The organism is Burkholderia sp. 9779_493, assembly GCF_015712215.1.
Classification (GTDB): Bacteria; Pseudomonadota; Gammaproteobacteria; order Burkholderiales; family Burkholderiaceae; genus Burkholderia; species Burkholderia cenocepacia.
Map to the genome: position 1 here is coordinate 1 of NZ_JACCQA010000006.1, position 57,671 is coordinate 57,671.

Annotated in this window: 41 protein-coding genes; 24 read left to right on the forward strand and 17 right to left on the reverse strand. The window is 68.0% G+C overall.

Going from position 1 to position 57,671, the window contains the following annotated elements:
- Positions 1 to 75: 75 nt before the first annotated feature.
- Complete coding sequence (locus tag H0X95_RS07505; RefSeq protein WP_059721049.1) at positions 76 to 789, reverse strand: OmpA family protein; 714 nt, start codon at positions 787 to 789, stop codon at positions 76 to 78.
- Between the two features lie 96 nt (positions 790 to 885).
- The gene (locus H0X95_RS36165; RefSeq protein WP_269060557.1) at positions 886 to 11,187 is read right to left on the reverse strand and encodes a YadA-like family protein; all 10,302 of its coding nucleotides are present in this window, start codon (positions 11,185 to 11,187) and stop codon (positions 886 to 888) included.
- A gap of 453 nt (positions 11,188 to 11,640) precedes the next feature.
- Here H0X95_RS36165 and H0X95_RS07515 point away from each other — a divergent pair, with 453 nt between their 5' ends.
- From H0X95_RS07515 to H0X95_RS07530, 4 genes are all read left to right on the forward strand, one after another.
- A complete protein-coding gene (locus H0X95_RS07515; RefSeq protein WP_058902572.1) occupies positions 11,641 to 14,622 on the forward strand; it encodes a sensor histidine kinase in 2,982 nt (993 codons plus the stop codon).
- Between the two features lie 328 nt (positions 14,623 to 14,950).
- Positions 14,951 to 15,286: a SymE family type I addiction module toxin gene (locus H0X95_RS07520; RefSeq protein ID WP_059720913.1), complete on the forward strand. Its 336-nt coding sequence runs from the start codon at positions 14,951 to 14,953 to the stop codon at positions 15,284 to 15,286.
- Complete coding sequence (locus tag H0X95_RS07525) at positions 15,286 to 15,606, forward strand: helix-turn-helix domain-containing protein (RefSeq protein ID WP_059720914.1); 321 nt, start codon at positions 15,286 to 15,288, stop codon at positions 15,604 to 15,606. The genes H0X95_RS07520 and H0X95_RS07525 overlap by 1 nt, the downstream gene beginning before the upstream one ends.
- 137 nt (positions 15,607 to 15,743) lie before the next feature.
- Positions 15,744 to 15,959, forward strand: a complete 216-nt coding sequence (locus tag H0X95_RS07530) for a hypothetical protein (protein WP_179107124.1) — start codon at positions 15,744 to 15,746, stop codon at positions 15,957 to 15,959.
- Positions 15,960 to 16,046: 87 nt separating this feature from the next.
- Here the strand turns inward: H0X95_RS07530 and H0X95_RS07535 are convergent, their stop codons facing one another.
- The 4 genes from H0X95_RS07535 to H0X95_RS07550 form a co-directional block, all read right to left on the reverse strand.
- The gene (locus H0X95_RS07535; RefSeq protein WP_124633303.1) at positions 16,047 to 16,406 is read right to left on the reverse strand and encodes a hypothetical protein; all 360 of its coding nucleotides are present in this window, start codon (positions 16,404 to 16,406) and stop codon (positions 16,047 to 16,049) included.
- A gap of 4 nt (positions 16,407 to 16,410) precedes the next feature.
- Positions 16,411 to 17,253 carry a peptidylprolyl isomerase gene (locus tag H0X95_RS07540; RefSeq protein ID WP_058902569.1) on the reverse strand — a complete coding sequence of 281 codons (843 nt, stop codon included), beginning with the start codon at positions 17,251 to 17,253 and terminating at the stop codon, positions 16,411 to 16,413.
- Between the two features lie 534 nt (positions 17,254 to 17,787).
- The gene (locus H0X95_RS07545; protein WP_206533007.1) at positions 17,788 to 18,588 is read right to left on the reverse strand and encodes a glycosyltransferase family 25 protein; all 801 of its coding nucleotides are present in this window, start codon (positions 18,586 to 18,588) and stop codon (positions 17,788 to 17,790) included.
- Between the two features lie 2 nt (positions 18,589 to 18,590).
- Positions 18,591 to 18,905: a hypothetical protein gene (locus H0X95_RS07550; protein WP_023477308.1), complete on the reverse strand. Its 315-nt coding sequence runs from the start codon at positions 18,903 to 18,905 to the stop codon at positions 18,591 to 18,593.
- Between the two features lie 352 nt (positions 18,906 to 19,257).
- Here H0X95_RS07550 and H0X95_RS07555 point away from each other — a divergent pair, with 352 nt between their 5' ends.
- From H0X95_RS07555 to H0X95_RS07600, 10 genes are all read left to right on the forward strand, one after another.
- The gene (locus tag H0X95_RS07555) at positions 19,258 to 20,832 is read left to right on the forward strand and encodes a hypothetical protein (RefSeq protein WP_058902566.1); all 1,575 of its coding nucleotides are present in this window, start codon (positions 19,258 to 19,260) and stop codon (positions 20,830 to 20,832) included.
- A 28-nt stretch (positions 20,833 to 20,860) separates the two neighbouring features.
- On the forward strand, positions 20,861 to 21,715 hold the full coding sequence (locus tag H0X95_RS07560; RefSeq protein WP_058902565.1) for a hypothetical protein: 855 nt from the start codon (positions 20,861 to 20,863) through the stop codon (positions 21,713 to 21,715).
- A gap of 323 nt (positions 21,716 to 22,038) precedes the next feature.
- Complete coding sequence (locus tag H0X95_RS07565; protein ID WP_058902564.1) at positions 22,039 to 23,430, forward strand: undecaprenyl-phosphate glucose phosphotransferase; 1,392 nt, start codon at positions 22,039 to 22,041, stop codon at positions 23,428 to 23,430.
- 126 nt (positions 23,431 to 23,556) lie between these two features.
- Entirely contained in the window at positions 23,557 to 24,813 is a 1,257-nt protein-coding gene (locus H0X95_RS07570) for a polysaccharide biosynthesis/export family protein (RefSeq protein WP_058902563.1), read from the forward strand.
- Positions 24,810 to 25,319 (forward strand): arsenate reductase/protein-tyrosine-phosphatase family protein, encoded by a 510-nt coding sequence (locus tag H0X95_RS07575; protein ID WP_058902562.1) that lies wholly within the window; start codon positions 24,810 to 24,812, stop codon positions 25,317 to 25,319. Before H0X95_RS07570 ends, H0X95_RS07575 begins: the two co-directional genes overlap by 4 nt.
- Positions 25,316 to 27,589 (forward strand): polysaccharide biosynthesis tyrosine autokinase, encoded by a 2,274-nt coding sequence (locus H0X95_RS07580; protein ID WP_059720917.1) that lies wholly within the window; start codon positions 25,316 to 25,318, stop codon positions 27,587 to 27,589. The genes H0X95_RS07575 and H0X95_RS07580 overlap by 4 nt, the downstream gene beginning before the upstream one ends.
- Positions 27,586 to 28,806 (forward strand): glycosyltransferase family 4 protein, encoded by a 1,221-nt coding sequence (locus H0X95_RS07585; RefSeq protein ID WP_058902561.1) that lies wholly within the window; start codon positions 27,586 to 27,588, stop codon positions 28,804 to 28,806. Before H0X95_RS07580 ends, H0X95_RS07585 begins: the two co-directional genes overlap by 4 nt.
- The gene (locus H0X95_RS07590; RefSeq protein WP_043888605.1) at positions 28,806 to 29,969 is read left to right on the forward strand and encodes a polysaccharide pyruvyl transferase family protein; all 1,164 of its coding nucleotides are present in this window, start codon (positions 28,806 to 28,808) and stop codon (positions 29,967 to 29,969) included. Before H0X95_RS07585 ends, H0X95_RS07590 begins: the two co-directional genes overlap by 1 nt.
- Entirely contained in the window at positions 29,966 to 31,261 is a 1,296-nt protein-coding gene (locus H0X95_RS07595) for a lipopolysaccharide biosynthesis protein (protein ID WP_058902560.1), read from the forward strand. The genes H0X95_RS07590 and H0X95_RS07595 overlap by 4 nt, the downstream gene beginning before the upstream one ends.
- The gene (locus H0X95_RS07600) at positions 31,251 to 32,300 is read left to right on the forward strand and encodes a hypothetical protein (protein WP_196446013.1); all 1,050 of its coding nucleotides are present in this window, start codon (positions 31,251 to 31,253) and stop codon (positions 32,298 to 32,300) included. The genes H0X95_RS07595 and H0X95_RS07600 overlap by 11 nt, the downstream gene beginning before the upstream one ends.
- Before the next feature lie 13 nt (positions 32,301 to 32,313).
- Here the strand turns inward: H0X95_RS07600 and H0X95_RS07605 are convergent, their stop codons facing one another.
- From H0X95_RS07605 to H0X95_RS07620, 4 genes are all read right to left on the reverse strand, one after another.
- Entirely contained in the window at positions 32,314 to 33,309 is a 996-nt protein-coding gene (locus H0X95_RS07605) for a beta-xylosidase (protein WP_058903563.1), read from the reverse strand.
- A 198-nt stretch (positions 33,310 to 33,507) separates the two neighbouring features.
- Positions 33,508 to 35,091: a DHA2 family efflux MFS transporter permease subunit gene (locus H0X95_RS07610; protein WP_059720919.1), complete on the reverse strand. Its 1,584-nt coding sequence runs from the start codon at positions 35,089 to 35,091 to the stop codon at positions 33,508 to 33,510.
- Positions 35,088 to 36,212: an HlyD family secretion protein gene (locus tag H0X95_RS07615; protein ID WP_059720920.1), complete on the reverse strand. Its 1,125-nt coding sequence runs from the start codon at positions 36,210 to 36,212 to the stop codon at positions 35,088 to 35,090. Before H0X95_RS07615 ends, H0X95_RS07610 begins: the two co-directional genes overlap by 4 nt.
- A 59-nt stretch (positions 36,213 to 36,271) precedes the next feature.
- On the reverse strand, positions 36,272 to 37,765 hold the full coding sequence (locus H0X95_RS07620; RefSeq protein WP_059720921.1) for an efflux transporter outer membrane subunit: 1,494 nt from the start codon (positions 37,763 to 37,765) through the stop codon (positions 36,272 to 36,274).
- Between the two features lie 116 nt (positions 37,766 to 37,881).
- Between H0X95_RS07620 and H0X95_RS07625 the strand changes: the two genes are divergently transcribed.
- Positions 37,882 to 38,655 carry an AraC family transcriptional regulator gene (locus H0X95_RS07625; protein WP_006494477.1) on the forward strand — a complete coding sequence of 258 codons (774 nt, stop codon included), beginning with the start codon at positions 37,882 to 37,884 and terminating at the stop codon, positions 38,653 to 38,655.
- A 119-nt stretch (positions 38,656 to 38,774) separates the two neighbouring features.
- Positions 38,775 to 39,761 (forward strand): LysR family transcriptional regulator, encoded by a 987-nt coding sequence (locus H0X95_RS07630; RefSeq protein ID WP_059720923.1) that lies wholly within the window; start codon positions 38,775 to 38,777, stop codon positions 39,759 to 39,761.
- A 28-nt stretch (positions 39,762 to 39,789) separates the two neighbouring features.
- Here H0X95_RS07630 and H0X95_RS07635 read toward each other — a convergent pair whose 3' ends face one another.
- Genes H0X95_RS07635 through H0X95_RS07655 form a run of 5 tightly spaced genes read right to left on the reverse strand, consistent with a single transcriptional unit; the run spans position 39,790 to position 46,001 of the window.
- Positions 39,790 to 40,278 (reverse strand): SRPBCC family protein, encoded by a 489-nt coding sequence (locus tag H0X95_RS07635; protein ID WP_006479988.1) that lies wholly within the window; start codon positions 40,276 to 40,278, stop codon positions 39,790 to 39,792.
- A gap of 55 nt (positions 40,279 to 40,333) precedes the next feature.
- Positions 40,334 to 43,900 carry an amino acid adenylation domain-containing protein gene (locus tag H0X95_RS07640; RefSeq protein WP_059720924.1) on the reverse strand — a complete coding sequence of 1,189 codons (3,567 nt, stop codon included), beginning with the start codon at positions 43,898 to 43,900 and terminating at the stop codon, positions 40,334 to 40,336.
- 9 nt (positions 43,901 to 43,909) lie between these two features.
- Positions 43,910 to 44,836, reverse strand: a complete 927-nt coding sequence (locus H0X95_RS07645; protein ID WP_006479989.1) for a diiron oxygenase — start codon at positions 44,834 to 44,836, stop codon at positions 43,910 to 43,912.
- The gene (locus H0X95_RS07650) at positions 44,833 to 45,222 is read right to left on the reverse strand and encodes a hypothetical protein (protein ID WP_006479990.1); all 390 of its coding nucleotides are present in this window, start codon (positions 45,220 to 45,222) and stop codon (positions 44,833 to 44,835) included. Before H0X95_RS07650 ends, H0X95_RS07645 begins: the two co-directional genes overlap by 4 nt.
- Positions 45,219 to 46,001, reverse strand: coding sequence for a DUF3050 domain-containing protein (locus H0X95_RS07655; RefSeq protein WP_006479991.1), 783 nt, complete (start codon positions 45,999 to 46,001; stop codon positions 45,219 to 45,221). The genes H0X95_RS07650 and H0X95_RS07655 overlap by 4 nt, the downstream gene beginning before the upstream one ends.
- 397 nt (positions 46,002 to 46,398) lie before the next feature.
- Between H0X95_RS07655 and H0X95_RS07660 the strand changes: the two genes are divergently transcribed.
- Together H0X95_RS07660 and H0X95_RS07665 are read left to right on the forward strand one after the other, a co-directional pair.
- Positions 46,399 to 47,760, forward strand: a complete 1,362-nt coding sequence (locus H0X95_RS07660) for a condensation domain-containing protein (protein ID WP_196446014.1) — start codon at positions 46,399 to 46,401, stop codon at positions 47,758 to 47,760.
- A 56-nt stretch (positions 47,761 to 47,816) separates the two neighbouring features.
- Positions 47,817 to 49,163, forward strand: coding sequence for an aspartate aminotransferase family protein (locus tag H0X95_RS07665; RefSeq protein ID WP_034175040.1), 1,347 nt, complete (start codon positions 47,817 to 47,819; stop codon positions 49,161 to 49,163).
- A gap of 23 nt (positions 49,164 to 49,186) precedes the next feature.
- Here the strand turns inward: H0X95_RS07665 and H0X95_RS07670 are convergent, their stop codons facing one another.
- Complete coding sequence (locus H0X95_RS07670) at positions 49,187 to 50,002, reverse strand: AraC family transcriptional regulator (RefSeq protein ID WP_027810160.1); 816 nt, start codon at positions 50,000 to 50,002, stop codon at positions 49,187 to 49,189.
- 196 nt (positions 50,003 to 50,198) lie between these two features.
- On the opposite strand from H0X95_RS07670, the gene H0X95_RS07675 reads away from it, so the two are divergent.
- Positions 50,199 to 50,912, forward strand: a complete 714-nt coding sequence (locus H0X95_RS07675) for an autoinducer binding domain-containing protein (protein ID WP_011548593.1) — start codon at positions 50,199 to 50,201, stop codon at positions 50,910 to 50,912.
- Positions 50,913 to 50,983: 71 nt separating this feature from the next.
- On the opposite strand, the gene leuA is transcribed toward H0X95_RS07675, so the two are convergent.
- Positions 50,984 to 52,693 (reverse strand): 2-isopropylmalate synthase, encoded by a 1,710-nt coding sequence (leuA, locus tag H0X95_RS07680; RefSeq protein WP_195904289.1) that lies wholly within the window; start codon positions 52,691 to 52,693, stop codon positions 50,984 to 50,986.
- A gap of 958 nt (positions 52,694 to 53,651) precedes the next feature.
- On the opposite strand from leuA, the gene H0X95_RS07685 reads away from it, so the two are divergent.
- The 5 genes from H0X95_RS07685 to H0X95_RS07705 all read left to right on the forward strand — a co-directional run bounded on the left by H0X95_RS07685 (position 53,652) and on the right by H0X95_RS07705 (position 57,498).
- Positions 53,652 to 54,041 (forward strand): fucose-binding lectin II, encoded by a 390-nt coding sequence (locus H0X95_RS07685; protein WP_058902550.1) that lies wholly within the window; start codon positions 53,652 to 53,654, stop codon positions 54,039 to 54,041.
- Between the two features lie 117 nt (positions 54,042 to 54,158).
- Positions 54,159 to 54,980 (forward strand): fucose-binding lectin II, encoded by an 822-nt coding sequence (locus H0X95_RS07690; RefSeq protein ID WP_058902549.1) that lies wholly within the window; start codon positions 54,159 to 54,161, stop codon positions 54,978 to 54,980.
- A 162-nt stretch (positions 54,981 to 55,142) separates the two neighbouring features.
- The gene (locus H0X95_RS07695; RefSeq protein ID WP_058902548.1) at positions 55,143 to 55,877 is read left to right on the forward strand and encodes a fucose-binding lectin II; all 735 of its coding nucleotides are present in this window, start codon (positions 55,143 to 55,145) and stop codon (positions 55,875 to 55,877) included.
- Between the two features lie 243 nt (positions 55,878 to 56,120).
- Complete coding sequence (locus H0X95_RS07700) at positions 56,121 to 56,468, forward strand: hypothetical protein (protein ID WP_124592211.1); 348 nt, start codon at positions 56,121 to 56,123, stop codon at positions 56,466 to 56,468.
- Between the two features lie 637 nt (positions 56,469 to 57,105).
- Positions 57,106 to 57,498 carry a fucose-binding lectin II gene (locus H0X95_RS07705; protein ID WP_059720927.1) on the forward strand — a complete coding sequence of 131 codons (393 nt, stop codon included), beginning with the start codon at positions 57,106 to 57,108 and terminating at the stop codon, positions 57,496 to 57,498.
- Positions 57,499 to 57,671 lie beyond the last annotated feature (173 nt).

A 57,671-nucleotide genomic window follows, 5' to 3' on the forward strand; every position in this document is an offset into this window, starting at 1 on the left:
GGTGGGAGCGTCCTTCCGTCGGCTCAGTGCCGATCGGGTTCCCGCGCGTACCGGTGGCGAGTCATCCGCTGCGCGTTACTTCGCATCGATCCGGATCTCGACGCGGCGATTCTGCGCACGGCCTTCCGCGGTCGCGTTGGACGCGACCGGATCGGCGGCGCCGAGGCCTTCGGAGACGAACGACTGCGCCTTCAGGCCGTTGCCGCGCAGGTAGTTCATCACGTTGCGGGCCCGCGAAGCCGACAGCGCGAGGTTGTGCGTGTCGCTGCCCGTCGAATCGGTGAAACCGGTGATCGCCACGCGGCGGAACTCGACGCCGCTGTTGATCTGCACGAAGCGGTCGAGCTGGCTGCGCGCGTCCGGCGTCAGCACCGCGCTGTCGAACGCGAAGTTCGCGTCGCCCTGCAGCAGCACCTGGCGCTGCTGGACCGGCTGAGGCGCCGGCGCCGGTTGCGGCGCCGGCGGCGCGGCCTGCACGACCGGCTGCGGCTTGCCGCACATGAACGTGATCTCGCGCGGGTCCTTCATCGGCGCGCGGCTATACACGCGGTCGATCATCTCGAGCGGCGTGAAGCCCTTGCCCTGGCAGAATTCCTCCGCCGCGCGGGCGCAGGCGTTCGCGCTGCCGAGCAGCCCGTCGCAGCTCACGCGGAATACGGTGTCCGGCTTGCCGGGAATCGACACCGCACGGATGTCGTAGGTGACGCCCGATTGCGTCGTACACGCACCGAGCGCCATCGCGATCGCGCCGATCGACGCGGCGCGCAACAACAAGGTTTTCATGGTCATGGTGAAACGTCCGCCGTGAAGGCGGACGCCTTAAAAAAGTTGAATGAAGTCAGGCGGATCGCCTGCGCGGGCAGGGCCTGCGCCCCGCCCGGCGGCTTACCACTGATACGAAGCGCCCACGCCGACGGTGTTGCCGCCGCTCGACATGCCCACGCCGGCCTTCATCTTCAGGTTCTGCGTGATGCGGGCCTCGCCGCCGAACGCCACCGCCTGATAGCCCTTGTAGGTCGCGCCGCCGATACCGAACGACACCGTCTTGCCCGGATCGACGCCAGGGATCATCGTCAGCGCGGTGGCCGCGGCGATACCGGAGTACGCGTTGCGCGACAGGTCGTTGACCTGACCTTGCACGCCGCCGATCGCGCGATCCATCTGGCCCTTCGTCGCCGCGTCGGACGCGTTCACGCCATCGGCCAGGTTCGAGATCGTGCGCTTCTGATCGGCCGTACCGACGGACACGGTGTTGTCGCTCGACGCCACCGAGCCGGCGCCCAGCGCGACCGAGTTCTTGCCCGACGCGTTCGCACCGTCGCCGATCGCCGTCGACTTCTCGCCCGATGCCTTCGCATTGCTGCCGATCGCGGTCGCGCCTTCGGCGCTGCTCTTCGAGCCCGAACCGATCGCCGTACCGTTGCTGCCCGATACGTTCGCGTTGGAACCCACGACCGTGGCGTTGTTCGCGCCCGTGCCGATCGTCGCGCCCGAACCGGCAGCCGTGTTGCCCGTGCCGCCGCCCGCGTTCGCCTTCGTCGTGCCGTCCGTGCCCACGTCGGTACCGGCGAAGTAGTCGTTGCCGGAACCGCCGTTGCCCGGATTGCCCGTGCCCGGGTTCCGCTCCAGTTCGCCGACGCGATCGTCGAGGCCGCCGATCTTGTCGTTCAGTTCGCTCAACTGCCCGAAGTTCACCGCGTCATACCGGCTCGAACCGTCCGCGACGTTGGTCAGGCGCACCGGTGCCGCGCCCGAGCCGCCGAGGGTCACCGAGCCATAGTTGGGCGTGCCGTCCTTGTTCAGGTCGTAACGCACCGCGAGCGAATCGGTCGCGCCGTACTTGGCCGCGGCCTGGACTGCTTCGGCCACCGTCTTGTACTTGCTGCCGTTCACTTCGATCGACGTATCCGCGAGCTTGCCGTCCGCATCGACCGTCGTCCCGCCGCCGATCACGTCCGCCACGCTCTGCGCGGTGCCGTGCAGTTGCGCACCGTTGATCGCATCGCGGCTCGTCGCGCTCACCGCACCCGCGCCCACGCCGGTCAGCACGCGGTCGCCCGACGTGCCCGTGAAGTTCACGGACGTGCCGTCCGTGTCCTTCGCGACCGTGATCTCGCGCGTGTCCGCGTCCTGCTGGACGAGGCCGATCGAGCCGTGGACGAGACTGCTCGAGATGTTCTCGATCGCGTCGCCGACGTTGTTGTACGTCTTGTCGTTGACGGTGTACGTCGGGTTCGTCACGTTGCCGTTCGCGTCGACGGTCGCGCCGCCGCCCAATGCGTCGGCCACGCTCTTCGACGCGCCGTACAGCTGCGAGCCGTTCACCGCGTCCATGCTGGTCGCGTTCACCGCGCCGGCCTTGACGTTCGACAGCGTCGTGCCGTTCGCGCCCTTCAGCGTGATCTGGTCGAAGTTCGCCGAACCGTCCGCATGCTTGTCGTACGTCACGGCGAGCGACGTCAGGCCCGTACCCGGGTTAGACGAATCGATCGGCGCAACCAGGCCCGCGTCCTGCAACTGGCCCACGTTGATCGCGTCGTGACGATCCACGCCGTCCGCGACGTTCTTCAACGCCACCGGCGTCGTCGCGCCCGCGCCGCCCAGCGTCACCGAACCCAGGTTCGGCGTGCCGTCCGCGTTGCGGTCGTACGTCACCGCCGCGATCGACTGGCCGGTCACCGGATCGACCAGACCCGAATCGGCCAGCTGCTTGTTGATCACGGTGATGTTCTGCGTATTCGTCGTCGTACGGCCGTCGAGGTTCGGCAGTGCGTCGCCCACGTTGTTGTACGACTTCGACTGCGACGCATCCGCCGGGTCGGCCAGCGAGTACGTCGGGTTCGTCACCGTGCCGTCCGCGCCCACCGTTGCGCCGCCGCCCAGCGAATCGGCCACGCTTTGCGCCGTGCCGTGCAGCTGCGCACCGTTGATCGCATCCGTGCTCGTGGCCGTGACCGCGCCCGCCTTCACGTTCGTGATCGTCGTGCCGTCCGCGCCCTTCAGCGTGACCGTGTCCTTCGCTGCACCGTCGTAGGCGACGGCCAGCGACGTCAGGTTGCCCGACCCGTCCTGACCCACCAGGCCCGCATCCTGCAACTGGCCGAGGTTGATCGCGTCGTGACGATCCTTGCCGTCCGCAACGTTCTTCAGTGCGACCGGCGTCGTGGCGCCCGCGCCGCCCAGCGTCACGCTGTCCTTCGCCGCGCCGTCGTACGTCACCGCCATCGACGTCAGGTTGCCCTTGCCGTCGTCGCCCACCAGGCCCGCATCCTTCAGCTGGCCGAGGTTCAGCGCATCGCCGTCGTCCGTCGCGTCGGCCACGTTCTTCAGTTGCGTCGGGCCGGCGCCGTTACCCAGTGTCACCGAACCGTAGTTCGGCGTGCCGTCCGCGTTGCGGTCGTACGTGACCGCCGCGATCGCCTTGCCGTCGTCGCCGATCAGGCCAGAACCCTTCAGCTGGCTCACGTTCACCGCGTCCATGTCAGCCACGCCGGCCTTCACGTTCGACAGCGTCGTACCGTCCGCGCCCTTCAGCGTGACCGTGTCCTTCGCGACACCGTCGTACGCGACGGCGAGCGACGTCAGGCCCGCACCCGGGTTCGCCGGATCGACCGGCGCGACCAGGCCCGCGTCCTGCAACTGGCCAACGTTGATCGCGTCGTGACGATCCACGCCGTCCGCGACGTTCTTCAATGCCACCGGAGCCGTCGCGCCCGCGCCGCCCAGCGTCACCGAACCGAGGTTCGGCGTGCCGTCCACGTTGCGGTCGTACGTCACCGCGGTGATCGACTGACCGGTCACCGGATCGACCAGACCCGAATCGGCCAGCTGCTTGTTGATCACGGTGATGTTTTGTGTGTTCGTCGTCGTACGGCCGTCGAGGTTCGACAGCGCGTCGCCCACGTTGTTGTACGACTTCGACTGCGACGCATCCGCCGGATCGGCCAGCGAGTACGTCGGGTTCGTCACCTTGCCGTCCGCGCCCACCGTCGCGCCGCCGCCCAGCGAATCGGCCACGCTTTGCGCCGTGCCGTGCAGCTGCGCACCGTTGATCGCGTCCGTGCTCGTGGCCGTGACCGCGCCCGCCTTCACGTTCGTGATCGTCGTGCCGTCCGCGCCGCCTTGCAGCGTGACGCGAGCCTTGGTGTCGTCGTCATAGCCGACGGCCAGCGGGTTGCCCGAACCGCCCGAGTTGTCCGCGACGTACTGCTTCAACTGGTTGTAGTTGATCGCGTCATGGTCGTCCGTCGCATCCGCGACGTTCTTGATCTGCGTCGGACCCGCGCCATTGCCCAGCGTCACCGAGCCGTAGTTCGGCGTGCCGTCCGCGAGACGGTCGTACGTGACCGCGGCGATCGACTTGCCGTCGTCGCCGATCAGGCCCGAGCCCTTGAGCTGCGAAACGTTCACCGCGTCCATGTCGGCAACACCCGCCTTCACGTTCGACAGCGTCGTGCCGTCCGCGCCCTTCAGCGTCACGGTGTCCTTCGCGTTGCCGTCGTACACGACAGCCAGCGATTCGCCCGTGACCGGGTCGATCACGCCGCCGTCCTTCAGCGAGTCCTTCAGGTCGCTCAGGTTCTGGTTCGTCGCGAACAGCTGCGAACCGTTCACGGCGTCCTTGCTCGTCGCCGACAGTTCGCCATCCTTGACGTTGTGGATCGCCACCGGCGTGGTCGCGCCCGTGCCGCCCAGCGTGATGCTGTCCTTCGCCGCGCCGTCGTACGTCACCGCCATCGACGTCAGGTTGCCCTTGCCGTCGTCGCCCACCAGGCCTGCCTCCTTCAGCTGGCCGAGGTTCAGCGCATCGCCGTCGTCCGTCGCATCGGCCACGTTCTTCAGCTGCGTCGGGCCTGCACCGTTACCCAGCGTCACCGAACCGTAGTTCGGCGTGCCGTCCGCGTTGCGATCGTACGTGACCGCGGCGATCGACTTGCCGTCGTCGCCGATCAGGCCCGAGCCCTTCAGCTGCGAAACGTTCACCGCGTCCATGTCGGCCACGCCGGCCTTCACGTTCGCAAGCGTCGTGCCGTCCGCGCCGGCCAGCGTCACCTTGTCCTTCGCCGCGCCGTCGTACGTCACCGCCATCGACGTCAGGTTGCCCTTGCCGTCGTCGCCCACCAGGCCCGCGTCCTTCAGCTGGCCGAGGTTCAGCGCATCGTGGTCGTCCTTCGCGTCCGCGACGTTCTTCAGCGCGACCGGAGCCGTCGCGCCCGCGCCGCCCAGCGTCACCGAACCGAGGTTCGGCGTGCCGTCCGCGTTGCGGTCGTACGTCACCGCCGTGATCGACTGACCGGTCACCGGATCGACCAGACCCGAATCGGCCAGTTGCTTGTTGATCACGGTGATGTTCTGCGTGTTCGTCGTCGTACGGCCGTCGAGGTTCGACAGCGCGTCGCCCACGTTGTTGTACGACTTCGACTGCGACGCATCCGCCGGGTCCGCCAGCGAGTACGTCGGGCTCGTCACCGTGCCGTCCGCGCCCACCGCCGCCCCGCCGCCGAGCGCGTCCGTCACGCCCTTCAACTGGCTGACGTTGACCGCATCGGTCGCCTGCGTGCCTGCCGCGACGTTGACGACCTGGCGTTCGGCACCCGCACGACCGACGGATACCGAGTTCGCACGATTCGAGAACGCGTTCGCGCCGAGCGCGACGCTGTTGGCCGCGCCCGCGGTCGTGTTCGCGCCAAGCGCCATCGCGCCTTCGACGCCGCGTGCGACGTTCGCACCGGTACCCATCGCGATCGCGTTGGTCGAGCCGGCCCGCACGTTCGCGGCGTTACCGAGCGCGATCGAGCCGTCGCCGATTGCCTGCGCATTGTTGTTGCCGACGGCCAGCGCATACTCGCCGTTCGCCTGCGCGTTCGCACCCAGCGCGACGGCCTGCGTGCCGTTCGTCTGGACGTTCGAACCCATGGCGACCGAGTAGTCCTGGCCGGCGCCGGTCTGCGCGAAGCTACCGATCGCGACCGAGTTGTTCGAACCCGCGCCGCTTTGCAGGCCGACGGCCACCGCATTGGCGCCGCTTGCCGCCGTCGACGAACCGATCGCGGCCGCCGTTGCGGTAGCCGGATCCGCGCCGTTCAGCGACGCGACGTTGTTGCCCTGCAGGCCTTCGATCGCGACGAGCGGGTCGCTGACGTCCATCGTCTGCATCGAGCGCGAACTCACCTCGTCGATGGCAGCCTTCGTCTTCTTGTCGATCTCCGACGAGAAGCTGTCGATCGCCTGTTGCGTCTTCGAGCTCACCGACGTCGACAGGTCGTTCAGCGCCGCATACAGCTGGCCGCCGTTGACCGCGTCCGTGCTCTGGAATGCGACGTCGCCGTCCGCCACGTTGACGATCTTGCGTTCGCGGCCCACGTCGCCGACCGACACGACGTTGTTCTGGTTCGCGACCGAGTTGTAGCCGATCGCGACCGAACCGTTGCCGGTCACACGTGCGCCGCTGCCGAGCGCCAGCGAGTTGGCGCTGGTCGCCCGTGCGTCGGAACCGATGGCGACCGCGAGCGCGCCGCTGGCGACAGCCGGCGTGCCCGTGACCGGGTCGGCATTGACCTTGACGAAGCGCAGGTTGCCGCCGGACATCTCGTCGCGGAGATCCGACAGGCCCGTGTTCAGTTGCTTGACGTTGACTGCGTCGAGGTCGTCGACGCCCGTCGCGACGTTCTTGATCTGCGTCGGACCCGCGCCATTGCCCAGCGTCACCGTGCCATAGTTCGGCGTGCCGTCCGCGTTACGGTCGTACGTCACCGCGGCGATCGACTTGCCGTCGTCGCCGATCAGGCCGGAATCCTTCAGCTGGCTCACGTTCACCGCGTCCATGTCCGCCACGCCGGCCTTCACGTTCGACAGCGTCGTGCCGTCCGTGCCCTTCAGCGTAACCGTGTCCTTCGCGTTGCTGTCGTACACGACAGCCAGCGATTCGCCCGTCACCGGGTCGATCACGCCGCCATCCTTCAGCGAATCCTTCAGGTCGCTCAGGTTCTGGTTCGTCGCGAACAGCTGCGAACCGTTCACGGCATCCTTGCTCGTCGCCGACAGTTCGCCATCCTTGACGTTGTGGATCGTCACCGGCGTGGTCGCGCCAACGCCGCCCAGCGTCACGCTGTCTTTCGCCGCGCCGTCGTAGGTCACTGCCATCGACGTCAGGTTGCCCTTGCCGTCGTCGCCGACCAGGCCCGCGCCCTTCAGCTGGCCGAGGTTCAGTGCGTCGTGATCGTCCGTTGCGTCCGCGACGTTCTTGATCTGCGTCGGACCTGCGCCGTTACCCAGCGTCACCGTGCCGTAGTTCGGCGTGCCGTCCGCGTTACGGTCGTACGTCACCGCGGCGATCGACTTGCCGTCGTCGCCGATCAGGCCGGAATCCTTCAGCTGGCTCACGTTCACCGCGTCCATGTCCGCCACGCCGGCCTTCACGTTCGACAGCGTCGTGCCGTCCGTGCCCTTCAGCGTAACCGTGTCCTTCGCGTTGCTGTCGTACACGACAGCCAGCGATTCGCCCGTCACCGGGTCGATCACGCCGCCATCCTTCAGCGAATCCTTCAGGTCGCTCAGGTTCTGGTTCGTCGCGAACAGCTGCGAACCGTTCACGGCATCCTTGCTCGTCGCCGACAGTTCGCCATCCTTGACGTTGTGGATCGCCACCGGCGTGGTCGCGCCAACGCCGCCCAGCGTCACGCTGTCTTTCGCCGCGCCGTCGTAGGTCACCGCCATCGACGTCAGGTTGCCCTTGCCGTCGTCACCGACCAAGCCCGCGTCCTTCAGCTGGCCGAGGTTCAGTGCGTCGTGATCGTCCGTCGCGTCAGCGACGTTCTTGATCTGCGTCGGGCCTGCGCCGTTACCCAGCGTCACCGTGCCGTAGTTCGGCGTGCCGTCCGCGTTACGGTCGTACGTCACCGCGGCGATCGACTTGCCGTCGTCGCCGATCAGGCCCGAGTCCTTCAGCTGGCCTACGTTCACCGCGTCCATGTTCGCCACACCCGCCTTCACGTTCGACAGCGTCGTGCCGTCCGTGCCGGCCAGCGTCACCTTGTCACGCGCCGCGCCGTCGTACGTCACCGCCATCGACGTCAGGTTGCCCTTGCCGTCGTCACCGACCAGGCCCGCGTCCTTCAGCTGGCCGAGGTTCAGTGCGTCGTGATCGTCCGTCGCGTCAGCGACGTTCTTGATCTGCGTCGGGCCTGCGCCGTTACCCAGCGTCACCGTGCCGTAGTTCGGCGTGCCGTCCGCGTTACGGTCGTACGTCACCGCGGCGATCGACTTGCCGTCGTCGCCGATCAGGCCCGAGTCCTTCAGCTGGCCTACGTTCACCGCGTCCATGTTCGCCACACCCGCCTTCACGTTCGACAGCGTCGTGCCGTCCGCGCCGGCCAGCGTCACCTTGTCACGCGCCGCGCCGTCGTACGTCACCGCCATCGACGTCAGGTTGCCCTTGCCGTCGTCACCGACCAGGCCCGCGTCCTTCAGCTGGCCGAGGTTCAGTGCGTCGTGATCGTCCGTCGCGTCAGCGACGTTCTTGATCTGCGTCGGGCCTGAGCCGTTACCCAGCGTCACCGTGCCGTAGTTCGGCGTGCCGTCCGCGTTACGGTCGTACGTCACCGCGGCGATCGACTTGCCGTCGTCGCCGATCAGGCCCGAGTCCTTCAGCTGGCCTACGTTCACCGCGTCCATGTTCGCCACACCGGCCTTCACGTTCGACAGCGTCGTGCCGTCCGCGCCGGCCAGCGTCACCTTGTCACGCGCCGCGCCGTCGTACGTCACCGCCATCGACGTCAGGTTGCCCTTGCCGTCGTCACCGACCAGGCCCGCGTCCTTCAACTGGCCGAGGTTCAGTGCGTCATGGTCGTCCGTCGCGTCCGCGACGTTCTTGATCTGCGTCGGACCTGCGCCGTTGCCCAGCGTCACCGTGCCGTAGTTCGGCGTGCCGTCCGCGTTACGGTCGTACGTCACCGCGGCGATCGACTTGCCGTCGTCTCCGATCAGGCCCGAGCCCTTCAGCTGGCTCACGTTCACTGCGTCCGTGTCTTGCGTGCCGGCCGCCACGTTCGTGATCTGCCGCTGCAGCGTCGCCGAACCCACCGACACGCTATTCGCTCGATCGGCGATCGAAGTGTCACCCAACGCGACACCGTATTGAGCCGTCACCGACGCGCCGTCGCCGAGCGCCACGCCGCGTTGCGTAGTCCGGGCCCCGCGCCCGATTGCGATCGCCCCGCCGGCATTGGTGTTCGTCGTGGACGCGCCCTCGCCGAGCGCCAGTTGCCCGAATCCGCCCGACGTGTACGCCTTGGCGCCAATGGCGATATTCGTCTGACCGCCATTGATGTCCGTGGCATTCGCGATCGCGCCGTCGCCGATCGCAATCGACTGAGTACCGGAAGCGCGTGCCGCGATCGAACCACGCACCGCTACATAGGGGTTCGAGCCTGCCGCGATCGCGGCATTCAGTTGGCCGACGTTCACGGCGTCGGTTTCTTGCGTACCGGCAGCCACGTTGGTGATCTGCCGACGCAGCGTCGACGAGCCGACCGATACGCTGTTGTTGCGGTCCGTCGCTGACAGGGCACCAAGCGCCACCGAATCGGTATGGGATGCCACGGCGTTGACACCCAGTGCAACGCCATGCGAGCCGCTTGCGTTCGCACCATTGCCGACCGCGACGGCGGCGCCGCCCGCACTGCTTGCCTGGAAGCCGAGCGCCGTGCTGTTGTCCCCGTTGGCCCGTGCACTGTTGCCGAACGCCGTCGCGTACGTTCCGGACGCGCTCGTATTCGTGCCGATGGCAACCGCGCCCGAGCCTGCCTGCGCGGCGGCCGTACCGTTGCGCGTATCGATCTTGATGTACGTGTTGTCGACCTTGGTCGACAACGCAGTATTCATCTGACCGAGATTCACGGCATCCGTATTCTGCGTACCGGCGGCCACGTTGACGATCTGTCGCTGCTGCGACGTCGACCCGACCGACACCGCATTGTTGCGATCGCCAACCGAGTTCGCGCCGAGCGCAACCGAATTCGTCCCGCTGGCCAGAGCCCCGCGGCCGAGCGCGGTCGCGGTCGTACCCGTTGCACTCGCGCGCTCGCCCAGTGCCACGCTCGACGCCGATGTCGCATTCGCGAGCACACCGATCGCAACGGCGTTCGTGGTTGCATTGGCGGAATAGCCGATCGCGGAGCCATAGGTTCCGCTGGTGCTCGCGCCGCGACCGACCGCGATGGCGTTCGCACCCACGGCGCTCGCGGAAAACCCGAGCGAAGTTGCGCCATCCGCAGTAGCCGTCGAACGGGAGCCCACGGAAGTCGTATTGACGGCCTGAGCGGCAGCTGCCTGGCCGAAGGCCGATGCGTTGGCGCCCGCAGCATTTGCGCTCGTACCGACCGCAACACTTTCCGACCCCGTCGCTCGCGACAACGTGCCGATCGCCGTGGCGTTCTGATTGTTCGCCACAGTATTGCCGCCGAGCGCTACGGCCGAAGTACCCGTCGCGCTGGCATTGGCACCGATCGCGGTGGCGCTGCTACCTGCGCGCGCAGCCGTCGCCGCCGCATACGTACCCGTATTGGTCACCACGTACGGGTTCACCGTCCCCGCGGCCGCGATCGCTGCGTTCAGCTGATTCACGTTGACGGCATCCGTCCCGGCCGTACCGGCGGCCAGGTTGTTGATGCGGTGGTTCGTCATGTTGAAGTTGCTATCGACGTCCACCGGGCCGCGCAGGTGCACGCCCGAGCCGCCCAGCAGGAACAGATGGCCATCGACGGTGCCGCTGATGCCGGCTTCGGTCGCCGCGCTGGCCTGACCGACGCCACCACCGTTGACGTTGCTGTGGTTGTACAGCTGAAACGACCGGACGTGACCTTCACTCAGTCTGAAATTGGAGATTGCCGTACCGCACGCCCCGGTTGTCCGCGTTCCGACGGTATTGCCGCCGCCAAAGGTCGTCCCGTAATAACCGCTACCGGTCGGCGCACAAAGCGACAACGACCCGCCGCCATTGGCGGCCTGCGCCATCGCATCATTTGCCATCGAACCGCCGCCCACGCCGGCCATCACCGCGACCGCCGCCGTGACCGACGACCGCATCGTCGTATTCGACTTCGATTTCGTACGCATCCGCGCGGTTTCGGCCGCCGCCGTCCATGTACCCGTCGTCGCGTTCCAGACGGTGCGATAACTCTTGTTCATGCTGATTGCCTCTGTAGAGAAAAAGGGTGAAGGACGCTCCTCGTCCACAGATGCCAATGTATTGATCGCCTGTCATTTCGATAATCAGACGGCTGGACGTGCGGCGACTTATTTCGTAGGCCCAGTCCTAACATGACGTTGCTTGACAATCGGCCGTGCCAGACGCGGCACGACACGCCGCTCTCCTGAACGATTCCGTTTGACACGAGCGCGCGGCAAGCCTTATATACGCACCGCGCCGCCGATTGCCTGAATAGGACTGGTCCTATCCATCGCGCGCGAGTGTTTCGGACTGCCCTACATACAGACCCGCCCGCTATCCCGATAATTTTCCCGTTCCCCGAGCCGGCCGCGCATCGCGCCGCCGTCGTGCGGCTCGCGGATATCGTCCGCGTTCCGGCATCGCCGCGACGCGTCTCCCGATTTGCGCATTGATTCACCGGTCTTCGTCTCATGCCCATCCGCCATCTCTTCGCGTCCCATACGGACGCCAGCGCGCCGTTCGCGTCGATTGACGACGATGCGCACGACCTGAGCCTGCTGAACCGGTATCAGCGCTTCACGCTGTACGGCGGCGCGGTCGTGCTGTCGCTCGTGATCCTGATCGCGGCCGGCATCCTGCTGGTCGGGTCGGTGCGCGACTACATCGCCGAGCGCCGCGACCTGTTCGCGACGCACAAGGCGCTCGTGCAACTGGAAATGGATGCGAAACAGGCATCGATGCGCCGCGCGGTGATCAATGCCGAGCTGTTGTGGAACGGCCATCCGCCGCATGCGCGCGAAGCCTCCGATGCACTGAGAAAAGACGGGCACGTGCTGCTCGCCCCGATGCCCGGCGTGAGCGAAATCTTCGTGGCCGCGTCGCCGAAGGCGCTCGCCGACCACGAAACCGATCGCTACGTGCAGTTGATGGAGCGCCAGACGATTTCGGTCGCGGCGGCCGAGCGGCAGACCGGTCGCGCGGTGCGCGGCTACGCGTACAGTCCTGACCGCAACGTGATCGCGATCACGCCGCCGCCGTCGATGCCGTATCCCGACCTGCTCGCGCGCATCGGCGTGCGCGACACGCATGCGTTGATCCAGCACCTCGCGTTCGACGCTGCCGACTGGTCCGATCCGGCCGTCGCGCGCTACTGGCGCCTGTCGCGCCGGATCGCGTGGCAGGCGCCGGCGATCGATCCGCTGACCGGCAAGACGGTCTTCCGTCTCGTCGAACCCGCCTTCGACGGTCAGCAGCATTTCATGACCTTCGTGAGCGACTTCGACGTCGACGTGATCGCCGAGCGCATGAAGCACGCGCCGGCCGATGCCGTCGCGATGCTGATCGACGAAAACGGCCGCGTGCTGCTCGATGTCGACCGCACCGGCGACGCGGAGGACGGCGCCGCGCTGATGAAGCACGCGCTGGCCGAAGGCACGTGGCGGCGCGGCCTCGCGCATTTCGACGAAAGCTACCGCCACGGCGTGTTCACGATCAGCGACCGGATCTCCGACACCGGCTACGCGATTGTCTATGCGTACTCGTGGCGCACGATCGCCTTTGCGATCTGGTCGACGATGCTGCGCGAGTTCGGCACGACCGCGACGATCCTCATCGTGCTGTGGACGCTCGTGATCGCGTTCGACCTGCGGGTGTTCGCACCGCTGTTTCGCCGCTCGCGCCGCGTGTTCGAAAGCGAGCGGATGAGCCGCACGATCGTCGCGACCGCGCCGTTCGGCATCGGCCTCGTATCGCCCGACACGCGACAGGTGCTGCTGCGCAACCGGATGCTCGAACTGTACGAACGCGAGGCCGGCGATCCGCCGCTGCACGAGCGGCTGCTGGCGCACTACCGCGAACACGCGGACGCGTCGCCCGTGCAGCTCGACGTCGAACTGCCGGTGACGCTCGACGACGGCCGCGCGCGCGACCTGCTCGTCAACTTCGTGCGCGTGCGCTACAAGGGCAAGGATGCGCTGCTGTGCAGCTTCTCCGACATCACGACGCGCGCCGACGCCGAACGCGCGCTCGACAGCGCGAACCGCGCGAAATCGACGTTCCTCGCGACGATCAGCCACGAGATCCGCACGCCGCTGAACGCGATGCTCGGCAATCTCGAACTGCTCGACAAGGCGCCTGACCCGAGCCGGCAGAAGCCGCGCCTGCATGCGGTCACGTCGGCCGCACGGATGCTGCTCGACATGCTGAACAACGTGCTCGACATGACAAAGATCGAAGCCGACCGGATGACGCTCGAAGCGACCGGTTTCCGGATCGACGAGCTGATGCGCGACGTGGCGGACCTGTTCGAGCCGGTGGCCGGCGCGAAGGGCATCGCGCTGCGCATCGACGTCAATCCGGCGGTCACGCACACGTATCTCGGCGACCCGATGCGCGTGCGGCAGATCGTCGTGAACCTGGTCAGCAACGCGATCAAGTTCACCGACCGCGGCGCGGTGGCGTTGTCGGTGTCGGCGCCGTCGGGCGACGCGACGCCCGTGACGATCCGCGTCAGCGATTCGGGCATCGGCATGACGGCCGACCAGCTGGCGCACGTGTTCGAGCCGTTCGCGCAGGCCGACGAATCGATCGCGCGCCGTTTCGGCGGCACGGGCATCGGCCTCGCGCTGAGCTACAAGCTCGCGGAATCGATGGGCGGGCGCATCGACGCGAACAGCGTGCCGGGCGTCGGGTCGACCTTCGTCGTCACGTTGCCACTGCCGCTCGACCGCCAGCCGGGCGCGGCCCAGGCGCTTTCGAGCGACGACGCGCCGGACGTGCGCGTGCTGTTCGTCGACGACAATCCGGTCAACCGTTCGCTCGTCCACGATCAGCTGGACGTACTCGGCTATCAGGCCGATATCGCATCGAATGTCGCGGAAGCGCTCGATCTGGTGGATCGTCACGACTATGCGGTCGTGCTCACCGATCTGAACATGCCGGGCCTCGACGGCTACGCGTTCGCCCGCGTGCTGCGCGAACGCGGCCGCGTACAGCCGATCCTGGCGGTCACCGCACATGCCGAACCGGACGAGTTGCGGCTGGCGTGGGAAGCGGGTATCGACGAAATCGTCACGAAGCCGACGTCGCTGAAATCGCTCGAGCAGGCGATCGCGAAGTACGCGGGGACGTGGCGGCGGCCGACGTATCCGCCCGTACCCGCGCGCGCCCCCGGCCCGTTGCCGAAAGACCTGCACACGGTGCTCGTCGATGCGACGCGACGCTCGAGCGCGACCATTGCGCGGGCGTTGCAGGATGGCGATCTGAAGGTTGCGCGTTCGGAGATTCACAGCATGCGCGGTGCGTTCGCGATGATCGGCGAGCGGGAGATTTCAGGGCTTTGCGCGTCGATGGAAGCGCTGGCGCTGGCCGGGGATGCGGCCGCGTTCGCGCGGGAGTTCGAGCGCTATCGACAGAGCGCGAACGAGATCCTGATGCGGCGTGCGGCGGGCTGATCGAATCATCGATTGAAACGATTTCTGACACATCGGGAATGAATCGACGACGCAGTCAGCCGACGCGATCGCGCCGGATTCGTTATGCAGCAAGCGTCGATGCATAGGCCGGATGGCCAACATCGATAAATTCGTACGTGACCGATCCATCACGCCGGGTGTTCTCGACTACAGTGGTTGCACGTTTTCGCCAGGGTTCTCAGGCCGCTTCGACATGCGATGCATGTGAGGAAGCGGTACTCGAAATCCGTTGCGTAAACGAGCGCGGCCCGCAGGTGAAACAGCACCTGCGGGCCGCTGACCACAACCAACTTCCAAGGAGTTGACCATGGCTGGCGCGAATCATAACGCACCGATGTATTTCCGCGATCGTTTTGTCTCCCCTCGTTCGTCTCTTCAATCCCGCCGCATCGTTCCGCATATCAGGCTCGCCGACATGGCGCCGCCAGTCGTGCATCTGTGGATGAAACTGTCCGGCCGATGGATCGAGGCGGCGGGTTTCGATCCCGAACAGCGTCTGCATATCGAGGTGTCGCACAAGCGGCTGGTGATCACGCCGATCGATGAGGCGGACCCGAGCCCTGCCGGAAAGGATGGATTTCCCGATGTCGATTGCGGCACCGGGCAACAGCGGCAACCGTCGATGATGGCGGAGGAGGCGTAATGAACTACGACGCATCGAATCAACACCCCGACAACGTGCCGGACGATTTCGACTATTACGACGTCGGCGAACTGGCGGCCAAATCCGTGCTCGTACTGAAGCTCAACGCATTGATGGCGTCGCGCGGCCTGACCGAGGAAGAGGCGGCGACGCTCGCCGAAATGGCACGGCCGGTGGTCACGCCCGAGCAGCGCGAGCGGCTCCGGAACGTAACGCTGGATCAACTGATGCTGACGCTGGCGTCGTTCGGCCAGCATGTGGAGATCGTGGTGAAGCCGGCGGGGGAATTCGGGCCGGCGGGGATTACGGTTTCGGTCTGACTAAGGGCCCGCCGCTACGGGCCTTCACGTCCGGCGTCGCGATGCTTCAGCCGGACGTGCGCTGAAATACGACAGTCCGACGCGCTTGTCTGCAACGGACAGCACGAGAAAAGCAACCAATCGCAATGATCAACGGGATGGACAGTCAACCGATTCGAACCGATGCCGATTACGAGGCCGCACTGCAGGCGGTATCCGCGCTTGTCGAGTTTGATCCCGCGCCAGGCACACCGCAGGGCGAAGAACTGAAGGTTCTGGCGGACCTGATCGCACGCTACGAAGCGGAGCACTTCCCGATAGAAAAAGTGTGTGGCGGCCGGAAGCGCATCAGCGCTCGCATAAGGCAGCGTTAGGAGTAGGTGCTATCGAATTGCATAGCATGACTACGGCCGGGCCCAACGGCCGCCGCCGAAGCGGCTCCGGTGCCACACTCGATCAATTTAACGTGAACAACCGTTACAACCAATCGGACCAGGCTGATTCTCTTCGAGTCGTGCGCGGAGTGCAGCGAACTCATCCGCCATCTCGTCGTATGCCGCCTTGATGGCCGGATCGGCAAGCAGGCGCGCCGTGTCGGCCGCAGTATGCGGCACCGGAACATACCGATCTTCGTTTGCGCAAGAATCTGTCATCGTTGATTGCCTCCTTCGATTACCTGCGGACAACACCCGCAATGCTGCGCGAACGAAGTTCAAATATAGCGGCCATACGTGCTCGACACAAAAGAAAAAAGCCGCCACTGTGGTCCACGGCAGCGGCCTGACCGGCGAATCACCCGATCCGCCGTCTTCCTGATACACCCACTTACTGCTGGATCGTCGCCTGCCCGGCCAGCTTGTCGACCAGCGCCGTCATCGCGCGCTGCTGCGCCTGCGCTTCCAGCTGCTGACGCAGCACGTTCTTCGCCGCCTCGAAGGTCGGCACGACCGTCGCACGCTTCTCGTCGAGTTTCACGATCGCGAACGCGTTGCCGACCCGGATCGGGCCCGCGACGGCGCCCGGCTGCAGCGACGTGATCGCCTGCGCGAGCGGCAACGGCAAACCGCCCGTCTTCCCCTCGGCCACCGGCGTGCGCAACTCGACCCACTGCGCGACGCCGCCGTTCGGCGTCGTGTTGTACTTCTTCGCGACCGCGTCGAACGCCGCGCCCTGCTTCAGCTCCGCGACCAGCGCGTTCACTTCGGCCGGATCGGCCACGGCGATCACGTCCGCGCGATATTCGAACTGCGCGGCATTCGCTACGACGTCGTCGTAACGCGCCTTCACCTGCGCGTCGGTCACCGCTTGCGGGCGCAGGTTGTCGCGCAGGTAGAGATCCGTCGCCGCGACCGTGCGCGCCCGCATCACGACGCGATTCACTTCGGGGCGGCTACCGTAGTTGGCCTTTTCCGCCGCCTGCTCGACCAGGTGCTGGGCGATCAGCTCGCGCTTGGCCTGCGCGCGCAATTCGGGCGTGGCGGCCTGCCCGGTGGCTTCGATCATGCTGTCCACGTCGCTGCGCGCGATGGGCGTGTCGTTGACGACCGCTTCGACGCCCGGCGGCAGCGGCGTTTCGGTTTTCGTGCCTGCGGCGCGTGCGACAGGGGCGCCGCAGGCGCACGCGAGTGCGATCAGGGTGGAAACAATGGAAATGTGATGCTTCTTCATGACGATTCCTTCATCGATGGAGGGAGGTGCCGCACGCGATGGCGGCCGTGTGGAGGTGCGGCAGCTTCACCGCGGACAACCGACCGGGTCGGTGCCTGACAGGCCGCGCGCGCGATCGCGTCACGACCAGACCTGAAGCGCGAGCCGGTCGAGCCGGCCGCGCGTTGCCGAGCAGAGTCACCGCCGTCTGCGAGGCACAGGTGACCGACGGAGGGAACGACAGAGATGAATGCCCTGCGCTCGCATGTGGCAGCGTTCTCCCAACCTGCGACCCGAACGGTGCAGATGCGACCGAGCCCACCGGTCGCCGCAAGGCATTCACCTCTCGCCATCCTGACCGGGCCGCGCCGGCAACGTCGCTCGTGCCGGCCTCGCGCGGAGAAAAATGCGCTGCCCGGTGAACGGGCAGCGCGTCCAACGAAGCGTGGCTTCGGATACGAGGTATCGGGCGCGTACCATGCAGATGCCCGACCTACGCATTGTCGAAGCGCATCCGGCATCCGCACAATCAGCCTGGTCCTATTCCGCACGACGTCACCGTTGAATCGTCGACGTCTCGCGCGCGTTCATCGTCACGGCGAGCGGCGGAAATGCAGCGACGCTGCGCATCGCGCCATAGAACTTGTTCATCGCAACGTCGATCCCGTAGTTCGGTAGCGTGCGGCCGAGCCCGTGGGAGAACAGCGTCTCCGGTCGCAGCGGAAAACAATGATCGAGCAGGAAGCGCGCACCAGCCGGCGAGATCGTGTACGCGCAGATCCCGTAGAACTCGAGCAGGTCCATCACGAGCACGGGCCCGCGATCGGTGCGGAAATCGTCGACGGCGTGCGCGAGCGCCGCTTCGTCGAAGCGCATCGTCACCGGCGTGCGGCTGTTGAAGATCGCGCCGCGCAGGATCGAATCGAAGTTGTAGCCCCATGCGACGAAGTCGTAACGGCCGGCATGCGCGGCGAGGAACTGCATCGCCGTTTCGTCGAAGTCCGGGCGGAAGATCGCGTCATCCTCGACGATCGTCACGAGTTCGCTGCCTGCGGCGATGTCGGTCCACAGGCGATGCGTGGTCATCGCGATGCCGATCGCGCCGCGCGTGTACGGCAACGCCGGCGCGAACAGGCCGCTTCGTGCGATATCGTCGTCCGACAGCGCCCGACCGTCGATCGCGTCGACGAATTCGAATGCGAGCGTCGGATTGTTCGCACGAAACGCGTCGCGCCGGCCACGCTCGCCTTGCAGCGAGATCACGCGAAGCGTCTTGCCGACGGACGGCGTATCGACGGCGCAAGCGCGTACAGGTGCGATGGTTGCGTCGCGAAGATCGGTAACGGGCGTCGACATCGTCACCACCCCGTCACGATCGAAATGCCGAACACGATGCCGACGACGATGCCGATCGTCCGTCCCTGCAACATCGGCTTCAACGCCGCCGGCTCGTAGAACGGATCGACCACATCGTTGCGGTTGCGCCATGCGGTCACGAGCGGCGGCACGAGCAGCAGCATCGCCATCAGCAACGCGGTCGCCATCGTCACGACCATGCCGCTCGACGACCAGCGCGTGCCGAACTCGACCGCCACGTGGACCATCCCGACCGTGGCCGCGCTCGCGACCATCCCGATCACGGTGCCTTTCACCAGAAAATCTGCTGCGCTCATCGTCAGTACTCCCTGTCTGATAGTTGCCGAACGACGTCGGCCGGAATACTGCGTATTACAAAGATCGCTGCACGCGATCTCTATCAGACGAGTCTTATTGGCGAACGGCGAACCCAAAAATAGGACTGGGACTACAAACGTGACTGAACGGCGCGTTCGTTACCGGGGGATGCATCGCGGAGCCTCATCGATTCGGACTAGTCTTATTCAGTTGCCGGGTGCGGATCCATAAAGTGGACGTCAAGCCGGCGCCATGCTGCTTGTGCCCATGCGTGCAAGCCGCTGGCGCCCTCACGACGAACCCCGCCACCGGCCGCTGCCTCGAACGCGGCCGGCCCTCCGGAGCCCCGACATGCAGATCTCGCCTCACGACACGCCCACGCTCGCCGACACCGACGACACGATGCTCGCCACGCAGGCCGATGCCGCCTCGGTCGATGTCGATGACGACGCCGTCTCCACCGCCACACAAACGCTGATCGAGCGCGGCGAAGTCGAATCCGCCGCCCAACTGGCTGCCGCCCATTGGAAACTGCGTCCGGCGTCGCCGGCAGCGGCATTCAACTGCGGCTATGCGATGCAGATGGCGGGACGCCACGCGGATGCGATCGCGCCCTATCGCCGCACGCTCGAGCTCGCGCCCGCGTGGCCGTCGCTGAAGAACAATCTCGCGCTCGCGATCCGGCTGACGGAAGGCGATCCCGATCTGGAATTCGCGCTCATCGAAGGTGCGCTCGACGACGATCCCGACGACGCACGCGCGTGGACCAATGCGGTGGTCACGCGCATCGACCGCTTCGATCTCGACGGCGCATTGCGCGCGGCTACCCGTGCGGTCGCGCTGGCGCCCGACAGCGCGCTGGCCGTGAACAACGCGTCGACGGCGATGAAGGAAGCGCAATGGTGGGGCCAGGCCGAAACGCATGCGCAACGCGCCGTCGAACTCGCGCCGCACAACCCGACGTATCGCCACAATCTGTCGCTGCTCCAGCTCGCGCGCGGCGATTTCGCGTCGGGCTGGCCCCATTACGAAGCGCGCTGGGAAGGCTCGGCCGAACTGCGCGGCAACCTGCCGGTGTTTCCCGCGCCGCGCTGGCGCGGCGAATCGCTGAAGGGCAAGACGCTGCTCGTGTGGGGCGAACAGGGTCTCGGCGACGCACTGCAGTTCTGCCGCTACGTGCCGCTGCTCGCAGAACGCGTGCATCGCGAAGGCGGCCGGATCGTGTGGAACGCGTTTCCGGTGCTGGGCGGCCTGTTCGGGCGCAGTCTGGCAACGCATGTCGACGTGTTCGACACCAGCACGCGCATCGAGGATCTGCCCGCGTTCGACGTCGAGCTGCCGCTGATGAGCATCCCCGGGATGCTCGGCCTCGACGGCGACGCGCTCGCCGCGACGACGCCGTACCTCCACGCCGACGCGGCAGCCGTCGACGCGTGGCGCGCGGCGCTCGCGGGCGAAAAGCGGCTGAAGGTCGGCCTCGCGTGGACGGGCAGTCTGTCGCACCAGCGCAACCGCTTTCGCCGCGTGGGGCTCGAACGTTATGCCGACGCGTTCGACCCTCTGCAGCAGGACGTCGCGTTCTACTCGCTGCAACCGGGCGCGCAGCACGACATCGAAGCCGCCCGCGCGGCGGGTTTCGTCGTGAACGACTGCACGCGCGAATGGCGCACGGTCGACGATACCGCCGCCTTCGTCGGCGCACTCGATCTCGTGATCACCGTCTGCACGTCGGCCGCGCACCTGAGCGGCGCGCTCGGCCGGCGCACGTGGGTGCTGCTCGATGCGAACCCGCACTGGGTCTGGCAGCACGACCGCCGCGACAGCCCGTTCTACCCGAGCGCGTCGCTGTATCGGCAGACGACGTTCGCCGACTGGCAGCCGGTCATGGACGCGGTCGCCGCCGATCTTCGTCGGCTGGCCGGCTGACCGCCGCCACGCCGACAGGAGATTCGCCATGGATTACAACCTCTGCATCGTCCGCCCGCCGGACTACGCGCATTCGGGCGCCTTCACGGAACTCGCCGAGGCGATCGCGTACGGGCTCGAAGATCTCGGCCACGCGGTTCACTTCAACGAGAACACCATGATGTCAGATGCACGGAACATCCTGATCGGCTGCCATCTCGCCGATCCACGCGCGACCGAGCACGTGCCGGCCGACACGATCGTCGTCAACACCGAGCAGCTGCACGTCGACGAACAGCCGTGGAACGAGGCCATCTACCGCTGGGCGTCGCGATACGAAACCTGGGACTACAGCGAGCGCAACCTCGCGAAGCTGCACGGCCTCGGCATCGGGCATGCGCGCTACCTGAAGCTCGGCTTCCATCCGAAGCTGCGCCGCATTCCGGATGACGTCGAACAGGACATCGACGTTCTGTTCTACGGCACGATCGGCCCGCGCCGCGCGGCGATTCTCGATGCGCTGCAGGCGCGCGGGCTGAACGTCGGGATCGTCAGCGGCGGCCTCTACGGCGCCGAGCGCGACGCCTTCATCGCGCGTGCGAAGGTCGTGCTGAACCTGCATCACTACGCGTCGCACATTTTCGAGGTGGTACGCGCGTTCTATCTGATGACGAACGGCAAGGCGATCGTCGGCGAGGTGTCGCCGACGACGTCGGTCGATCCCGATTACGCCAACGGCTTCCGTGCGGCGCCGTACGACGCGCTGGTGGAGGCGTGCGTCGAACTCGTCCGCGATCCCGCGCAACGCCGCCGGCTCGAAGCCGACGCGCTGGCGACGATCGGCAGCCATCCGCAGGCCCGGTCGCTCGCGCCGCTGCTGGCCGCGCACGCGGTGGCGGCATGACGACGCCGCGTCGCGAGCCGCCGACGTCGGCGCGATCGCCACAGCGCGCCGACAGCGTGTGCTGGTCGCCTGTCCACAGGCGGTTTGACAATCCCTGACGCCATCGGGCACGAGTCCTAACCCGTTGACGCGCAGTCCGATCGAAGTGCCCTTTCCGATCGCCCGCAGTCCGATGGTCTCGCCCCGTCATCGCTCCTAGACTCGCCGTACTGCCCGAACGCACCGTGCAACGCACCGGGCAGCACCTCGCTCTGCGGAGCGTTGCACGAACGCGGACGCGCCGCCATTCCGGACGGTGCGCGACGGCAAGGATGGCGGATGAAATGAACAAGAAGCACGGGCCGCGCAGCGAGATCGTCGTCTGCATGGTCGATGTCGCGGCGATCGTCGCGATCGCGGTACTCACGCACCACGGTTCGCTGTGGAATCTCGACGCGCTCGCGATCGAATGGCTGCTGATCGGCGTAAGCGCGCTGCTCGCGGCGTTCCTGCTGCGCCTGGCGGGCATCGGCCTCGATGGCCGGCCGCGCCCCGCGACGCGCTATGCGGTCCGCACGCTCGCGCTGTGGCTCGTCGTGCAAGGTTTCGTGTTCCTGAAGATGATCGCGCTGACCACCGCGACCGTGATGATGCTGACGTGGTTCTTCGACTGGACGATCGAGGTCGGGATCGTACTGGTCGTATTCCGGGTCGCACTGAGCATCGCGCGCCGGCGCAGCCTGCGCGTGCCGGCGACGCCCGCCCGCATCGCGGTCGTCGGCAGCAGCGAGCGCCTCGCGCGGATCGTCGCGTCGCTCGATGCGGCCGGCGATACGCGCTACCGGCTCGTCAGCGCGTATTGCACGGCCGGCCGCGCGACGACGCTCGCCGGCGACGCGCTCGTCACGACCGATCTCGCCTCGTTCGCCGCGTGTGCGCGCCGCCAGCGGGCGGACGAAGTGTGGATCGCGCTGCCGCTCGCGGAAGACGCCGCGATCACGCGCGTGATCGACGAATTCCGCAGCGACTTCGTCGAGCTGCGCCTGATGCCCGACGTGAGCCGGCACGCGCTGTTCGGCAGTCAGGTCGACGAAATCCTCGGCGAACCGGCGATCTCGCTCGCCGCGCCGCCGCTGTCGCGCGGCGCGCTGTGCGTGAAGGCCGTCTTCGATCGCGTGTTCGCGGCCGCCGTGTTGATCCTGCTGATGCCGCTGCTGCTCGTCATCGCCGTGGCGATCAAGCTGAGTTCGCCGGGCCCGGTGATGTTTACGCAGAAGCGGCGCGGCGGCGACGGCCGCACGTTCGACATCTACAAGTTCCGCACGATGCGCGTGCATGTCGAACAACCGGGCAAGGTCGAGCAGGCGACCCGCAACGACCCGCGCGTGACGAAGGTCGGTGCGTTCCTGCGCCGCACGAGCCTCGACGAACTGCCGCAGTTCATCAACGTGCTGTTCGGCGACATGTCGGTGGTCGGTCCGCGTCCGCACGCGGTGGAACACGACGCGCAGTACCGCACGCTCGTCGACGGCTACATCCACCGCTACCGGATCAAGCCGGGCATCACCGGCTGGGCGCAGGTCAACGGGCTGCGCGGCGCGACCGAACAGCTCGAAAGCATGCAGTCGCGCGTCGAATACGACCTGTACTACCTGCGCAACTGGTCGTTCGCGCTCGACCTGCGAATCATCGGCGCGACGGTGCTGAAAGGGATCGTGCATCCCAACGCGTACTGAACGGCGCATGCCGTTCGGCGCCGCGGCATCGCCGCCGCGGCTGCTTCGATTGACCCGGCGGCCCCTGCTTCGGCAGCCCGCTCCTGCGCCGCCGTCTCCGGCGCGCGGCGCAACTGGAAGGAACTCATGACACCCTCGATCGCATCGGCGGCCGCGCGCCGCCACGGTGCGCTCGCGCTCGTCCTGACGGCCTGCGTAGCGCTGTCAGGATGCGCGTTCGCGCCCGGCATGAAGATGAACACGTCGTATCTCGGCTGGCTCGCCGACGCGCCGGACGACGGCGCGCCCGCGCCGGCCGCGGCCGACTCGCGCGCGGCCGAAGCACGCGCCGCGGCCGCGTCGACCACGGCCGGCACGCCGGTTCGCGCGCCGCTCGCGGGCGGGGATGCCGTCGCCACGCCGCCGATCGTCGACATCGATCCGGCGCTGATCGCGCGCCAGCGCGCGGCCCGGGATGCGGCCGCGGCGGCGTTCGACACGCCGGCCGCATCGCGCGCGTCGTCGGCCTACCGGATCGGCCCGGGCGACGTGCTGCAGATCACCGTGTGGGATCACCCGGAACTCGCGGCGGCCCAAGGCGGCGCACAGCAGACGCCGCCGCGCGCGGCCGACCCGGTTGCCGGCTTCGTCGTCGACGACCGCGGCAACCTGACGTTCCCGTATGCCGGCGCGCTGAAGGTCGCCGGCCTGACCGCCGCCGACGCGCAGGCGCGGGTGAAGCAGGCGCTCGGCAAGATCTACCGAGACCCGCAGGTCACGTTGCGCGTGGCATCGTTCCGTTCGCAGCAGGTGTACGTCGACGGCGAAGTCCACACGCCGGGCGCGCTGCCCGTCAACGACGTGCCGATGACGCTCGCCGATGCGATCGCGCGCGCCGGCGGCTTCACGCCCGGCGCCGACCAGAGCGACGTGACGATCGTGCGCGACGGCACGCCCGTGCGCATCGACCTGGCGCGCCTGATCGAGCGCCACCGCGACCCGTCGCGCATCGTGCTGCGCGGCGGCGACCTGCTGCGCGTCGGCGCGCGAGACAGCAACGGCGTGTACGTGATGGGCGAGGTCAACCGGCCGATGCTCGCGTTGCCGAAGCGCGACGGCCGTCTCACGTTGAGCGACGCGCTGCTGCAGGCCGGCAGCATCAATTCCAATACCGCCGACGCCGCGCAGATGTTCGTGATTCGCGGCGCGCAGGGCCGCACGCCGACGGTATTCCATCTCGACGCGCGCTCGCCCGTCGCGATGGTGCTCGCGAACCAGTTCGAGCTGGAGCCGAAGGACATCGTCTACGTCGACGGCAACGGGCTCGTCCGCATCAGCCGCGTGCTGAGCCTGTTGCTGCCCAGCGTGAACACGGGCGTCGCCGCCGGGATCGCCACGAAATGAGGCCGACCCCGCCCCCCTTCCTGCTCGCCGTCTGCGAAGGCAACGTGTGCCGCAGCCCGCTCGCGGCCGCGCTGCTCGCGGCGAAGCTGCCGCACGCGCGGACCGGCTCGGCCGGCCTCGCGCCGCCGAACGGCCGGCCGGCCGACCCGCTGGCCCGCGAGATGGCCGCCGCGCGCGGGCTGAACCTCGACGCGCATGCGGCCCGGCCGGTGACGGCCGCGCTGTGCGCGCAGGCCGACCTGATCTTCGTGATGGACGGCGGGCAGCGCCGCGTGCTCGAAGCGCGTCACCCGTTCCTGCGCGGCCGCGTGTTCCGTCTCGGCGAGTACGCGCGGATCGCCGACGGCGCGCCGCTCGGCCTCGACATCCCCGACCCCTACCGCGGTACGCGCGACGACTTCGTGCGCTGCGCGGCGCTGATCGATCTCGCGGTCGGCAGCTGGCTGCCGCGGCTCGCCGCGCGCTGGCCGCACATCACCGCCTCCTTCTCCGGACCCCAGTCATGACGAGTTCCGCTTCCCCCGAACGCGAGATCGACCTGATCCGCGTGCTCGACGTCCTGCGCCAGGCACGCTGGACGATCGCGTCGATCACGGCGGCCTGCGTCGCCGCCGGCGCGCTGTATGCGTTCGTCGCGCCGCCGATCTACCAGGCCGACCTGATGATCCAGACCGACGATGCGACCGACGCCGCGTCGAAGAACCTGCTCGGCGATGCCGCGTCGTTCTTCAACGTCGCGTCGCCCGCGTCGGCCGAGGCGCAGATCCTGTCGTCGCGGCTCGTCGTCACGCGCGCGGTGGAAGACCTGCGCGCCTATATCGTCGCGGCCCCCGCCCGCGTGCCGGTGATCGGCGCGTTCGTCGCGCGCTTCAACGACGGCGCGGTGAAGCCCGGCCTGTTCGGTTTCGGCGGCTATGCGTGGGGGCAGGAGCGGATCGACGTCGTGCGCTTCGACGTCCCGACGCGCGCGGAAGGCGACACGTTCCAGGTCGTGCGGCTCGACGACACGCGTTACCGGCTCACCGGCGCGAACCTGACGGCCGATGCGGTCGGCACGATCGGCCGCACGGAAACCTTCGACACGCGCTACGGCCCGCTGCACCTCGACATCACCGGCTTCGACGCGCTGCCCGGCACGCGCTTCACGCTGGTGCGTCAATCGCGCGCGGAAACGATCGACACGCTGCGCACCGCGCTCGACGTCCAGGAGAAGGTGAAGCAATCGGGTGTGCTCGTCGCGTCGCTACGCGGCCACGATCCCGTCGACATCAGCGCGACGCTCAACGCGATCGCCAACCGTTACGTCGAACAGAACATCGCGCGCCGCACGGCCGAGGCCGCGCAATCGCTCGCGTTCCTGAACGAGCAGCTGCCGATCGTGAAAGGCCAGCTCGAGCGCGCGGAAACGCGTTACGCGACCCTGCGCAGCCGCACCGGCTCGGTCGATCTCGAGGAAGAAGGCAAGGTCGTCCTGCAACAAGGCGCCGACCTGCAGACGCGCCTGCTCGAACTGCAGCAGAAACACGACGAACTGTCCCGCCGCTTCCTGCCGACGCACCCCGACATGGCCGCGCTCGACGCGCAGCTCGCGACGTTGAAGCGCCAGCAGGGCGCGCTCGACGCGCGCATCGCCCGGCTGCCCGCCCAGCAAAGCGAGGAAGTGCGCGCCCGGCTCGACGTGAAGGTGAACGCGGACCTGTACACCGCGCTGCTGAACAACACCCAGCAACTCGAACTCGTGCAGGCCGGCAGGACGGCGAGCGTGCGCGTGGTCGACGCGGCCGTCGCGCCGGCCGATCCGGTGCGGCCGAACCGGCCGGTCGTGATCGCCGCCGCCGCGCTGGCCGGCCTCGCGCTCGGGCTGATCGCCGCATTCGCGCGCGAATTCCTGTACGGCGGCCTGACCGCCGTCGACGAGATCGAGCGCCACACGTCGCTGCCGGTGCGCGCGGTGCTGCCTGCCGCCGCCCGTCAGCGCAAGCTGATGCGCGCGGTCGAACGTCATGACGCGGGCCTGCACGTGCTCGCGTACGACGATCCGTACGAACCGGCGATCGAAGGGCTGCGCAGCCTGCAGACCGCACTGCACTTCGCGCTCGCCGATCGCGCGCATCCGCTGGTGCTGGTCACGGGCCCCGCACCCGGCACCGGCAAGTCGTTCGTATCGGTCAACCTCGCGGCGGTGCATGCGGCGAGCGGCCGGCGCGTGCTGCTGATCGACGGCGATCTGCGCAAGGGCTATCTGCACCAGTACTTCGGACTCGAACGCGGTGCGGGCTTCGCGGCGCTGCTCGCCGGCCGCGCGCACGCCGACGACGCCATCCGGCGCAACGTCGCGCCGAATCTCGACTTCCTGCCGACCGGCGAACTGCCGAGCGCGCCGACCGCGCTGCTGCAGCAGGCCGGCCTCGGCGCGCTGCTCGCGTCGCTGCGCGCGCGCTACGACCTCGTCGTCATCGATTCCGCCCCGCTGCTCGCCGCCACCGACTCGACCTGGCTCGGCGCCCATGCCGACGCGACGCTCCTCGTCGCACGCGCGGGCTCGACGCGGGCCGGCGAACTCGTCGAAGCCGCGAAGCGCCTGCCGCAGCAGCCCGACGCCCAGCCCGGCGTCGTGCTGAACGGCCTCGATCCGCGCACGGGCGCGTCGGCCTTCGGCTCGAAATACGGCGGCTACCGCTACGAAGCGTACCGCTACACGTGCGACGCGCGGCGCTGTACGCACCTCGCCCGCCTGCGCGCGGCACTTCAACGTCTGCTGCGGAGGTCCGCATGAGCGACATCGCATTCGCGCCGTCATTCGACGAGCGCGCGCCCCTTCAACCCGACACGCACCCAGCGGCTTCGACCCCCGCCGCGCCGCCGCTGCGCATCGCGCTCGTCGTCGAAGCCGCCGGCGGCGGTGTCGCCGTCCACCTGACCGACCTGATCGCCGGTCTGCACGCACGCGGCTACGCGGACATCCACCTGATCGCGCCGCTCGGCGAGCGCTTCGACGACGCGATGCTGGCCGACGCGGCCGCGCGGTGCAAGACCGTGCACCGGCTGCCGCTGCGGCGCGCGGTCGGCGCACACGACCTGCGCGGCATGCTCGCGCTGCGCCGGCTGTTGCGCCGGATCCGGCCCGACATCGTGCACAGCCACAGCTCGAAGGCCGGCGCGCTCGCGCGCCTGTGCCGCGGGCCCTGGAAGCAGGTCTACACGCCGCATGCGGTCTATACGCTGAACCCGACGCTGTCGCCCGCGAAGCGCGCGTTCTACGGCAGCGTCGAGCGCGTGCTCGGCAATGCGTGCTCGGACGCGGTGATCGCCGTGTCGCAGGACGAAGCCGATCACCTGCATGCGCTCGGCATCGCACGCGAGCGCATCCGGCTCGTCGAGAACGGCGTCACGCCGCCGATGCTGCTCGCGCGCCAGGCGGCACGCATCGCGCTCGGATTGGCCGATCACCCGTTCGTCGTCGGGTTCGTCGGGCGGTTCGATCACCAGAAGGGGATCGACCGCCTCGTGCGGATCGCGCGCGTACTCGACGAACGCTTCGGCAATCGCGTGCAGGTCGTCGCGGTCGGCTCCGGCGATTTCGACCGGGCAGCGGGCGACGAGGCGCACGACCTGCCGGCGAACCTGCGCATCGCGGGCCGCGTCGACGCCGCGCGCCGCTACTTCTCCGCGTTCGACCTGCTCGCGCTGCCGAGCCGCTACGAAGGGTTTCCGTACGTGTGCCTCGAAGCCGTCGCCGCACGGGTGCCGATCGTGGCGACGCAGGTGTCGGGCGCGACCGAGCTGATCGCCGACCACCGCGTCGGGCTGACGGTATCGAACAGCGACGATCCGGCCGCGTTCGCGTCGATGGTCGGCCGGCTCGTCGAGCATCCGGCCGCGCACCGGCTGATGCGCGAACAATGCGCACGCGCCTACCCCCATTTCTCGGCGGACGCGATGGTCGATCGCACGCTCGCCGTCTATCGCGACCTGCTGCGGGAGAACGCATGATGAGCCGCCCCGTTCACGTGGCGCTGCTGCACGCGTACAGCGCACGCAATTCCGGCGACGGGCTGCTCGTCGAGCTGTCGGTCGGGCTGCTGCGCGGCGCGTTCGGCGCCGACACGCGCGTGTCCGTCGTCGCGGCCGATCCCGCGTCGTTCCCCGCTCATCCGGACGTGCGGCCCGCGCCGGTGCTCGCCGCCGGCGCCGCCGGGCGGCTGATCGGCGCGGCGATGGCGGCGCTGCCCGTCGGCGCCAATCCGGCGCTGGCCGACCTGCGCGGCCTGCTGAAACAGGTCGACCTGATCGTCGGCGTCGGCGGCGGCTACCTGCGCGCGCGCAACAGCGTCGAGGCGCTCAAGCTCGAAGCCGGGCACCTCGTGCAGATGCGTGCGGCACGCGCGGCGCGCAAGCCGGCCGTCTATCTGCCGCAGAGCATCGGCCCGGCTGCCGGCAATGCGATGCTCGCCGGCCACCTGACGTCGCTGCTCGCGGGCTTCCACACCGTGTTCGTGCGCGACGATCGTTCGATGGCGCTGCTCGCCGCCAACCCGAACACCCGGCGGGCGCCCGATCTCGCGGTGCTCGAATTCGGCCGCCGTGCGGCCGGCCTGCGCGAGCACGCGCATGTGCCGCCGGCCCGCCCCGGCCACATCGCGCTGGTGCTGCGCCGTCCGCCCGCGTGGAACGCCGCGCAATGCGCGCGTTACCACGCGCAGACGGAAGCGTTGATCGAACGGCTCGGCGCGTTCTGCCGCATCACGTTCGCCGTGCAAAGCACGGGGCGCGGCAACGACGACGCCGCGTACTACCGGGAACGCGGCTTCGACGACACGCGCACGCTGAAGGACGTGCTCGCCGGCGACACGCCCGATGCGGTCGTCTCCGTGCGCCTGCACGGCGCGCTCGAGTCGATCCTGCATGGCGTGCCGGCCTATCACCTGAGCTACGAGCGCAAGGGGTTCGGCGCGTATGCCGATCTCGGCGTCGGCCACTGGGTCGCGAACGCGGCCGATTTCGATGCGAATGCGGTATGCGACACGCTGTTCGCCCCCGACGCGCTGCGCCGCTTCTGGACGCAGACCGACACCGGCATCGCGCGGCTCGCCCGCGAACGCGAGCGAATCGTCGCCGCGCTGCGGGCCGCGCTCCACGACGGAGCGGCGCGATGAAGGCCGCATCGTCGCGCCTCGCGCTGCGGGTCGGTGCGCTCGGCCTCAAATTCGTGCTGACGATCGTCGTCGCGCGCACGCTCGGCTTCGAAGCGGTAGCCGTCTATGGTGTCGCGCTCGCGGTGTCGGTCGTCGCGTCGAAGGTACTCGGCCTCGGCTTCAGCACCGAAATCAACCGGCGGCTCGCCGGCCCCGATCCGCGCGACGCGATCCGGACCTGCATGCGGCTCTCCGTGCTGTATGCGGGCGTCTATGTCGTGCTGTGCGGCGCGGCCGCGCTGCCGGTCGGCGCGTTCTTCGGGCGGCCGCGGGCGGGCGCGCTGGCCGACGTGCCGCTCGTCCTGGTAACGCTCGTCGCATGCGCCGAACATGCGGCGCTCGAAGTCAACACGTGGCTGTTCTCGCTGCATCGCGCCCGCGCGGCGTCATGGCTGCTGTTCGTGCGGACCGGCGCGTGGGCCGGCGTCGCGGTCGCCGCGCTCGCGACGCGCGCGATCGGGTCGATCGACGCCGTGTTCGCGCTCTGGTTCGCCGGCGACATGCTGGTTGTCGCGCTCGGCTGGCTGCTGATTTCGCGCACGGCGCGCCGGCTGCCGGCGATGCCCGCGCTGTCGGCCACGCGCTTGCCGCTCGCGACGGTCTGGCGCAGCGGCGCGCCGTTCTTCGTCGCGTTGCTGCTGCTGTCGGTGCTGCAGTATCTCGAACGCTTCGTCGCATCCGCGATGCTCGATGCGGGCGAGCTCGGCCGCTACGTGTTCGTCTGGTCGATCGCGAACGCGATCCAGACGATCGCGTCGGCCACCGTCGCGGCGGTCGCCGCGCCGCGCCTCGTGCGTGCGCTCGACTGTCCGCGCAACGCGCCGAGGGCATTTCGCGGCGAACTCGCGCAGGCGCTGCGCGGGTCGGTGATCCTGACCGGCGCGGCCGCGCTCGCGATCGTCACCGTGCATCCGTGGCTGTTCCGGCTCGCGCATGAAGGCAACGACCTGCCGTCGACGGTCATCCTCGCGATCCTGCTGCTGTCGTTCGTGCTGCGCGCCGCGGGCGACGTGCTGTGGGCCGCCGCCGTCGCGTTGCGGGCAGGCCGCGTGGTCGCGTGCGTGATGGCCGTGCTGACGCTCGTGTGCGTACCGATGACGATCGCGCTCGTGCATGACGGGCACGCGATCGGCGCAGCCGTCGCGCATCTCGTCGCGAGCATCGCGGTGTTCGCGTGGCTCGCATGGATCGTGTCGTCGCGCGCCCCGACAGCGCGCCGCGCCATCCGGCCGGGAGCGGCCGATGCTGCGTAAGCTGATCGCGAGCGGTCCGCTGCTGAGCCGCGGCTTGCGGGATGCCGTCGCCGCGTGCCTCGCGCTGCTGTACGTCGGCGTCTATGCGAATGCGCGCGCGCTGCTGCCGGAATTCATCTTCCGCGACGCGGACAAGATCCAGACGCAGATCGGCGGCGGCTCGACCTACGACGGCTCGTCGTTCGACGCGGTCGGCAAGCTGTACCAGGCGCTCGGCGGCGCCGGCACGGCCGTGTTCGTCGTCGCGCTGGGCGTCGCCACGATCTGGATCGCGCTACGCGCGACACGGCGGCTCGGCGCGCTGGTCGCTCATCTCGCGTTGATTGCGCCGTGCCTGTTCTTCAACCTGTTCGTCGCGAGCAAGGACACGCTCGTCGTCGCGATGTCGATCGCGGTGCTCGCCGTTGCGCGCGTACGCGGGCCGGCCGGCGCGATGCCGATCGCCGTCGTGCTGTATCTCGGCTATGCGGCGACGATCCGCAGCTACTTCGCGTTGATCGTCGCGATCGCGCTCGCGGCATGGGTGTTGCGCCGGGTATCGACGCTGCCGAGGCTGGCCGGCGCGCTGCTGGTCGTCGCCGTGCTGGTCGCGCTGCCGAATGCGGCCTATACGCTGCTTCAGCAGCCGCGCGACCTCGCGGTCGACTATCTCGTGTATGCGTCGCCGTTCGGCGCGCGCACGAGTTTCTACAATCCGTTTCCGCCCGATTCGTTCGTCCATTTCGCGGGCAACTATGCGTATTCGCTCGTGCGGCTCAACCTGTCGGTGCTGTTCTCGTTCGATCCGAAGGGAGTCGCGATGCAGGCGCTGGTCGCGCTGTTTCTCTGCGCCGCATGGCGACGCGTTCCCGTGCGGCGTGCCGGTGAAGGCGGAAACGCGCTGCCCCGCAACGGCGAACTGCTCGCGTGCCTGCTGCTCGGCCATGTCGCGGTCTCGATGCTGTTCGAGCCGGATCTCGGCAGCTACCTGCGGCACCTGTCCAGCGTCGCATTGTTCGCCGTCGCGCTGTGGTCGATCCGCACGCGCGAGCCGGCTTGACGGTCGGCTACGGCTACGGCTTCGACGTCGTCGCGCGCAGCGACGCGCGGGCCGCATCGAGCGCGGGCTTCGGCGACCGGTCCGCGCGCACGAGCCCGTAGCTGCGCTGCGCCGCATCGCTCGCATTCGCCGTATCGGCCCATTCGTAGACCGACAGCAGCGGCGTGCCGAGCGTCGCGCGCGCATCGAGCAGCATGCGCACGCGTCGTGCCTGCCGCGCGTTGCCATCGACGCCCGCCGACGCCGCGCCGTCTTCGGTCACGAGCGCCGGCAGGCCGTAACGTGCGCGAATGTCGCGCGCGGCATCGCGGATCTGCGGCGGCGTCATCCCGTACGCGTGGTACGACACGGCGTCGAGGCACGCGGGTGACGCGGCAACCATGCCGGCCAGCAGACGGTCGGGCACGCTGCCGGGCAGCGGCGGCCGTGCGAAGCCGAAGCCGACGACCGGAGCGGACGGCCGGCGCGCGGCCAGGCCGCGGCACACGCCTTCGGCAAACGGCGGGAAGGTGTGCGCGACGTCGCCGGTCGGCCAATAACGGCCCAGATCCGGTTCGTTCCACAGCTCGATCGCCACCAGCGCGCGGTCGTATCGCGCGGCGAGCTGCGTCACCGCGCCGGCCAAACGGGCGCCGGCCGCCACGAGCGACGGGCGGTCCGTCTTCGCTTCGCGCGCTCCATCGTCTTGCCCCAGCGGCGCGAGCATACGCACGGTCAGCAACACCGGCAGCCGAGCCGCGCGCGCCGCCGCGAATGCCTCGTCGACCTGGCGACGGTAGTCCGCACGATCGAGACGATCGGTCCATACGCCGAAGCGGATGAAGTCGAAGCCGGTCTGTCGGATCTGCCGCGCATCGGCGGGCGTCAACGACTGGATCTTCGTCTGGACGCCGACAAGCGGCCGGCCGTCGGACGCGGCCGGCCAGCGCGCACGGTCGTCGGCATGGGCGGGCGGAAGTGCCACGAAACACAGTGCGACGGCGACGAACAGCGTGGAAATCCGGAGCATGGGCAGGAGAACGATCGGGCATGCCGGCAGCATGTGACGCGTTGCGCAACGAACCTGCACGCGCACGGCCGGCGGAAAACAGGGCATCGTGGCCGATCGTGCATTGTTGCAGAGCCGCGCGCTCGCCACCATCGGACCGGTCCGAGCGCGTTCGTCTCCCCGCGGGCACGCCTGCCCGGCCCGTTGCGGCTCCCGCCGCTACGCCTTCTTCCTGCCCCTCAACACGAACGCCGCCGCCGTACACCCGATCATCGCGATTCCCGCGATCAGGAACGTATCGCTGTACGCCATCAGCAGCGCCTCGCGCATCACGCGCTGGTTCACGAGCCCGAGCGCCAGCTCGTGCACGCCGGAGATCGACCCGCCGGGCAGCACGTCCGCGCGCGGCGCATGCACGCGCGCGAGCAGCCGCGCGAGCATCGCCATGCGCTCCTGGAACGCTTCGGAGAACGGCGTGACCGCCTCGCCGATGCGCATCGCATGCAGCTTCTGCCGCTCGACGACGATCTGGCTCATCACCGCGATGCCAATCGCGCCGCCGACGTTGCGGACCATGTTGAACACGCCCGACGCGGACCCGAGCTGCGCCTTCTCGATCCCGTCGACGGCCATCACGGCCAGCGCGATCACGACGAACGACTGGCCGATCCCGCGCACGATCAGCGACGGGACGATCACGTTCGACGCGGCATCAACGTCGAGGTGGATGTTCATCAGGCAGCCGGCCGCGACCAGCACGAAGCCGAGCACGATCGTCGTGCGCGGGCTGGTGCGGCGCATCAGCGGCGGCGTCAGGAACGACATCGCGAACTGCACGAGCCCGTACGGAATCATCGCGAGGCCGATGTCGCGCGCGCTGTAGCCGTGCAGCTCGGCAAAGTAGTTCGGCACGAGGAACACCACGCCGAACACCACCGCGCCGAACAGGAACTGCATCAGGCTCGCGATCCCGAAGTTGTACCGGCCGAGCAGGCGCAAGTTGATGAACGGCTCCTTGCGCCGCAGCTCGATCGCGACGAACGCGGCCAGCCCGAGCGCCGCGACGATCGACAGCTCGACGATCAGGTCCGACGCGAACCAGTCCTTGCGCCCGCCTTCCTCCAGCACGATCTGCAGCGCGCTCAGGCCGACCGCCATCGTCGCGATGCCGAACCAGTCGGCCCGCCTGAGCATCCCGAGCTGCACCGGCACGGGCCGGATCGCCCAGCCGATCGCCGCGACCAGCGCGATCGCCGGCGGAATCTGCAGATAGAAGATCCAGCGCCACGAATACATGTCGGTGAGCCACCCGCCGACCGACGGCCCCGCCGCCTGCGCGACGTTGTTCGCGATCGCGAACAGCGCCATCCCGAGCGGGTGTTTCGACGGCGGCAATTCGGTGACGATCAGCTGGAACGACAGCGGAATCAGCACGCCGCCGAACGCGCCCTGCAGCGCCCGCGCGATGATCATCGTCGAGATGCTCGGCGCGACCGAGCATGCGAGCGAAAACGCGAGAAAGCCGGTCGCGCCGACCAGCAGCACGCGTCGCGCGGAAAACACCTGCACGAGCCAGCCGGTGAGCGGAATCACGACGATCTCGGCGACGAGGTACGCGGTGGTGATCCACGAGCCTTCCTCGAAGCTCGCGCCGAGCGAGCCGCGGATGTCGGGCAGCGACGCATTGGTCACGTGCACGTTCATGCCGGCCATGAAGCAGCCGAACACGCCGCCGAGCACCGCGACCCACGCGCGCAGCGAAACGGTGTCTTCGTGCGCAGCCTGCGCGGTCGTCGTGCTCACGTGCCGGCCCCCTGCGTGCCGCGCGTGTCGACGCGCGCGATCACCGACATCCCGGGTCGCAGCACGACGCCGGCCGGCGGCGCATCGACGCGGATCTTCACCGGGATGCGCTGCACGATCTTCGTGAAGTTGCCGGTCGCGTTGTCCGGCGGCAGCAGCGCGAACTGCGCCCCGGAGCCCGGCGCGAGGCCGATCACGCGGCCGTGCAGCGTATGGCCCGAATAGGTGTCGACGTCGATCTGGACGGGCTGGCCGTCGTGCATCGCGCCCAACTGCGTTTCCTTGAAGTTCGCCACCACGTACACGTCGCTCAGCGGCACCACCGCGAGCAGCGGCATCCCGACTTCGACGTACTGGCCCGCCCGCACCGCGCGCTGGCCGACGCTGCCGTCGCGCGTCGCGCGGATCACCGTGTGATCGAGATCGAGCTGCGCGAGCGCCAGCTTCGCCTGGGCCGCCGCAAGCCGGGCGCGTGCCTGCGCGATCGCAGCGGTGCTCTGTTCGCGGCGGCGCTGCAGCACGGTCTGCTGGTCGGTCTGCACGCGCACGGCCGCCCCGGCGCGGGCCAGTTCGGCGCGCGCCTTCAGCGCGTCCGCGTGGGCCTGTTCCCAGCGCTGTCCGCTCGCGGCGGATTCGGCCAGCAGTTGCTTGTAGCGCGTCGCATCGGCGTCGCGCCGCGCGGCTTCGGCGCGCGCGGCGGCCGCATCGGCGTCGGCCTGCGCGATCTGGCTGCGCTGCTGGCCGATCTGCGCGTCAAGCGTCGCGGCCGCTGCCTGCTCGGCCTGCAGCGTCGCGTCGGCCGCCGCGACGGCGGCCTGCGCATCGTCGACCTTCGCGCGATAGTCGCGATCGTCGAGCCGCACGAGCACGTCGCCGCGCTTCACCGGCTGGTTGTCGTCGACGGCGACTTGCGTGACGTAACCCGACACGCGGGAGCTGACGGTCACGACGTCGGCGCGGACATATGCGTCGTCGGTGCTTTCGATGAAACGGCCGACGGTCCACCAGTGCCAGCCGAACACGGCGAGCGCGATGACGGCGAGCACGACGCCCGCGGCGATCAGTTGGCGCCGGGAGAACCGGGCGGTTTTGGCTTTTTCGGGTACGGCAGTCGTGCTCATGATCGGAATGATGAGTTGGCGTGCAAGAGAACGGACAGGGACACTGCGAACGCGGCCGGCTACGGTTGCCAGCCGCCTCCGAGCGCCTTGAACACGGCGACCTGGTCGAGCGAGACCTGCTGCGTCGACTCGGCCAGCGCCGAATCGACCGCGACGAGGCTGCGCTGCGCGTCGAGCACGCCGAGGAAATCGAGGGCGCCGGCTTCGTAGTTCAGCTCGGCGAGGCGATAGGCGCGCGCATGTTCGGCACGCGCGGTTTCGAGCGCGGCGCGGCGGCGCCACGCGGCGCCGTAGCGAGCCAGCGCCTGTTCGGTTTCCTTCAGCGCGCGCAGCACCTGCGCATCGAACTGCGCGCGGGCGAGCGTGTCGTCGGCGCGGGCCTGCGCGAGCCGCGCGCGGCTCGCCGCCATGTTCGGAAAGCGCCACGTGATCAGCGGGCCGACGCCCCAGGCGATCGCGTACTTGTCGCCGAGCGTCGACGGATCGCCGCCGGTCGACAGCCAGTTCACCGAGCCGCCGAGCGAAATCGACGGATACAGTTCCGCCGTCGCCACGCCGATCCGCGCATTCGCGGCGGCCAGCTGGCGCTCGCTCTCGCGCAGGTCGGGGCGGCGGCGCAGCAGCGACGCGCCGTCGCCGACCGGGAACGGCCGCGCCAGCACGGGCGCGGTGCGGCAATGCGCGGCGGCGTCGGGCAGCGCGCCGGGCGCGCGCCCGGTCAGCACCGCGAGTTCGTACAGCGCCGCGCGCCGCGAGCCGACGAGCGCCGGCAAATCTGCGCGCGTGTCGTCGGCGAACGCGCGCGAACGCGCCACTTCGAGGTCGGACACGAGCCCGTGCGCGCGCTGCTTCGCCGTCAGCGCGGCCAGCCGGTCCGCGATACCGACCGACTGCTCGGCCACGTCGATCCGCTCGCCGTATGCGCACACCTGTGCATATGCGGCCGTCGTCTCGGCGGCCACCACGACGCGCATCGCATCGGACGCGGCCTGCACCGCGTCGGCGTCGGCCTGCGCGGCATCGACCAGATGGCGCACGCGGCCCCACAGATCGACTTCCCACGACAGCGAGAACGACGGCGCGAAACCCCAGCGCGTCCGCGCATCGGTGTCTTTGGCCGCCGCAACGATCTGGTCGGGCGCGTGCTTGCCGTAGTCGACGCCGAAGCCGGCCGTCGTGTCGGGCAGCCGCGCGGCGCCAGCCTCGTCGAATACGGCGCGCGCGCGCTCGACCCGCGCCACGGCCGCCGCGAGATCGCGGTTCTGCGCGAGCGCATCGCGCACGAGACCGTCGAGCACCGGATCGTCGTACAGGCGCCACCAGCGTTGCGGCGGTTCGCCGGCGGCCGCGGTCGGCACGTCGGCCACCGCGTCGAACGGCCCGGTGCGCGTCGCGTCGGACACCGGCGGCCGATACGGCTCGCCGACCGAACACGCGGCCAGCGCGGCCGACGCCAGCAGCACGGCCGCACAGGTGACGCGCCGCACGCGCGGCAAGCGTGTCTCGACGGCGGAAGAAACGGGCGAAGCGGACGGAATGGACGGAACGCGCATCGGGTGGCAGTGGCAAGGAGGTCGAACAAACGATGGGCTTATGGTAATTTCGACCTATGCGGTCGATCTCGCGCGTAAAGCGCATTCGTCGTCGAGAAAAGGACAATCCCGATCAATTGGAAAATTTCTTCATCGCACTCGAGCGCCAGGCGCGCGACAAGCAGATCGCCGTCGTCGCCTCCGACTCGCCGGCGGGCATGGCGTACCCGCCGCATTCGCACCGCCAGGGCCAGCTGATCCACGCGATTTCCGGCGTGATGATCGTGCACGCGGACGCGGGCAGCTGGGTCGTGCCGACGGGCCGCGCGGTGTGGGTGCCGGGCGGCACGCAGCACGAGATCCGCTCGGCCGGCGACGTGCAGATGCGCACCGTGTTCGTCGGCCCGGAAGTGCGGCCGAGCCTGCCGACCGAATGCCGCGTGATCGAGGTCGGCACGCTGCTGCGCGAACTGATCGTGACGGCCTGCGACCTGCCCGCCGACTACGACCTGTCGCACCGCGCGGGCCGCGTGCTCGCGCTGATCCTCGACGAGATCGAGATCGCGCCGTCGCTGTCGCTGCACGTGCCGATGCCGCGCCATCCCGCGCTCGTCGCGCTGTGCACGCGGCTCATCAACGACCCGTCGTCGGCCGTCACGCTGCAGGCGTGGGCGCGCGACGCGCACATGAACGAGCGCACGCTCGCCCGCGCGTTCAAACGCGAGACGGGCATGACGCACGGCGCATGGTGCCGCCACGCGCGGCTGCTGCTGAGCCTGCCGCGCCTCGCCGCCGGCACGCCGATCCTCGAACTCGCGCTCGAACACGGCTACGACAGCCCCAGCGCATTCGCTGCGATGTTCCGCAAGGCGCTCGGCGTCGCGCCGAGCGAATACTTCCGGCGGCGCTGACCCGGGCGTCGATTGTCCGTTTTGCGACGATCGATCGCTGATGCGCGCGCGCGGCGTGCCGTGGCCGTCGCTACAGTAGCGGCATTGCCATACGGCCAGCCGGAGGTTTCGTTATCCCGATGGATCTGATTCAAAGCATGCAGGCGTTCGTCACGCTCGCGGACGCGGGCACCTTCACCGAGACCGGCAAACGGCTCGGCATCACGACCGCGCACGTCAGCCGGCTCGTCGCGTCGCTCGAGCATCGTCTCGGCATCCGGTTGCTGAACCGCACGACGCGTTCGATGTGCCTGACCGAAGCAGGCGAGCGCTATCTGGCGCGCGCCCGCGACATCACGCTGGCCGTCGATGCGAGCGAGCGCGAGGCGCGCGACGCGCGCGTGCATCCGCACGGCCGGCTGCGCGCGCATTGCAGCGCCAGCATCGCGAACCATTTCGTGATTCCGCTGATCGGGCAATTCCAGGCGCGCTACCCGGACGTCAGCGTCGACCTGACGCTCGCGCCGCACCTGCCGAAACTGGTGCGCGACAGCTACGACGTCGCGGTGATCGCGATGCCGAGCCTGCCGAGTTCCGAGCAGGTCGCGATCGACGTCGGCCGCATCCGCAGCGTGCTGTGCGCGTCGCCCGCGTATCTCGATGCGCACGGCATGCCCGATTCGCCGGGCGCACTGGTTCACCATCGCTGCGTGCAACTGGTCGCGCCCGCCTATCACGAGCGCATCTGGACGCTGTGGAACGGTGCGGAAGCGCAAACCGTGGACGTCGATCCGTCGATGACGGCCGACGTCGCCGCGTCGCTCGCGATCGCGGTGCGCGAAGGCGCGGGGATCGGCTTGCTGCCGGACTTCGTCGCCGCGGCCGACCTGCGCTCGGGCGCGCTGGTGCGCGTGCTGCCCGACTACCAGGCGGAAGAAATCGGCGTGTTCCTGGTGTACGCGTCGCGCCAGCATCTCGATGCGAAGACGCGCGCCTGGGTCGACTTCATGAAGGCCGCGCTGCGCGACGCGTTCGCGCAGGTGCACGACGACGCGTGCGCACCACCGGCCGGGAAGAAAAACCACGCGCCGGGCAAGGCCGGCGCGTGGGCCGGCGCCGCCGCATAGCGGCACGGCGCCGGTGGCCGATACACGGTTACTGCGGCTTGAACAGCGCGCGCAGGTTCGTCATCGCCATGTCGAGGAAGCCGGTGACGAACGCGTCGAATTCCGGCTGGCGCGCGGCGCCGCCGTGCGACGGTTCGCCGGCGATGTCCCACGTCACCGTGCAGGCCTGGTCGCCGCGCGGCTCGACGCGCATCAGCGCCCACAGATTGCCGATGTCGAACGACGTATGGATCAGGCTCCACGTCATCACCATCGCTTCGTCGTCGTGGCTGTTGAGCTGTTCGACGACGACGTTGCCGTCCGCGAAATGCTTGATGCGCAGCGAGCGCACGCCTTCGCCGATCATGTCGGTATGGTCGAGCCCCGTGATGAAGCGCGAGAAGCCGGCGAAATCGCCGACCACGCGCCACGCGTCGCGCGCCGGCACGTCGAGATCGGCCGAGCCGGACAGGATCGGCGTTTGCGGCGCATAGACGAGCGTGGACGGACGGGGTTGCGTTGCAGTACGTTGCAGCATGATGCCTCCTTGATGAATGATGCGATGACAGCGATTGATCGAACGGGGTACGTCTTCACCACGCGGGTTCGGGTTCGGCGTCGCGGCGGGCGTCGTTCGCGCGCGGCGCCGGCTCGGGCGGCGGCGGCATGAAGCCGCATTCGGCGAGATAGCCGAAATGCGCATCGAGCAGCGCGTCGTCCTTGTCCGGATACGTGACGCCGAGTCGGCGCAGCGTCGCCTCGGTGCGCGCGTGGTCGATCACGGCCATGTCGCCGATATCGTCCTGCCGGTCGTCGAGATAGAACGCGACGACGTCGAACAGCGCGTTCGATTCGTCGATCGACAACAGCCGCTCGCGCCAGACCTCGGGCGCCTCGAATCGCAGCGGATAGCCGCGCCGCGCGAGCGCGCGCAGGTAGCCGGCCCAATCGAGCGGGCGTGGGTTGTGCAGATGGAACACGCGCTCGGTGCGCGCACCGTCGAGCGTGCACGCGACGATCGCCCGCGCCAGATAGTCGACCGGGCTCAGGTCGAACAGCCCGCCCTCGCTCGCGAGCGGCGCGCAGCCCAACTGCACCGCGCCCTTGAGCAGCAGCAGGATGCGGTTGCGTCCCGGCTGGCACAGCCCCGTGCGCGAATGGCCCGTGATGTTGCCGGGCCGCAGGATCGTCGTGTCGATCCCGCGCGCAGCCGCTTCGGCAACGAGATGCTCGGACACCCACTTCGTCAGGTTGTAGCCGTTGTTGACGAAGGCAGGGCCGGCCTCCGACGGGGCCGCCTCGATCAGGCGGCCCGTCGGGCCCGTCGCGCTCGCCGCGGATAGCGTCGATACGAAATGCAGCGCCTTGCGGCGGCCGCTGCAGCACAGGCGGAGCAGTTCGAGCGTCGAGCCGACGTTCTCCGCGTGCAGGTACGGGTAGTCGTACACGTGGTTCACGTGTGCGCCGTTGTGATGAATCGCGCCGACCTCGGCCGCGAGCGTGTGCCACACCGCATCCGACAGCCCGAGGCGCGGCGCGCCGAGATCGCCGCGCAGCACCCGCACGCGCGGATGCCCGCACAGATGGCCGAGCCCGTTGACGAACGCCGCTTCGTCGAGCCGCCGGCGCGCGCTCGCATCGTCGTCGCCGCGCACGACGCAGTAGACGATCTGGTTCGTGCGGCTGATCAGTTCGCTGAGGATGAAGCTGCCCAGGAAGCCGTTCGCGCCGGTCAGCAGCACCGCGCCGGGGCCGTCGCCCGCCGGCTGGCCGGCTGGCAGTCGCACGTCGTCGGGCAGGCGGCGATCGTCGTGCACGCGCGCCGGCACGTTCGCGCCGCGCTCGCCCGACTCGTCGGTCAGCAGCGCCGCGAGCGCGGCGATGGTCGGCCGCTCCATGAAACGCGCGAGCGCCGCGTTGCCGCCCAGCTCGCGCTTCACCGCCAGCATCAGCCGCGACACCAGCAGCGAATGGCCGCCCAGTTCGAAGAACGACGCATCGCGGCCGATCTCGTCCGGCGCGAGTTCGAGCAGCGTCGCCCACATCTCGGCGAGACGCATCTCCAGCGCGCCGCGCGGGGCATCGCGCCTGTCGCTTCCCGCACGCGACACCGGCAGGCGCGCGAGCGCGGCCCGATCGATCTTGCCGTTCGGCGTCGCGGGCAGCACGTCGAGCGTCGTGATGTCGTACGGCACCATGTAGTCGGGCAGCGTGGCGGCCAGCACGGCGCGCAGCGCATCGGGCGTCGCCGCCGCGTCGACCGGCTTCGCGGCGAACAGGCGGATGCGCTTGCGCTCGTCGGGCACCACCGCGCACTGGCGGTACAGCCCCGCCGCCAGCGCGGCCGTCTCGATCTCACCCGGCTCGACCCGAAAACCGCGAATCTTCAATTGCGTGTCGCGGCGGCCCACGTAGCGCAGCGTGCCGTCCGGCTCCCAGCTCGCGATATCGCCGGTCCGGTACATCGTCGCGCCCGGCGCGCCGTACGGATCGGCGACGAAACGCTCGGCGCTCAGGTCGGGCCGGCCGAGATAGCCGAGCCCGACGCCCGCGCCGGCGATGCACAGCTCGCCCTCCTCGCCGGTGAGCGTCGGACGGCCGTCGGCCGCGAGCACGTGGCAGCGCGCGTTCGCGATCGGCCGGCCGATGCGCCGGTTGCTGTCGCCGGCGCGCAGTTCGCCCGTCGTCGCGAGCACCGTGCATTCGGTCGGCCCGTAGATGTTGTGCAGCCGCCGGTTCGCGCTCCAGCGCGCGATCGTGTCGGGGTCGCACACGTCGCCGCCCGTGACGAGATGCGCGAGCGCGGGCCAGTCGCAATCCGGCAGCGCCGCGAGCAGCGCGGGCGGCAGGAACGCGTGCGTGATGCGCGCGTCGGCGACGAGCGTCGCGAGCGCGTCGAGTTCGCGGCGCTGCGCTTCGCTCGGCGCGACCAGCGTCGCGCCGGCGAGCCAGGTCGGGAACATGTCGAGCAGCGACGCATCGAACGCGACCGTCGAGAACTGCAGCACGCGCGACGACGCATCGAGCGACACGTGCGCGCGATACCAGTGGCAGAACTGCACGATGTTCCGGTGCGACAGCATCACGCCCTTCGGCACGCCAGTCGACCCCGACGTGTAGATCGCGACCGCGCAGCGCGCATCGCGATCCGCATCCCGTTCGAGCGGCCACTGGCCGGCCAGCGCATCGGGCGAGGCGTGCGCGTCTGCTTCCGCGTGCGCGCCGCAGTCGATCACGTCGAGGTCGAATCCGTCGAGCAGCGCCGGCTCGACCGCACCGCCGACGACGAGCGCCTGCGCCCCCGATTCACGCAGGATCGTGCGGGCCCGCTCGGGCGGAAACGCCGGATCGAGCGGCACGCAGGTCGCGCCGGCGCCCAGCACGCCGACGATCGCCGGGTACAGCGCGACGCCCTTGTCGAGCCGCACGGCGACCACGCGCGGCGCGGCCGGCCGCGCGGCGATGTGCGCGGCAACCTGGCGGGCGCGCGCGACCAGCTCGCGATAGGTCAGTTGGCCGTCGGCCGCGACGAGCGCGCAGGCGTCCGGCGCAGCGGCCGCCGCACGCGACACGAGCTCCGGCAGCGACGGCTCGCACGGCCACGCGGCGGCCGTGTCATTAGACGCATGCCAGCCGGCCAGCCGTTCGAGATCGAGCACGATATCGGCCGGCCCCGGCGGCGTCGCGCGCGGCGCGTCGTTCGGATCGCTCAGCTCACGCGCGATCCCGCTCGCGACTTCGTGCATCAGATCGACCGCGCATGCGGCGATCTCGTCCGCGAGGTCGGCGCCGTTGAGCGCCGCGCCGAACGCGAGCGTCGCGTCGGCCAGCACGCGCGTGTCGCCCGGCGCCGCATCGGTCAGCCACGCGACGCGCACCTCGCGCGGCGGAAACGCATCGGCGACGATCTCGCAATGCAGCGGCCGTGCGTGGGCGCAATGCACCGCGGAGTCCGGCGCGCCGCAGACGATCGACCACTCGGCCGCGTTGCGCAACGGTTCGGGCGCCGGCGCCGGCAGCAGCAGCGCATCGGCCGCGTCGCGCAGCGGGCCGTCGCGTCCGTCGGCGATACAGACGGTATGACCGGTCGCCTCGAGTTCAGCCGCCAGCCGTGCGGCGAGACGGGTCTGCCCGCCGATCGCAATGATGATCGCTTTCATCGACGTGACTCACAGGTAGTCGGACAAGGCCGCGCGGGTCGGCGCGTGATCGAGCAGGCCGCTCATCCGGAAGAACTGCCGGATGTTGACGATCATCGGATGCTGGCTCGTGATCGGATAGGCACCCACCATGTCGTCCGCGATCCGTGCGCGCTCGGCGGCCGGCAGATCGAGCGCATCGATCAGGCGGCGATCGAACTGCAGTTGCAGGTCGGCACTCAGGTATTCGCGCAGGAAGCACGGCAGCCCTTCGCCGAGCGCGAGCCGCGCGGGTTCGTCGATCTCCGACCAGTACAGCTTCACGAGATTGATCCAGAACGCCGAGTGACGGCCTTCGTCCGCGAGGTGATCGGCCATCACGCCCTTCACCGAGCGCTTGAGCGTCGCGTCGCGCGAGAACGCCGCGACTTCCGCCGTGACCGTGTTCTCCGAGATCGCGACGCACAGCAGCTCCATGCCGTCGCGATACTGCGCGCCGACCCGCTCGACCGCGCGCGGAATCGCCCGCGACAGCTCGATCTCGCTGTTCGGCGGCAGCGGCGCGATGCCGGTGGCCTCCTCGACCTGCCGCAGGTAGTCCATCGCGACGTACGCGTGGTAATCCTCGTCGATCACCACCGTCATCGCATCCTGCCGGCACGCGAACGGAAACGGATGCGCGAAGCGGCCGCGCGCGATCCGCAGCGCGGTGGCGTTGACGATCTCCGTCTCGAAGATGATCACGTCCTGGATGTACTTGTAGAAGCTCTGCAGCAGGACGAAATCGCGCACCGCATCGCCCGCGTCGACGATCGCCGGGTGCGCGCACAGCGGCTGGCGTTCGAGCGGGTAGTAGCGCAGTTCGTCGTCCTCGACGATCCGCCGCGGGCGCGATCGCACGGTCGCGCGCGCCTCCCAGCGATCGACGTGGCTCACGTAGGTGACGGCGGTCGTCATCGCGTGTCCTCCGGGGAACCGTAGTAATGGATTTCGAGCAGCAGGCAGCCCGCGTCGCTGCGGAACGGGCCATGCGGCGTGCCGGCCGGGCGCACGAAGTAGCTGCCTTCCCGATACGTCGCGCGATACTCGCGCGTCGCGACGTCGACCAGGCTCTGGTCGCCGTCGATCAGGTGCACTTCCTCGTGGTAGTCGTGCAGGAACGGCACGCTCGTGCCCGCGCCCGGATCGAACCGCACGATCCGGGTCCGGATGCCGCGCTTCGCGTGCTCGTCCAGCGTATCGACGAGCACGACCTGGTCGATGCCGTCGTCGAACGCCGCCGGGTGCTCCCACTCGAGCGCCGCGAAATCGACGATGCGCTCCGACAGCCCGCGCGCGTTCATGCCGGCACCACGTTGCGGGTCTGGCCGAGATGCGCGAGCAGCCCGTCCCACAGGCGCATGCGCTCGTCGATCGCATCGAGCCCGGCCTGCAGCGCTTCCTCGAGCTTCGCCGCGTCGCCGTCGGCCGCCTCGCGGATCATCGCGCGCGCCGCCGGCCCGTGCTCGCCCGAATCCACTTCGATGTGGCGGTCGAGGTAATACACGAGCAGCGGGATCGACGAGCGCTCGATCTTCCATTCGTCGAGCAGCGTGCGGAACATGTCGGGAATCACGTTCTCGCGGCCGTAGAAGAAGTTGCCGAGCACCTGGTGCGTCGCGCCCGACGTGCACGCGGCCATCGTCGCCTCGACGAAGCGGATCACCGGCTCCGGTGCATCGACGGCCTTCAGCGCGGCCGACACCGAGAAGCCCGAGCGCACCAGCGACACCATTTCCTCGATGCGCGAGGTCGACGCGCCGACATCGCGCATCGCGTGCAGGTACAGGTCGTAGTGGCTCATGTGGCCGTTCGGCGTTTCGTCCGATTCCTCGCCGAGCACGATCTCGTTGATCAGGCGCGACGCGTTCGCGTTGCGCGGCGCGACCCACGGCACCGCGACGGTCGTCAGGTCCTGCTGCAGCCGCTTCACGAGCGACATGAAATCCCACACGGCGAATACGTGCCATTCCATGAACACGCGCAGCTCGTCGATGGTACGGATCGATCCGAACACCGGATGATGCGCGAGCCGCTCGTGCTGCTCGCCGATTTTTCGCTCCAGCCCTTCCAGTTGATTCACGGGACTCTCCTAGTAATGTCCGCTCGCGCCAGCCCACTGCGCCGGCTTCCGGCGCCGGAAACCGTTTCCGGCGAATTGCCTGCATGCCGTTTTCGGCTTGCGCAGCAATTTCAGGCGTCGATGCTAAATAAGCTGTAAATTTGCCGCCTATTCAAAACGGACATTCTCATATTCTTTCCGGACCAGACTATTCACTCATCCATCAAAGCCTTTACTGGCAAGGACTTTACGAATTACCGACAAAACCGCACGGAATTGACAGCCGCAAATTGGACTGTCTAGGATAAGAATTGCGATTCATCAAAAAATGAAATTCACGATGCGAATATGTATTTTTCATTAAACAAATACACGCATTTAATTCATCCACCGGAATAAGCTTTCCAGGAGAAACGACGTGATCGATTCGACGCTTCAATTGCCGCTGTCCGCGCCGCAGCGGGATTTCTGGGAGGCCGCTCTCGCGTATCCCGCTCCGTCGACGCATATCTACGCGGCCGAGTATTTCGAGATTCGCGGCGCACTCGACACCGACGCATTCGAACGCGCGCTGCAGCAGGTGATTCGCGAGGCGCAGACGTTGCACACGACGCGGATCGTGCTGGATGGCGACACGCCCGTGCGCGTGCTCGACGCCGCGCTCGCCGACGACTGGACGCTCGAACGCGTGGATCTCGCCGGCACGAAAGACGCGCACGCCGTCGCGCTCGCCGGCATGCGCGCGCACTGCACGGGTGCGATCGAACTGGCGCGCGGGCCGTTCTTCCGTCACACGCTGTACCGCATCGCACCGGATCACTACTACTGGTATCACGGTTACGCGCACATTCTGGTCGACGGCTATTCGGGCAGCCTGATCGCCACCCGCGCCGCCGAGCTGTACAGCGCGTTCGCGGCGGGCGCCAAGGCACCGCCCGCGCGCTTCGCGTCGCTCGCCGAGCTGCAACTCGACGAAGACGCGTACCGCGCGTCGGAACAGTTCGCGCACGATCGCCGCTACTGGCTCGAACGCTTCGCGGACCAGCCGCGCACGGTCACGCTCGCCGGCCCCGCGCGCTTTCCCGAGCGCGACGACGGGCCCGACCTGCGCGAGACGCGCATCGCGAGCGCAAGCGAGAGCGCGCGCATCGAGGCGGTCGCCAAGGGGCTGTTCACGTCGACGGTGCCGCGGCTCGTCACCGCGCTGACCGCCGCCTACCTGTACCTGAACACCGGCGCGCACGACATCGTGCTGTCGGTCGCCGCGATGGCGCGCACGTCGGCACGCGAGCGCCGCACGCCGACGCAGTGCGCGAACATGCTGCCGCTGCGCCTGCACGTCGAGCCGGGCCACACGCTCGACGACCTGTGCCGCCAGGCGAACCGCGAGATGACCGCGCTGCGCCAGCACCAGCGCTACCGGATGGGCGACCTGCACCGCGAACTGACGTCGCTCGACAACGGCCAGGGCGTGTTCGGCCCCGAGATCAACATCATGGCGTTCGACTACGACCTGCGGTTCGGCGACTGCGTGACGACGTCGCACAACCTGTCGGTCGGCACCACCGACGACCTGATGGTGAACCTGACCGACCGCCGCAACGGCGAACCGCTGCGCTTCGACTTCGACGCGAGCCCGCAGTACTACAGCCGCGGCGCGCTGAACGCCCACGTCGGCCAGTTCCTGACGTTCATGCGCGTGGCGCTCGACGAACCGTTCGCGACGCTCGGCGCGCTCGAAAACCGGCTCGATTTTCAACCGGCGGCGCTCGCCGGCTGAAAATCGTCTGCGTCACCGTGTTGCCCCATCCAACCGAATCACTACGGAGTCCTGTCATGTCCTATTCGGAATCGCGCTTCTGGCATCCCCGGCAACATCCGCTCGCCGCGTCGCGCTCGCCGATCCGCATCACGCGCGGCGAAGGCTGCTACCTGTACGACGACACCGGCCGGCCGTATCTCGACGCGGTCGCGTCGCTGTTCAACGTATACGTCGGCCACGGCCGGCGGGAGATCAAGGAAGCGATCGTCCGGCAGCTCGACGAACTCGAATATCACCCGGTATTCGCCGGGTTCAGCCATCCGCGCGCGGAAGAACTGTCGGCGCGGCTGATCGACATGCTCCAGCCGGAAGACATGAGCCGCGTGATCTTCGGCTCCGGCGGCTCGGACGCCGTCGAGGCCGCGCTGATGATCGCGCGGCAGTACTGGAAGGTGTCCGGGCAGCCCGAGCGCACCAAGTTCATCGCGCTGCGCCAGGCCTATCACGGCTCGCACTTCGGCGGCAGCTCCGTCACCGGCAACACCGTCTACCGGCGCAACTACGAGCCGACGCTCGCCGGCTGCTTCCACGTCGAGACGCCGTGGATCTATCGCAATCCGTTCACGCATGACCCCGAAGAACTGGGCCGGCTGTGCGCGTCGCTCGTCGAGCGCGAGATCCTGTTCCAGGGACCCGACACCGTGGCCGCCTTCATCGCCGAACCGGTGCAGGCGACCGGCGGCATCATCGTGCCGCCCGCGAACTACTGGCCGCTGGTGCGCGAAGTGTGCGACCGCCACGGCGTGCTGCTGATCGCCGACGAAGTCGTGACGGGCTTCGGCCGGACCGGCGCCGCGTTCGGCAGCCGCGGCTGGGGCGTCGCGCCGGACATCATGTGCCTGGCGAAGGGCGTGTCATCGGGATATCTGCCGCTCGGCGCGACCGTCGTCAACCGCCGCATCGAGAACGCGTTCGCGTCCAACCCGGGCGGCATCGGCACGCTGATGCACGGCTACACCTACTCGGGCCACCCGATCGTCTGCGCGGCCGCGCTCGCGAACCTGCAGATCATCGTCGACGAGGATCTCGCCGGCAACGCGGCGCGCGAAGGCGCGTACCTGCTGGAGCGGCTGCAGCCGCTCGTCGATCGCTATCCGGTCGTCGGCGACGTGCGCGGCAAGGGGCTGCTGGTCGGCATCGACCTCGTGAAGGACAAGGCGACGCGCGAATCGATCGAGCCGTCGGACGGCTATGCGGCCGCGCTCGCCGACGCGGCGCGCGATGCGGGCGTGCTGATCCGCTCGCTCGGCAACCGGCTCGCGATCGCGCCGCCGCTCGTGATCGGTCGCGAGGACGTCGACCGGATCGTGCATGCGGTCGAGCACGCGTTCGAAACGGTGCCGCGCTGGACCGCACGCTGAGTGCGGCGGCGGGGCGGCGGCGCTCAGCGCGCCGCCGCTTCCGCGGCCGCGAGGTACTGGCTCGGCGTGACGCCGAACGCGCGCTTGAAGGTGGCCGCATAGGTGGTCGGGCTGCGATAGCCGACCTGATGCGCGGCCTGCGTGACGGGCATGCCGCTCGCGAGCAGCGCGAGCGACATCGACAGCCGCAGTTGCTGGCGCCACGCGGCCACGCTCATGCCGGTCTCGCTGCGAAACAGGCGCGCCAGGTGGCGCGCGCTCAGCGCGGCGTCGCGTGCGAGCGTGTCGAGCGGCAACTCGCAGTGCGGCTCGCGCTGCAGCCGTTCGCACAGCTTCAGCAAGCGCCGGTCGCGCGGCAGCGGCAGCGTGAGCGGCGTCTGCGCGAGTTCGCTCAGTTCGTCGGCGAACAGGCGCGCGAGCGGATCGTGGTCGACACTGCAATCGAACGGATGCGACACGCGCGTGGCGAGTTCGCGCAGCAGCGGCGATACCGTCATCGCGCACAGCGTGGCCGGCAGCCGCGCGCTGAGTGCATCGCCGAGATAAAGCGAGTAGAGCTGGACGTCGTCGGCCACGCGCATCGCATGGACGGTGCGCGCCGGAATCCAGATCGCGCGCAGCGGCGGGGTGATCCAGCGCTGGCCTTCGACGTCGAGTACCAATACGCCGCGCGTCGTAAACAATAGTTGCCCGGCCTGATGCGCGTGCGGCGCATACTCGTGAGCAAGCGCGCGGGCGGGGGCCGACGCGCAGGGCGGTTCGATCGCGCGGATCCCGCCGAAGGCGAACGCGCGCGCACCGGCGCGCGCGAGGAGAGGCACGTCTTGAACGCTGGTCATGGTCGATCAGTCCTGATACGAAACCGGAGGGGTACCGCAACACGTGAAACGACGGGGGGACAGTGCCCGCACAAGCGGGCCCGTCGTGCGAACAGCCGCCATTAAACCGGCGTCGGCTTCGCCTCAAAACTGTCCTTTTGAACAGGATACGCGCGGGGCGCAATGCACGGCCCGCCCACACCGACGAGGATCACCGATGGACCTGACAATACTGCACGACTGTTTCGACGCACTACAACGCGCGCCCACCGCGGAAGCCGCGTTTCCGCCGATTGCCGCCGCCGCGGCCGCGCTCGGGTTCCGGTATTGCGTGTACGGCTTGCGCCGCACGCTGCCGCTCGCCCGGCCCGACCTGCAGATCGTCGGCAATCATCCACGCGAATGGGAACACCGTTACGTGAAATTCGGCTACGTGACGATCGATCCGATCATCAAGCGGGTCGCGAGCCAGCCGCGGCCGGTCGTATGGAATGCCTTCGACGAGCCGGGCGACACCGCGTTCTGGCACGACGCGGCGTGCTTCGGGATGCGTTACGGCTGGTCGCACGGCGGCTACGACCGGGCCGGCAATCTCGGCGTGCTGACGCTCGTGCGCGACACGACGCCGCTCGACGCGGATGAAATCTCGCGATTGCGCGCACCCTGCGCGAGCCTCGCGCATGCGGCGCACGCATACCTGATGCCGCGCCTCGCCGATCCGATCGCGCCGGTCGGCACCGGGCTGACGCTGCGCGAGCGCGAGGTACTGGCGTGGACGGCCGACGGCAAGACGGCCTACGAGATCGGGATGATCTTCGGGATCGCGGAGCGAACGGTGAAGTTCCACCTGCAGAACGCCGTCGTGAAGCTGGACGCGATGAACAAGACGCATGCGGCCACCAAGGCCGCGATGCTCGGGCTGCTGCCCTGACGGCGCGCAGGCGCACGCCGTGATCTGAAAAGAAAACCCGGGCTGGCTCGCCCGCCCGGGTTTCGACCCGCTTATGCGACGGCCTGCACCGCCGGCTGTCCGGCAAAGAAGGTTGCCTGCACAACTTCATCCGCACGGGCATACGCGCGGTTCACGCCGCTGATCACCGCACGAATCGACGCCGTCGTCAGGTTCGCATCGACGCCGACACCGAACGCGCTGCCGCGCACGCCCGTACCGGCCAGCTCGGCGATCGCGATCGCTTTCGCATCGGCGCCCTGCGACAGCGCGCGTTCCTCGTAATGCTGGATCCGCAGCGGCGTGTGCAATGCATGCATCAGCGCGTCGAGCGGGCCGTTGCCTTCCCCACGCAGCACACGGCGCTCGCCGTGCACGTCGGCGGTCAGCACGATCGTCTCGCGGCCGTCGCGCTCGGTCAGCTCATGGCTGACATAACGCAGCGGCGCGTCGCTTTCGACGTATTCCTGCTGGAACAGCGCCCAGATCTGCGCGCTCGTCACCTCCTGCCCGCTCTCGTCGGTCAGGCGCTGCACGGCCGCGCTGAAATCGACCTGCATGCGGCGCGGCAGCGCGACGCCGTAGCCCTGTTCGAGCAGGTACGCGATACCGCCCTTGCCCGACTGGCTGTTCACCCGAATGATCGAATCGTACGTGCGGCCGAGATCGTTCGGATCGATCGGCAGGTACGGCACTTCCCATACGGTGTCGGCGCGCTGTACCGCGAAGCCCTTCTTGATCGCGTCCTGGTGCGAGCCGGAGAACGCGGTGAACACCAGGTCGCCGACGTACGGATGACGCGGGTGGACCGGCAACTGCGTGCATTCCTCGGACGTGCGCGCGACTTCGTTGATCTGCGAGAAATCGAGGCCCGGATCGACGCCCTGCGTGTACAGGTTCAGCGCGAGCGTCACGAGATCGACGTTACCCGTGCGTTCGCCGTTGCCGAACAGGCAGCCTTCGATCCGGTCGGCGCCGGCCATCACCGCGAGCTCGGCCGCCGCGACCGCGGTGCCGCGGTCGTTGTGCGGGTGCACCGACAGGATCAGCGAATCGCGACGCGCGAGGTTGCGGTGCATCCACTCGATCTGGTCCGCATAGTAATTCGGCGTGCCGATTTCCACCGTGGCCGGCAGGTTCACGATCGACTTGCGCTCGGGCGTCGGCTGCCACACGTCGAACACCGCGTCGCAGACTTCCTTCGCGAAATCGAGTTCGGTCGCGGTAAACGTTTCCGGGCTGTACTGCAGCGTGAATTGCGTGTCGGTCGCCGCATCGGCGCATCGCTTGATCGTGCGCGCCGCGTTCACCGCCAGCTGCTTCACGCCGTCGCGATCGAGGCTGAACACGATCTTGCGGAATTCCGGCGCGGTCGCGTTGTACAGGTGCACGATCGCGCGCTTCGCGCCGCGCAGCGACGCGAAGGTGCGCTCGATCAGGTCGTCGCGCGCCTGCGTCAGCACTTCGATCGTCACGTCGTCGGGAATGTGGCCGCCCTCGATCAGTTCGCGGACGAAGTTGAAGTCGGTTTCGGACGCGGACGGGAACGCGACCTCGATCTCCTTGAAGCCGATCGCCACCAGCGTCTTGAACATCCGCATCTTGCGCGTGGCGTCCATCGGCTCGAACAGCGCCTGGTTGCCGTCGCGCAGGTCGGTGCTCATCCAGATCGGCGCCTGCGTGATCGTGCGCGACGGCCACGTGCGGTCGGGCAGGTTGACGGGCGTGAACGGTCGGTATTTCGTCGCGGGGTTCTTCAGCATCATGATGTCGGTCCTCGGTCTGTTTGTCGGTGAAGCGCGGCGCAGCAGCCATCGGCATCGGGAGCCGGCTACGTGCGCAGCGGTGAAAACGGCAAAAAAGCGGCACAACGGCAAAGCGGTACGGCAAACGACGGCCTTGGCGGTTGGGCGACCGGGACGGAGCGGAGCGGTAACGGAAGAAAGACGAACTCAGGCGCCGGTCGACAACCGGGGCCAGGTCGGTGATGCGGGGAAAATCTGGCGCTTCAGGAAAGAAGCAGATGGAAAGCGCGCAGCCGCAGACCCAGCCCGGAGATGCGGGCTAGTAGTCGTAGCGAGAAGAGGAACTGGGCGGCGTGCATGACCGGCATCAAATCACAGGGTGGCCACGGCTGTCAACCAGGTCCGCATCCATCCCGCTCCGTCCCCCGATGCGCGCGTTTGCGCAGAATCAGTCCCGTCTGATAGGCGGCGGCTTGCCCGGTCGATATGCTTCACGGGTGCGGTGCCGGTGAGGTCCTATTCATGTTCGGAGTGAGTCGGTCCATCCTCTTCGCCGGCGCCGCACACCCCTCCTTGCAATCGGGCTTCGGTGTGGGCGTTCGACGGTGGCCGGTGGGCGCGGCCACGACAGAGATGCCGATGTTGAAACGAAACGCTGCCATATGCGAACGCCGAGCGTCTGCTCCGAAGTCCGATTGCCCCCGCCTCTCCTGTCCCCCTCGCGTTGCGCGCCCTCGCATCATTCAGGAAAGCGATACACGCATCGATATAATTTCTCAAATATATCGAAACCGGCTTCATTAAATACATTTCATTCAATCGATTAGCGCTGATTTTCGAATTACTGAACAATAACCATTCTCATCCGAATATTTTTTTATTTATTTTTCGTCATGCTCGGCATGTCGCGTTTCAAACGGCAAACGTTTGCGCGACGAGGCCCTTGGCCTTATCTAACAAGTCACAGGAGAACAGCATGGCCGACTCTCAAACGTCATCCAACCGCGCCGGCGAGTTTTCGATTCCGCCGAATACCGATTTCCGCGCGATTTTCTTCGCGAATGCAGCCGTGCAACAGCACATCAAGTTGTTTATCGGCGACAGCCAGGAACCCGCCGCGTATCACAAGCTGACGACGCGCGACGGCCCGCGCGAAGCCACGCTGAATTCCGGCAACGGCAAGATCCGTTTCGAAGTGTCGGTGAACGGCAAGCCGTCGCCGACCGACGCGCGCCTCGCGCCGATCAACGGCAAGAAATCCGACGGTTCGCCGTTCACGGTCAACTTCGGGATCGTCGTGTCGGAAGACGGCCACGACAGCGACTACAACGACGGGATCGTCGTGCTCCAGTGGCCGATCGGCTGACCTGACGCGCGATCGACGACCGAGCGCCGCCGGCCGCCTCCCTGGCGGCTGGCGGGTTTGCGCCGCGTTCAGCGGGATCTCACCCCATCCCGAACCGCCTCATCACCGGAGACTTCCATGCCGCTCCTTTCGGCTTCGATCGTCAGCGCGCCCGTCGCGACGTCGGAGGCTTACGTCGACATCCCCGGCCTCTACATCGACATCGCGAAGGCCGGGATTCGCGACGGGAAACTGCAGGTCATCCTCAACGTGCCGACGCCTTACGCGACCGGCAACAACTTCCCCGGCATCTATTTCGCGATCGCGACGAACCAGGGCGTCGTCGCGGACGGCTGCTTCACCTATTCGGCGAAAGTGCCCGAAAGCACCGGCCGCATGCCGTTCACGCTCGTCGCGACGATCGACGTCGGCGGCGGCGTCACGTTCGTGAAGGGCCAGTGGAAAAGCGTGCGCGGCAGCGCGATGCATATCGATTCGTACGCGAGCCTTTCCGCGATCGGGGAAACGGCCGCGCAATCGTCGTCGCAAGGTGGCGCCAATCCGGGCGCCGAAACCGGTGGCGGCGAATCGGGCAACATCGGCGGCGGCGGCGAACGCGACGGCACGTTCAATCTCCCGCCGCACATCAAGTTCGGCGTGACCGCGCTCACCAACGCGGCGAACGACCAGACGATCGACATCTACATCGACGACGACCCGAAGCCGGTCGCGACGTTCAAGGGCGCCGGCGCACAGGACCAGAACCTCGGCACGAAGGTGCTCGATTCCGGCAACGGCCGCGTACGCGTGATCGTGATGGCGAACGGCAAGCCGTCACGGCTCGGCTCGCGGCAGGTCGACATTTTCAAGAAGTCGTATTTCGGGATCGTCGGGTCGGAAGACGGTGCCGACGACGATTACAACGACGGCATCGTGTTTCTGAACTGGCCGCTCGGCTGAGCGACGGTAGTCGCGAAACATCGCAATGGCGACGGGGCCAGCCACGCATTGCGCATCGTTCGACCAATCATTTGCAGTCCCACTGCTGTACACCGCGCGCGGCCCGGTGAAATCCGTTCGCCGGTCACGCGATGCGGAACCTTCCATCCAGACGAGGACGACATGTCACAACCCTTTACCCACGACGACCTTTACGCGCTGCTGCAACTCGCGGGCAACGACGCCACTGCCGTGCAGGCCAACGGCGATCAGGCCGTGCTCGACCGGATGCGCCGGTTCATGACCGCGCAGCTCGTCGAGAAACTCCCGCAATACGACGTGTTCGTCGATATCGCGACGATCCCGTACAGCTTCGACGTCGGCAGTTGGCAGAACAAGGTGAAAACCGATGCGGCAGGCGAGGTCGTTGCCTGCACGGTGACGTGGGCCGGCGCGCCGGGCGTGTTGCCCGGTGCCGCGGCGAAGTTCGGCGTCGGCGCGGTGGTCAATTACTTCTCGAAAGCGACACCGCAACCCGTGCAGCCGACGCCCGCCCCGACCGGCGGCGGCGAACGCGACGGCGTCTTCAACCTGCCGCCGAACATCGCATTCGGCGTGACCGCGCTGGTCAATTCGTCCGCCCCGCAGACGATCGAGGTGTTCGTCGACGACAATCCGAAACCGGCCGCGACGTTCCAGGGCGCCGGCACGCAGGACGCGAACCTGAACACGCAGATCGTGAACTCGGGCAAGGGAAAGGTGCGGGTGGTCGTGACGGCGAACGGCAAGCCGTCGAAGATCGGCTCGCGTCAGGTCGACATCTTCAAGAAGACCTACTTCGGGCTGGTCGGATCGGAAGATGGCGGCGACGGCGACTACAACGACGGCATCGCGATCCTGAACTGGCCGCTGGGTTGAGTCGCGGCCGCGTGATGAGCGTCGCCACGCCGCGCGGCGTGGCGACTGGTCGGTGCGCATCCGGCATCCGCGCCCCGCGCGTGCGGGAAATCCGGTTTCAGCCCCCGCTGCTTACGCGGTGCCCGGTGGATTGCATCGGCCGGTTTAATCCGCCGTACAAGTTGGACGCGTAGACCCCGAGACTCTATTCTTTCCCGGAGACATGCTGGCACGATAATCATCCCCCAGCCGGTCGCGCCGGACATGGCCATTCCACGCCAATCACAAGGAAAACCGATGTTCAAAGGAGCATTGTTCATTTTTGAAATACTCTTCGTTGCCTTGATCATCATCGAATCGATCATCGAGGCTATCGGCCACGCTGGTCCGGGTAGATGGTACTGGCTGACATGCGCATTTATGTCACTCGCCGGAGCGACAGGTACGGCTTATATCCTGATGTTCCCATTGAGATATGCCAGCAGCACCGACGATTCCTTATCAATAGCACATCCGGCGATCATTTCGATACAACTCATCTGTATCGGAACCCTTCTTTCTCTGCTCGGCATAATTTATTCGTCGATCAAACGATTAACAAAAAAATCATGAAATACGAGGATGCCCCACCGGACACCGACCCGTCCCGGGCTCCGACCGCCTCCGACGTATCCTTTTCGCAATCGGAACACATCGGCTACATGATGTCGCGGGACGCGCCGGCAATCCCTTTGCGACGGGCCCGGAAGCAGGAACCAAGCGGCCACGGCCAGCCGCCGCTTTGGGGTAAATCCGGCCGGGGTCATGTTCGGGCGGCAATGATTGTCAGTCCACATCCAGTTTATCCGGCTTAAACCAGCCAGCACCGCTGGTATCGCTCAATTCGACAGAAAAAGAGGCCCTTGAAAGTCGTCGCGAGACGAGCGTCCACCATCAAGGCAGGCTTCGTTGCTTGATGGCATGCGTTCGAGCATGGCGCGGCCAGATCGAAACACCCTCGGTCAGCATTCAGAGAAATTGAATAATCGACATGTGTCGAATAGCGAATTCCAGAACTCGCATTTACGGCAGAAAAACAATCACAAAGGATCAACAATCCACCGGCTCATTTCAATCGGAAAAGCAATTCATCGAGGAATTGAATATTTTTTCAATTTTTTTATATAGTTTTCTCTAGCCACGTCAAGCGGCAATCCTTCTTCAGGCACGAACGCCATTGCATTACCCGTATCCACTTCCGGAGCCAATCATGTCCGACTTCAAACCGTTCTCCGATCGAAACGCCAACTTCACGCTGCCGCCCAACACGAAATTGCGGGCCGTTCTCTGGGCCAATGCCGCGGAACAGCAACACATCAAGATTTTTATCGGCGACAGCGAAACGCCGGCCCTTTATCACAAGCTGACCACCCGCGACGGTTCGCGCGAAGCCACGCTGGATTCCGGCAGCGACGGCAAGGTCCGGGTGGAGGTGTCGGTCAACGGCGAGCCGTCCGCCACCGACGCACGGCTCGCGCCGATCAAGGGCAAGTCCAAAGACGGCAAGGATTTCGAGGTCAATTTCGGCATCACCGTCTCCGAGGACCGCCACGACAGCGACTACAACGACGGCATCGTCGTGCTCCAGTGGCCGATTGGCTGACCGAGTGACGACCGCTGACCTGTCAGTTGCCCGGGCAGGTCAGCGGTATTGCAGCCATGCAACGCCGTCGAAGACCGCGTCTCCATTCAAGACGCACGCCGCTCCCTGTGGTGTCGACCGATTGCAGCGCGGATGTCGACATAGCCAAGGCAGCGACTGACGACGGCAAGCCG

Excerpts from the sequence above, each read along its gene's own strand:
- H0X95_RS07605 (WP_058903563.1), bottom strand. The coding sequence starts at position 33,309 with ATGCTCCGGATTTCCACGCTGTTCGTCGCCGTCGCACTGTGTTTCGTG.
- H0X95_RS07650 (WP_006479990.1), bottom strand. The coding sequence starts at position 45,222 with ATGAACGCGCGCGGGCTGTCGGAGCGCATCGTCGATTTCGCGGCGCTC.
- H0X95_RS07595 (WP_058902560.1), top strand. The coding sequence starts at position 29,966 with ATGAAGGCCGCATCGTCGCGCCTCGCGCTGCGGGTCGGTGCGCTCGGC.
- H0X95_RS07685 (WP_058902550.1), top strand. The coding sequence starts at position 53,652 with ATGGCCGACTCTCAAACGTCATCCAACCGCGCCGGCGAGTTTTCGATT.
- H0X95_RS07585 (WP_058902561.1), top strand. The coding sequence starts at position 27,586 with ATGAGCGACATCGCATTCGCGCCGTCATTCGACGAGCGCGCGCCCCTT.
- H0X95_RS07530 (WP_179107124.1), top strand. The coding sequence starts at position 15,744 with ATGGACAGTCAACCGATTCGAACCGATGCCGATTACGAGGCCGCACTG.
- leuA (WP_195904289.1), bottom strand. The coding sequence starts at position 52,693 with ATGCTGAAGAACCCCGCGACGAAATACCGACCGTTCACGCCCGTCAAC.
- H0X95_RS07555 (WP_058902566.1), top strand. The coding sequence starts at position 19,258 with ATGCAGATCTCGCCTCACGACACGCCCACGCTCGCCGACACCGACGAC.
- H0X95_RS07670 (WP_027810160.1), bottom strand. The coding sequence starts at position 50,002 with ATGACCAGCGTTCAAGACGTGCCTCTCCTCGCGCGCGCCGGTGCGCGC.
- H0X95_RS07515 (WP_058902572.1), top strand. The coding sequence starts at position 11,641 with ATGCCCATCCGCCATCTCTTCGCGTCCCATACGGACGCCAGCGCGCCG.
- H0X95_RS07505 (WP_059721049.1), bottom strand. The coding sequence starts at position 789 with ATGACCATGAAAACCTTGTTGTTGCGCGCCGCGTCGATCGGCGCGATC.
- H0X95_RS07635 (WP_006479988.1), bottom strand. The coding sequence starts at position 40,278 with ATGCTGCAACGTACTGCAACGCAACCCCGTCCGTCCACGCTCGTCTAT.
- H0X95_RS07525 (WP_059720914.1), top strand. The coding sequence starts at position 15,286 with ATGAACTACGACGCATCGAATCAACACCCCGACAACGTGCCGGACGAT.
- H0X95_RS07550 (WP_023477308.1), bottom strand. The coding sequence starts at position 18,905 with ATGAGCGCAGCAGATTTTCTGGTGAAAGGCACCGTGATCGGGATGGTC.
- H0X95_RS07665 (WP_034175040.1), top strand. The coding sequence starts at position 47,817 with ATGTCCTATTCGGAATCGCGCTTCTGGCATCCCCGGCAACATCCGCTC.
- H0X95_RS36165 (WP_269060557.1), bottom strand. The coding sequence starts at position 11,187 with ATGAACAAGAGTTATCGCACCGTCTGGAACGCGACGACGGGTACATGG.
- H0X95_RS07675 (WP_011548593.1), top strand. The coding sequence starts at position 50,199 with ATGGACCTGACAATACTGCACGACTGTTTCGACGCACTACAACGCGCG.
- H0X95_RS07620 (WP_059720921.1), bottom strand. The coding sequence starts at position 37,765 with ATGCGCGTTCCGTCCATTCCGTCCGCTTCGCCCGTTTCTTCCGCCGTC.
- H0X95_RS07540 (WP_058902569.1), bottom strand. The coding sequence starts at position 17,253 with ATGAAGAAGCATCACATTTCCATTGTTTCCACCCTGATCGCACTCGCG.
- H0X95_RS07700 (WP_124592211.1), top strand. The coding sequence starts at position 56,121 with ATGGCCATTCCACGCCAATCACAAGGAAAACCGATGTTCAAAGGAGCA.
- H0X95_RS07600 (WP_196446013.1), top strand. The coding sequence starts at position 31,251 with ATGCTGCGTAAGCTGATCGCGAGCGGTCCGCTGCTGAGCCGCGGCTTG.
- H0X95_RS07630 (WP_059720923.1), top strand. The coding sequence starts at position 38,775 with ATGGATCTGATTCAAAGCATGCAGGCGTTCGTCACGCTCGCGGACGCG.
- H0X95_RS07565 (WP_058902564.1), top strand. The coding sequence starts at position 22,039 with ATGAACAAGAAGCACGGGCCGCGCAGCGAGATCGTCGTCTGCATGGTC.
- H0X95_RS07575 (WP_058902562.1), top strand. The coding sequence starts at position 24,810 with ATGAGGCCGACCCCGCCCCCCTTCCTGCTCGCCGTCTGCGAAGGCAAC.
- H0X95_RS07615 (WP_059720920.1), bottom strand. The coding sequence starts at position 36,212 with ATGAGCACGACTGCCGTACCCGAAAAAGCCAAAACCGCCCGGTTCTCC.
- H0X95_RS07640 (WP_059720924.1), bottom strand. The coding sequence starts at position 43,900 with ATGAAAGCGATCATCATTGCGATCGGCGGGCAGACCCGTCTCGCCGCA.
- H0X95_RS07590 (WP_043888605.1), top strand. The coding sequence starts at position 28,806 with ATGAGCCGCCCCGTTCACGTGGCGCTGCTGCACGCGTACAGCGCACGC.
- H0X95_RS07690 (WP_058902549.1), top strand. The coding sequence starts at position 54,159 with ATGCCGCTCCTTTCGGCTTCGATCGTCAGCGCGCCCGTCGCGACGTCG.
- H0X95_RS07520 (WP_059720913.1), top strand. The coding sequence starts at position 14,951 with ATGGCTGGCGCGAATCATAACGCACCGATGTATTTCCGCGATCGTTTT.
- H0X95_RS07695 (WP_058902548.1), top strand. The coding sequence starts at position 55,143 with ATGTCACAACCCTTTACCCACGACGACCTTTACGCGCTGCTGCAACTC.
- H0X95_RS07580 (WP_059720917.1), top strand. The coding sequence starts at position 25,316 with ATGACGAGTTCCGCTTCCCCCGAACGCGAGATCGACCTGATCCGCGTG.
- H0X95_RS07545 (WP_206533007.1), bottom strand. The coding sequence starts at position 18,588 with ATGTCGACGCCCGTTACCGATCTTCGCGACGCAACCATCGCACCTGTA.
- H0X95_RS07560 (WP_058902565.1), top strand. The coding sequence starts at position 20,861 with ATGGATTACAACCTCTGCATCGTCCGCCCGCCGGACTACGCGCATTCG.
- H0X95_RS07570 (WP_058902563.1), top strand. The coding sequence starts at position 23,557 with ATGACACCCTCGATCGCATCGGCGGCCGCGCGCCGCCACGGTGCGCTC.
- H0X95_RS07645 (WP_006479989.1), bottom strand. The coding sequence starts at position 44,836 with ATGACGACCGCCGTCACCTACGTGAGCCACGTCGATCGCTGGGAGGCG.
- H0X95_RS07705 (WP_059720927.1), top strand. The coding sequence starts at position 57,106 with ATGTCCGACTTCAAACCGTTCTCCGATCGAAACGCCAACTTCACGCTG.